Source organism: Pseudarthrobacter sp. NamE5, from assembly GCF_005796225.1.
In the GTDB taxonomy this organism is placed as follows: Bacteria; Actinomycetota; Actinomycetes; order Actinomycetales; family Micrococcaceae; genus Arthrobacter.
On record NZ_VAHO01000002.1, the window covers coordinates 1 to 55,928 of the forward strand.

The following is a 55,928-nucleotide window of genomic DNA, read 5'->3' on the forward strand; positions in this document are numbered from 1 at the left end:
TCCAACCTCTCTTTGCGCGCATGAATCGGCGCACTCAGGCCAGGCAGGGTGACTGCCCGGCGTATATACGCCGTGTGCGACGTATCGGTTACAACAGCCCGGGCATGTGTGCCGGGCAGGGTCCTAGCGCTCCTATGTCTGCAGAGTTTCAAGGTAGTTGTCCTGCAGGCATAGTTGTCATCAGCCACTCTAGCCCTGACGGCAAGTCGATGCGTAGCCGCAGCCTGGGGACTTCAATTGTATTTCGCAGTCATACTGTTTGTGTGACGAAAAGCCGCCGTGCAGGGGGCTGGCGGATCTTGGTGTGACGCAGAATATGCGCTCCACCGGGGGCGGCAGCTTGAAGCGCGGGCACAAAGGGTGTTGGCTTGGCAGTAATGGAAATCACTATGCGCACTGCATATATGAGGCATTGGAGGAACACGTGAGCGAGGCCGACGCCGCCACTTCGGTAAATGTGGCGGAAAAATTGGGTTTCAAGAACGGGGATCTGATTCAGGAGTTCGGTTACGACGACGATGTCGATTTCGACTTGCGTGACGATATTGAGGACCTCACCGGTTCGGAGCTGCTGGATGAGGACGACCATGAAGTAGCGGACGCCGTCATTTTGTGGTGGCGCGATGGTGACGGCGACCTGGTGGACTCCCTCATGGATTCGCTCACCACGCTCAGCGAGAACGGCGTTGTTTGGGTGCTGACTCCGAAGTCAGGACGGGAAGGGTACTTTTCCCCGTCGGATATCCAGGAAGCAGCGCCCACTGCCGGGCTGCACGTTACTACTTCTGCCGGCGTTTCCAAGGACTGGAGCGCTACGCGGCTGGTGAGCAGGAAGAACAAGTGACGGCAGCGCTTGGCGCTGCCTCTGTTGCTGTCCCCGCGGTCGGCGGGCCGGCGCCTGACTTCGAGCTGGTCAACCAGTACGGTGAGCCGGTCAGGCTGTCCATGTTCCGTGGGCGGAACGTGGTCCTGGTGTTCTTTCCTTTTGCGTTCTCCGGCATTTGTACCGGCGAACTGGGTGCTATCCGGGACAACATGGCCCTGTTCGAAGAGTCGAATAGCGCGGTCCTGGCCGTGTCTGTGGACAGCAAATTCAGCCTCCGCGCCTATGCCGGGCAGGAGGGGTATGCCTTCGAGCTGTTGGCCGACTTCTGGCCGCACGGGGCTGTGGCCGGCCTCTACGGGGTCTTCGATCCGGAGAGCGGCATGGCACGGCGTGGAACCTTCATCATCGACCCCGGCGGGACCATCCGCTACAGCGTGGTGAATCCGCGCGGCGAGGCCAGGGATTTCGATGAATACCGCAAGGCGCTGGCTAGCTTGGGAAGGGCCTGACCGGCGATGGGCGGGCCGCGGCATGGTGTAGGACTGACAGGGTTCGCCAGCATGCCCCCGGTTCCTCCCGCAGTCCCCTCTTCCAAAGAGCTGGAAGTGCTGGTCAGGATCAGGGACCTGCTGACCGGAGGCCGGTTCGCACTCCTCACGGGTGCCGGCCTGAGCACCGACTCCGGCATCCCGGACTACCGTGGACCCGGTTCGCCCCCGCGCTCACCCATGACCTACCAGGAGTTCGTCAAGGCGGCTGAGAACCGCCAGCGTTACTGGGCCAGGAACCACATCGGCTGGTCGCACCTCCGCCACGCTGATCCCAACCAGGGCCACTTCGCGTCGGCGGAGCTTGAGCGCCGGGGCCGCCTTACGGGCCTCATCACGCAAAATGTCGACCGCCTGCACCAGGAGGCCGGCAGCGTTAATGTCGTTGATCTCCATGGCAGGTATGACCAGGTGGTGTGCCTGGCCTGCCGCCGGACATATTCCCGCCGTCTTTTGGCGGGAATGCTGGAGGAACTGAACCCTGATTTCCTCCCCCGGGCGGAAGAGTCAGGGCTGGTGGAGATGGCGCCGGACGCCGATGCCACAGTGGAAGACCAGGCCCTGATCGCCAGCTTCGTTGTTGCGGTGTGCCCGGCCTGCGGTGGAATACTGAAGCCTGACTTCGTGTACTTCGGCGAGAACGTGCCCAAAGACAGGGTTGAAACTTCTTACCGGATGGTTGACGACGCCGCTGCCCTGGTGGTTGCCGGATCGTCGCTGACCGTGATGAGCGGGCTGCGCTTCGTGAGGCACGCGGCCAGGGACGGCAAGCCGGTGGTCATCATCAACAGGGGGACAACGCGCGGAGACGACAAAGCCACCATCAAGTTGGAAGCCGGCGTCAGTGAATCCCTGACCTGGCTGGCAGCTGCGCTTCCGCCCCTGGCGGGAGCTCGGGACGGGGCCGGCTTCTCCGGGCCGATTCGCAATTAGTCCCTGCAATCGGGTAGAGTCTATGTTCGTTGGTCAGGGTACCGCAGTACCTGATCCAGCGATTCAGGGTCTTTAGCTCAGCTGGTAGAGCGCCACGTTTACACCGTGGATGTCATCGGTTCGATCCCGGTAGGACCCACCAGCAAACCCCGCAGATTCCGCCACTCGGCAGAAACTGCGGGGTTTTTTGCTTGCTGGCCCGGCTGGCTACCAGAGGCTGGCGGCTGCGGTTTCGAATGTCTGCCCCCTGCCATAGCTTTCAGGAATGGAACATGTGATGGTGCGGACAGCCGGGGATGGCAGGCCGACGGCGGTGCTCAGCAATGGCAGGGAATGGGAAGTCGGTGCCGAACCAGTCAGATGGTTTGAGCGGATCAACTGGTGGGAGACACACCGAAGAATGCCCAAGGGCCTCAGCCGGATGGACGTGGAGGTTCTGCAGCTCCAGGTGAGGCTGGGAAGGAACACCGGTTCTGCCCTGACCACCATGCTCCTGGAAAGGGACGGGCTGGGAGGGGGCTGGCGGCTGCGGCAGGCTGTTGCTGATGCTGCCTGACGGTCACGGCAGGGTTCAGCTGATCTGACAGGTCATCCCGGGTATTGGAAAACCCTCCGCCGCGACTATTGGGGGATGCCGCGGTGGAGGGCCTGCAGTGAATATACCGTGAACCTGGTTGAAACAAAAAGTTGCCCCCGGCTTTGTGACACCTGCCTTGCGGCAGCACAAGCCAGCGCCGGCAAGAACGGTCAGCGGTGCACGGGAATAAAAACCCGGGGCTGCTCCGTCCAAGTTTCCGACATCTGCGACATGGTCCGCCTCATGATCTTGTCCGAGGCCTCACGCGCGGCGGAGGCATCACCCCTGGCGATCGCTTCCGCCACATCAACATGCCACTGAAGGGCGGCCTCGTGCGGATGATCGGGCATCAGCCCATGGACCGTGCGCCCGGTAAGGGTCTCCGCTACCTGACCCATCAGGTTGGCAAACATTTCGTTTCCGGACCCGGACAGCAGCAGGGAGTGGAACTGGATGTCCAGCTCAAGGAAGCGGGGAACTTCCCCCTTGTTTCCGGCGTCGCGCATGGCATGGGCGACATCCACCAGTTCCAGCCGAAGCGGCGCGGGCGCATTCTGGGCGGCCAGCTCCGCGGCCGCCGGCTCAACTGCTGACCGCAGTTCCGCTAGGGAGCGAAGCTGTGCGCCGCGGGCGTCACTGGCCAGGCGCCACCGGATGACCTGCGGGTCAAAGGGGTTCCAGCGGCTGGGGGGGAGCACGCGGATGCCCACCCGCTTGGTGGTTTCCACCAGTCCGAGGGACTGCAGCACGCGTACGGCCTCGCGGATTACGGACCTGGAAACGCTCAGTTCATCTTCGAGTTTTTCAGCGAGCATAATATGGCCGGCAGGAAGCTCCCCTGAGACGATGCGGGTGCCGAGGTTCTCAATGGCACGGTGGTGCAGGCTGCGGGTCATGCAGCTAAGCCTAGTGTTACCAGGCGTGCAAGGAGGCAGTGCCCGGTCCTGCCGCCGACACATAGGGTTCCACAACGTGGGCGTTACTTTCCTGTGACTTCCCGAATATATATGCTTTATTCAGACCCTTGGTCTGCAAGTGCGCTTCCCGGCAGTGGGAAGCCGCTGCACTTCCATAGCACAGTAACGAATTGGAGTTTTGATGTCTGCACACATCGGTGTCACCGGCCTTGCGGTGATGGGCGCCAACCTGGCCCGCAACCTGGCAAGGAACGGCTTCACGGTTGCCCTGCACAACAGGTCAGTTGAAAAGACGGACGCGCTGCTGGAGCGGTACGGCTCAGAGGGTGATTTTGTCCGGACTGAAACGCTGCAGGAACTGGTCGACTCCCTGGAGAAGCCCCGCCGCGTGCTGATCATGGTCAAGGCCGGGAAGCCGGTGGACTCCGTAATCGAACAGCTTGAGCCGCTTTTGGAGCCGGGCGACATCATCATCGACGCCGGCAACTCGCACTACGAGGACACCCGCCGCCGGGAAGCCGCGCTGGCCAAGAAGGACCTGCACTTCGTGGGCGTCGGCGTATCCGGCGGTGAAGAAGGCGCCCTGAACGGTCCTTCCATCATGCCGGGTGGTTCCAAGGAGTCCTACAAGGCCCTCGGCCCGCTGCTTGAGAAGATTTCCGCCAAGGTGGACGGCGAGCCCTGCTGCGCCTGGGTGGGGACCGACGGTGCCGGACACTTCGTCAAGATGGTCCACAACGGCATTGAATATGCGGACATGCAGGTGATCGGCGAAGCCTTTGACCTGCTGCGCTCCGGAGCGGGCATAGAGCCGGCCGAGCAGGCAAAGATTTTCTCGGAGTGGAACAAAGGCGAGCTGTCCTCCTTCCTGATCGAGATCTCCGCCGAGGTCCTGGGGCACGTCGACGCCAAGACCGGCAAGCCGTTCGTTGACGTCGTCGTGGACGCCGCGGGCCAGAAGGGCACCGGCCGCTGGACTGTCATTTCCGCGCTGGAACTCGGCTCGCCGGTGTCCGGCATTGCCGAATCAGTGTTCGCCCGGGCCCTGTCCTCGCAGACAGCCCAGCGCAAGCTGGGCCAGGAGCTGCTGGAGGGCAACGAGGCCGCCGTGGAGATCCCGGAAACCTTCGTCGAGGATGTCCGGCAGGCGTTGTATGCCTCCAAGCTCGTTTCCTACGCCCAGGGCCTGGACATGCTCACGTCCGCCGCCAAGGAATACGGCTGGGACCTCAAGCTGGACGAAATCGCCTCGCTCTGGCGTGCCGGCTGCATCATCCGCGCTGAACTCCTGAAGGACATCACCAAGGCCTACGCCGCCGACGAGAAGCCGGCAAACCTGCTGTTCGCCCCGGCCTTCACCAAAGCGATCGCCGACGCCCTGCCCGCATGGCGCCGCGTGGTTGCCACTGCCGTCCAGCTGGGCATCCCGGTTCCGGTGTTCTCCTCTTCGCTGGCGTACTACGATGGTCTGCGCCGCAAGCGCGTTGCGGCCGCCCTGATACAGGGCCAGCGCGATCTGTTCGGCGCCCACACCTACGGCCGCGTCGACGCCGAAGGCACCTTCCACACCCTTTGGGGCGAGGACAAGTCCGAGATCGAAGCCGTAGACACGCACTGATCCTGCTGCCAAGACGCGAAAGGCGGGCAGTTCCCGGATAACCGGAAACTGCCCGCCTTTTCGTTATATGGTTTGTTGTACCGGGCCGGGGCGGTGACTCAAGCGTCAGAGATGGTATTCAATCTCGTACTCGGCCGGGTCCACGGCGGGCTTGGTCTCCCGCTGTGCGTCCCGGTGGCGCCACTTGGCAGGTACGCCGGTGACGATCGATTCCGGCGGCGCGTCCTTCACCACTACCGCGTTGGCGCCCACGGCACTGTCATGGCCAATGGTGATCGGGCCCAAAATCTTGGCGCCGGCACCAATGGTGACCCGGTCGCCGATAGTGGGGTGGCGTTTGATCCGCGCGAGCGACCGTCCCCCGAGCGTTACGCCGTGATACATCATGACGTCCTCGCCGATCTCGGCGGTTTCCCCAATGACCACGCCCATGCCGTGGTCGATGAAGAAGCGTCGGCCAATCGTTGCACCGGGATGGATCTCGATGCCGGTCACGAACCTGCCGAACTGCGAGAGCAGCCGGGCCGGAAAGCGCAGGGCCGGGTTCTGCCACAGTCGGTGCGTGAGCCGGTGGATCCAGATGGCGTGCAGGCCGGAGTAAGCGAAAAAGTTTTCGAAAGAACCTCGAGCCGCCGGGTCGTGCGACCGGGCGGCATCGAGATCTTCTTTTAGTCTTGCGAAAAAGCCCACAAAGTTCTTTCTACAGGAAACGGGCGAACGGCGTTCTGATCAGCCGCGGATGTCGTCATAGAGCACGGTGGAGATGTAACGCTCACCGAAGTCGCAGACCACGGCGACGATCAGCTTGCCCGCGTTCTCCGGGCGCTTCGCCAGTTCCAGGGCGCCCCAGACGATTGCGCCGGAGGAGATGCCGCCCAGGATGCCTTCCTTGACGCCGAGGTCGCGGGCTACGCGCACGGAATCCTCAAGGGTGGCGTCCAAAACTTCGTCGTAGATGTTGGTGTCCAGGATCTCGGGGATGAAGTTCGCCCCAATGCCCTGGATCTTGTGGGGCCCGGGCGCGCCGCCGTTGAGGATGGCGGAGTCCTTGGGTTCGATTGCGACGATCTGGACGCCGGGCTTGCGCTCCTTCAGGACCTGGCCGACGCCGGTGACGGTTCCGCCGGTGCCGACGCCTGCCACGAAGATGTCAACGGCACCTTCAGTGTCCGCCCAGATCTCCTCCGCCGTGGTGTTGCGGTGGATTTCGGGGTTTGCTTCGTTGGCGAACTGCTGCGCCCAAATGGAGTTCTCGGTGTTGGCCACGATTTCCTGGGCCTTCTCCACCGCACCCCGCATGCCTTCGGAGCCCGGCGTCAGGACAATCTCGGCACCGAAGGCACGCAGCATGACGCGGCGTTCCGTGGACATGGTCTCCGGCATGGTGAGGATGACTTTGTAACCGCGGGCAGCGCCCACCATGGCCAGGGCGATGCCGGTGTTCCCGGAGGTACCCTCAACAATGGTTCCGCCCGGCTTCAGGGCACCGGACTTCTCGGCGGCGTCGACGATCGCCACGCCAATACGGTCCTTGACGCTGTTGGCCGGGTTGTAGAACTCAAGCTTGACGGCGACGGTGGCGTCCAGGCCCTCGCTGAGCCGGTTGAGCCTGACCAGCGGAGTCCCGCCAACCAGCTGGGTTACATCGTCATAGATCCGTGCCATGTACATACGCCTATCTCTGAAGGGTGAATACTGAGGTCAGCCTAACGAGGCCATGTAACCGTGGCTAAGCGTTAAGCCATGCAGAGTAATATTTCCTGGCCTTGGCGAGCTTGGGGTTGATGATCACCTGGCAGTACCCCTGCTCAGGATGCTTGGCGTAGTAGTTCTGGTGGAATTCCTCCGCGACATGGAACCGGGGGAGGCGGACAACTTCAGTGACGATGGGGTTTGTCCACAACGCCTGGTTCCGTTCGATGGCTTCCTCGAACAGGACCTTCTCTTCGGTCGTCTCATAGAACATTGAGGACCTGTACTGGGTGCCGACGTCGTAGCCCTGGCGGTTCAGCGTAGTGGGGTCGTGCAGGGCGAAGAACATGTCCAGGATGACGTCCTCCGGGATGATGTCCTCGTCGAAGGTCACGGCTACCACTTCGGCATGTCCGGTGGTGCCGCTGCAGACAGAGTAGTAGTCCGGCTCCGGATCGTGGCCTCCCGTATAGCCGGAGATCACCGAGGTGACGCCCTTGGTTTTCTGGTAGACGGCGTCGAGGCACCAGAAGCAGCCTCCGCCCAAAACAAAAGTCTTCATGACCTCTTTAATGGTTCGGGGCGCCGGATGATTCCCGGCCGGCCCCCGGGCCCCGGACGCAGGGCGTGGGGCAGGACGGTGTGATGGGGTAAAACTAAGACTATGGAACCTGTGGACACTGACGTTACCGGCCCTGGGAATACCGGCGGAACGAACGACGACGGCACAAGCCACGGCGGCGCCCCTTCCGAAGAACCCGGTGCGGCCAAGCCGGTCGATGTGCCCACCCTGGCCGACGTTCTCCTGGCTGTCGAGGAACTGTGGCCTGAATCCCTGGCCGAAAGCTGGGACGAAGTGGGACTGGTGGCAGGCCACCCCTCCGCGCCCGTCGCCAAGGTGATGTTCGCCGTCGACCCCACCCTCCAGGTCATCGAAGAGGCAGTCGAATGGGGAGCCGGACTCCTGATCACCCACCATCCGCTGCTGCTCAAGGGCGTCACCACGGTGGCTGCCACCACGCCCAAAGGCCGTGCAGTACACCGGCTCATCGAGTCGGGCACAGCGTTGCTGACGGTGCACACCAACGGTGATTCCGCCGTCGGAGGCGTCTCAGACGTGCTCGCTGACGCGCTGGGGCTCAAGGACGTCGCCCCGCTCACAGTTGCAGCGAACGGGCTCCCGGAAGAGGGCATCGGACGCGTGGGGGATCTGGCAGCGGCCGTGAGCCTGGGGGAATTTGCCGGCCGCTTGTTTGAAATCCTGCCCGCCGTGGCCGGGGGAGTGCGCGTCTCCGGGGACAGGGATGGCCTGGTGCGGAGGATCGCCGTGTGCGGCGGTGCCGGGGACTCGCTGTTCGACGAGGTGCGCGCCAGCAACGCCGACGTCTACGTCACCGCAGACCTGCGCCACCACCCCGCGTCCGAGGCCAGGGAAGCTGCGCTGGATGGCCGGCCCTACCTGGTGGATGTCTCACACTTCGCGAGCGAGTGGCTGTGGCTGCCGGCAGCTGCGGCAGCGCTGGGCAATGTCTTGGGCGACCAGGGACACGACGTGGAGATCCGGGTCAGCACCACCAACAGCGATCCTTGGGACTTCATCCTCACTCCCGGCTAAGCCTGGGGTGCGAAGAGACGCGCTAGAGTCTAGGAAGCGCCGGTTCGGTGCCCGGCCCCGGCCGGTAGGGAGCAAGCGGAGGTAACAGTGGCGAAGGCAGCACCGGGGGAACAGTTGAAGCTACTCGAGCTGCAGGGGCTGGATGCCAAACTGAAGTCGCTTGCCAACCGCCGCCGCTCGCTGGAAACCGACCCCCGCATCAAGGACCTCGAAGCCGCCCTGTCGGTGGCCGGCGGAGAACTGGGCGCTGCGAAGATGGCAGTCCACGATGCCGAGGCTGAGCTGAAGCGTGCCGAGGCGGACGTGGAGCAGGTGGCCTCCCGGATCGGGCGGGACGAGGCCCGGCTGAACAGCGGCACCGGGCTGTCCAAGGACCTGGTGGCCCTGCAGAAGGACATTGCCTCGCTCACCAAGCGGCGCTCTGACCTGGAGGACGTGGAGCTGGAGATCATGGAGCGGCTGGATTCGCTCCGGGCCAGGCAGGCACAACAGCAGGGGATTGTGGACGACATCCAGGCGTCCTTCGGCACCATCCGGGCCGAGCTGGATGCGGCCCTGGCCGAGGTGGAGGCGGAAGCCGTTGAAGTCCGTGCCCGGCGCTCCGCCTTCGCCGCCGCGCTCGACACCGGCATGCTGGCCGTCTACGAAAAAACGCTCGCCAGGCGTGGAGTGGGCGCTGCCCGGCTGTTCCACGGCACGTCCGAGGCCTCCGGCATGAAACTGAGCGCCGGGGACCTGGCCGAGATCAAGGCGGCCGCCGCGGACGACATCGTCTTCTGCCCCGACTCCGGGGCCATCCTGGTCCGTTCCGAAGAGTGGGCCTGACCCGGCAGCAGGCCACCGCTCCGGCAGGTGTCAGTTGGGCAGGATTCAGCCCGGCAGGATGATGTTCAGCGCGTGCGGCTTCCGGGCTGAGCCTTCCACCATTTCTGCAGCCCAGACTTCACCGGCGGCCCTGAGGAGGTCCGACGGCGTGGCGGGCGCCTTCCCGCGCCGGGTCAGCAGGTGCCGTGCCAGTTCGCCGCGGGTGTGCTTTGCGAAGTGGCTTACCACCTTCCGTGCGCCGTTCACCTCGGTGAACACGTTGACTGCCACCGTCTGGGCGGGTGGGGGAGACCAGGCTGCCGCATAGGTGCTGGAACGGCAGTCCACCAACAGGTGGCCGTCCACCGCCGGGGCCAGTGCGCTGGCCAGGTAGGGCTTCCAGAACGCGGCGAGGCGGCCGACGTCGGGCAGTGCAGTGCCCATGGACAGGCGGTAGGCCGGCACGCTGTCCCCAAACCGGAGGGCGCCCCACAGGGCGGAGATCACCAGCACGGATTCATCGGCCTTTCGCCGCTGGGCGGCGGTAAGACTCCGATACCCCAGTGCGTCGTACAGCACTCCGGAGTAGATCCGGTGCGCCGGTGCCGCCGGTTCGGCATGCAGCCGGGTGTTGCGTTCGACGTCATCCTTCAGCGAGGCCCCCACGCCCAGCAGGGCAAGGGCATCCTGGTGTGCGCTCACCGTTCCCAGGGCATCCAGCACCTTGGCCCGGCAGGTGTTCAGGTCCGGAAAACTCAGCAGGGGCCAGTCGATGGCGGGACCGCCCGACGCGGGCGTCTTGCCTTCGGAGGGGGGAAGCAGAATCAGCACCGTCCGATCCTACCGGCGCCAGGAACAGGCCCCGCCCCCGGTAGACTGGATGCGGATGGGACAGCCAGGCGGCCGCGCGTCACGCAAGTGGCTCGAGGAACGTCCGGGCTCCGCAGGGCAGGGTGGTGGGTAACGCCCACTCGGGGTAACCCGCAGGCCAGTGCCACAGAAAACAGACCGCCTGGGTCGCGCCGGTTTGAAAGCGGCACGAAACAGGTAAGGGTGAAACGGTGGTGTAAGAGACCACCAGCTTCCCGGGTGACCGGGAAGGCTAGGTAAACCCCACCCGGAGCAAGGCCAGACAGGGCACGTTTGAGGGCTGCCCGCCCGAGTGCCCGGGTAGGCCGCTGGAGGGTGCCGGCAACGGCACTCGTAGATGGATGGCCGCCGCTCCCATGCCGGTAACGGCAGGGGAGAACAGAACCCGGCGTATCGGCTGTCCCATCCAATCATCAGTTTGACGTTGGAAGCTGTGTTGGGGATGCTGAACCGTGCCCGCAAATACTGATCCGATGTCCGGCTCCGGAACAGCCGGCCGGCAGCTTGCCGGCCCTGCGCGCCAGGCGCTTGCGCTGGCGGGGTTCCTTGCGCTTTCGCTGGCCGCCTGGGCGCTGGCGTCCATCCCCATCATCCTGCATACGGGCGGTTGGTTCGCGGGCTCAATCAAGGCCCCGTGGATGCCGCCGTCCTGGATGTTCAGGACCATGTGGACGCTGCTCTACGCGGGAGTGGCCGTGGCCGCCTGGCTGGTCTGGCGGAAAGGGGAACTCACGGGAAGCAACCTGGCCGGCTATGTCGCCCAGCTGGTACTTAACGCGGCCTGGCCGCTGGCATTCTTTGGACTGTTCCCGGTGTTCGGCACCGCTGCCCTCTGGGCAGCCTTCCTGGTGATCGCCGGACTGGCTGCCTCCCTTGCCTTCCTCATTGTCCGCTTCGGGCCGTTGAGCCCCGCTGCCGGGCTGCTGATGCTGCCCTACTTCTCCTGGATCGTGTTCTCGTCCAGCCTCAACCTCTACTCGGCCATCCACAACTAGGGGTTGCGCCGCAGCGACCTTGCTGTGAGTGATTTCACGCAATTCAGGCCGGTTCGGGACGGCCACCCAACCTAGAATGGAATCGGACGCAGGAGTTCTTCCGCCGGAGTTGCGTTCGCAGCCGGCGGTTTTTCTTTGCATGCGATCCAGGTGCCTGGGGGCCGACCCCTGCAGGCGCGGGTGCCCCTGCACAACATGTGGAGGCCGACATCCGTGTACGAGGACGTACGCGGCTGAACCGAGGAAGGTATTTCTGTGAGCCAGACGTCAGATTCTTGTCTTGATACGTGGATGGGCCGCGAGGCCCTTGCCGAGGCCATGATTCCGGTGATCGGCCGGCTGTACCGCGAAAACAACGTGGTGACCAGCATCCATGGCCGCAGCCTGATCAACAAGTCCACCATGAACATCCTCAAGGCACACCGCTTTGCCCGCCGGATGAGCAAGGACGAGCTGCTTTTGGAGGAGACCGCACCGCTGCTCAACACGCTGGCGGGGCTTGAGCTGGGGGCGGCTGCGATCGACATCGCCCGGCTCAACCAGAAGTTCAAGGAAGAGGGCAACGGCGCCACCCTTGAGGAGTTCCTCCGTGCCGAGCTCGCCGAGATTGTGGGCAAGCGCGGCGGCGATGACCGCACCAGCACCGACGTGGTGCTGTACGGCTTCGGCCGGATCGGCCGGCTCCTGGCCCGCCTCCTGATCGAAAAGGCCGGCGGCGGACACGGCCTGCGGCTGCGCGCCATCGTGGTCCGCAAGGGGGCGGACAACGACCTGTCCAAGCGTGCCAGCCTCCTGCGCCGGGACTCAGTCCACGGCTCCTTCGAAGGCACCATCCGGATCGACGAGGAAGCCAACACCATCACGGCCAACGGCGTCCAGATCCAGGTCATCTACTCGGACAACCCGGCCACCATCGACTACACCGCCTACGGCATCAACAATGCACTGGTGGTGGACAACACCGGACGTTGGAGGGACGCCGAAGGCCTGTCCCAGCACCTGCAGAGCAAGGGCGTTGCCCGCGTATTGCTGACTGCGCCGGGCAAGGGTGAGCTGAAGAACATCGTCCACGGCATCAACCACCGCACCATCGAGGACACGGACCAGATCGTGTCCGCGGCGTCCTGCACCACCAACGCCATCACCCCGGTGCTGAAGGCCATTAATGACAAGTACGGCGTTGTCCACGGCCATGTGGAAACTGTGCACTCCTTCACCAATGACCAGAACCTGATTGACAACTTCCACAAGGGTGACCGCCGCGGCCGCTCGGCGGCGCTGAACATGGTGATCACCGAAACCGGTGCAGCAAAGGCCGTGGCCAAGGCGCTGCCCGAACTGCTGGGCAAGCTCACCGGCAGCTCCATCCGGGTCCCCACTCCGGACGTTTCCCTGGCCATCCTCAACCTGAGCCTGGAGAGCGGCACCACCAAGGATGAGGTCAACAACTACCTGCGCGAGATGTCCCTGCATTCGGACCTGCGCAAGCAGATCGATTACATCGATTCCCCCGAAGTGGTGTCCACCGACTTCGTGGGGTCCCGCCGCGCCGGCATCGTGGATGGACTTGCCACCGTCTCCACGGACAAGAACCTGGTGCTCTACGTCTGGTACGACAACGAGTTCGGCTACAGCTGCCAGGTGGTCCGCGTCATGGAGGAGATGGCAGGCGTAAACCCGCCGTCCTTCCCGGCAAAGGAATCCGCGGCAGCCCTCGCCGCGATCGCCGTCTAGGCTCCGGACACTGCCTCGCGTTTCCCGGCTGATCTGCTCTGTATTCAGCCGGGAAACGGGACCACACTGGTGGCATGGAAAAAGATTCAACGCTCCAGCACGACACCACCCTCGAACACGCCCTCGACGTCGCCAAAGCCAACCACAAAGAGGCTGTCCGGCTGCTGGAGGGCGCACGCGCCGCCTACAAGACGGGCGACGTCGGAGAGGACCGGGTGCGTCAGCTGGAAGGATTGCTGGCGATCGCGGAGGAAGACCTCCGCAGGGTGATGCGCGAGCAATAGCATCGGCCCTGCACCTGTCCTCCACACTGTGGATATCAGCCGGTAGGTCCGGCGGGTGCCCTAGGCTCGTCTGGTGCATGACGACACCAGCGGGATACCTGCCCCATGTCCGTGAGCTGGTCCGCCTATCGCCGGGCGCGCCGCCGCTCCCGGCAGGCGTGGGGCATCCTGATGCTGGCTGCCGTGTCGGTTGCGGCCGGCCTCACCTGGTTCTTCACGGCCGGCCAGTTCCAGGCAGGGGCGCCTGCTGTTGCAGGGCCGAAAGAGGCACCGGTCTTCGACCCGGCATGGATGAAGCCGGTGGTGCCGGTGAACCAGGTGCCCCGCGGTTCTGCCCTCGCCGCGCTGGAGGCCATCGCCGTCAAGGGACGGGCCGCCAAGGATGGCTACCAGCGGGAATCTTTTGGCCAGGCCTGGCAGGACGTTGACAGGAACGGCTGCGACACCCGCAATGACATCCTGCGCAGGGACCTGGCAGAAGTGGTGTTCATGGAGGATTCCACCTGCCGGGTGGCCTCCGGACGCTTCCATGAGCCTTACACGTCACAGTTAGTGGACTTCCGCCGTGGCCCGGAAAGCAGCCGTGCGGTTCAGGTTGACCATGTGGTTGCATTGGGTGATGCCTGGCAGAAGGGCGCCCAGGGACTGACCGCCATGCAGCGCCAGAGCCTGGCCAACGACCCCCTGAATCTCATCGCGGCCGACGGCCCCGCGAATCAACAGAAAAGCGCGGCCGACGCCGCCACCTGGCTTCCGAAGAACAAATCCTTCCGGTGCCACTATGTGGCGCGGCAAATCTCCGTCAAGGCGGCCTATGGCCTGTGGGTGACGGAGGCTGAGAAGGACGCCATGAAGCGGGTGCTGGCAGCCTGCCCGGGACAGGAGACTGTCAGGGCAAACTGATGGCCCTAGTGTCCGAAGGGGTCCGGGTCCACGCCCGGCATCCAGGTGAGGCCGGGAACGCCCCAGCCGTTCTTCTTTGCCTGCTTCATGGCCTTCCGGGAGTAACGGTCCATCAGTCTGTTGACATACAGCTTGCCGTCCAGATGGTCGTACTCATGCTGGATCACCCTTGCGAACCATCCGGTGGCCTCAAACCTCACGGGTTTTCCGTCGCCGTCAAAGCCCTCCACCCGGGCCCATTCGGCCCGCTTGAGCGGATACTGTTCTCCGGGGAAGGACAGGCATCCTTCTTCTTCCTCATCGGGATCGGGAACAGCGCCGGAAATCTTTGACAAAGTCAGGACAGGATTGACCACCACTCCGGCGGGAGGAGCGCCGTCGTCGTTGGCGTACTTGTACACAAAGATGCGCTTGCCCACCCCTACCTGGGGTGCAGCGAGGCCCACTCCGTTCGCGGCATCGTTCGTCTCGAACATGTCCGCTATCAACGTGCGCAGTTCGTTGTCGAAGACGTCCACCTCGGAGGCCCTGCGGTGGAGAACGGGTTCTCCCCAAATGGTAATCGGCAGAACGGTCATCTTCAGCGGTCCTTTGGCTGTCTCTCGTGCGGCTACGTCGGATGCGGGAGCAGTGGTGCAGTACGCAGCGAAAAAAGAAGGAGGCCGCACCGGATATCCGGTGCGGCCTCCTTCTTGGACAGCTGCACATGCCGTCCCGTGAGGGTGAGCGACGGGGGTTGAACCCGCGACCTCCTGGACCACAACCAGGCGCTCTGCCAACTGAGCTACGCCCACCATGTGCCTGCAGATCTACCGGCGAACCGGGCCTCTGGAAAGGCAACTCATATAGCTTACCTGCTCTTCAGGGGTGCTTCGTCCACTTTTGCGGTTTTCCCGGAAAATTTCATCAAAGGTGGCGCAGATTACATTTCCGGCTTTCCGGCTTCCCCCGGGGAAGTGATCCGGCGGGCGATCTGCTGGGCTGTGACGCTGTCCGGTCCAGGTGAAGGCACGAACACAGCTTCCCGGTAATAGCGCAGCTCATCGATGGAGTCCTTGATGTCGCCCAAAGCACGGTGGCCGCCCTTCTTTGCCGGCGACTGGAAATAGGCCCTGGCGAACCAGCGGCGCGAAAGCTCCTTGATGGTGCTGACGTCAATCACCCGGTAGTGCAGGTGCTCAACCACCGCAGGCATGTCCCGCGAGAGGAAGACCCTGTCCGTGCCCACCGAATTTCCGCCCAGCGGCGCTTTCCGCGGGTCCGGCACCCACTCGGAGATGTACCCCATAACGGCGGCCTCGGCCTCGGCCATCGTTTTGCCGTGGGGCAGTTCCTTGAGGAGGCCGGACTTGGTGTGCATGTCCCGGACAAAATCGTTCATCTGCGCCACGGCTGCATCATCGGGTTTGATCACTACATCGACGCCGTCCCCCAGGATGTTCAGTTCCGAATCGGTGACCAGGGCCGCCACTTCGATCAGGGCGTCGTTCTTGATGTCCAGACCCGTCATTTCGCAGTCGATCCAGACGATTCTTTCGTTAGATATAGGCACCGGACCAGACTACCGTTACACCTCCGGGGAGCCTGCCGATGCTAGGATTTCGAAGACGCGGCGGGTCGTGCCGCGCTCCGTTTCGACGCGCTCCGGGCAGCTTTCAACCCAATGGGCGGAACCGCAAACAAGAAAGATTGGACCATCCTGAAATGACGGCGTCTGTGCCAGCGACGGGGGAGATGGCGCCCACCGCCACCGCCGGAGCGGGCGCTGCCGAGGTGGACAATCCCCGTTCGCCGCTCCTGGCCGGATTCGCGGGATCGATGTTCATGCTCATCGGGTCCCTGGGCGTTGGGTGGCTGGCACCGGTTTCCGAACTGCGCCGGATGCCGCTCTTCATCTGGATGCGGGCTGAAGCTGCCGGCGTTGCCCTCTCCATCGTCCTGCTGGCCGTAGGCGGCATGCTGCTGGTTCGGGCCTGGCTGAGGCTGGGGCAGCGGGTGCGGGTCTGGGGTCCGGAAGCGAGCAAGGCCACACTGATGGCAGTGGTCGCCTGGGGCCTGCCCATGATGTTCAGCGTTCCGCTCTTCAGCCGCGACGTTTATGCATATATCGGGCAGGGCCGGCTCATGGTGGAGGGCTTCAACCCTTATGAGAACGGCATCTCGGCGCTGTCCAACTATTTCCAGTTGGGCGCGGACAAGATGTGGACCGAGGCCCCCGTTCCCTACGGGCAGCTGTTCCTGTGGATTGAACAGTTTGTAGTGTGGTCAACCAACATCCACCCGGAGGCAAGCGTGATGCTGTTCCGGGTTGTCGCGCTGGCGGGGGTGGCCCTGTGCATCGTCTATGTGCCAAAGCTTGCCGAACTTCACGGCATCAACCCTCATCGGGCGCTGTGGCTTACCGCCGCGAACCCACTGTTCCTGACGAACTTCATCGCCAGCGTCCACAATGATGCCCTGATGATCGGACTGGCGCTGGCGGGCCTTTACTACTCTGCAACGCGCCGGGTTGTCCGCGGCCTCGTGCTGGTGACTCTTTCCATTGCGGTGAAGCCCATCACCATCGTCTTCCTGCCGTTCATCGGGCTGCTGTGGGCAGGCAAGGACGCCGGCTGGCTGCGCAGGTTCATATTCTGGGGGCTGACCGCTGCCTTGAGCCTTGGCATCCTGGTCCTGATGAGCCTCGTCAACGGGTTTGGCTTCGGCTGGATCAGCGGGCTCTCCGCACCCGGAAGCATCTCCATCTGGTACGCGCCGGTGGGGCTCATTGGCATGGTGGTCGCCTCACTCGGCGATTCGTTCGGTTTGGACGGGGCCGCGTTTGCGGACGTCGTGTTCGACGCCGGGAAGCTGCTTGCCGTGGGCATCGTCGTCTGGCAGATCTTCCGGGGTGACTATGAGCGCATCATGCGCCGCCTCACGCTTGCGCTCGCGGCAGTGGTCCTGCTGGCCCCCATCATCCAGTCCTGGTACGTCGTCTGGCTCATACCGCTGTTCGCTGTCACCGGCATCCGCAATGACTGGCAGGTCAAGGCACTCTACTTCGTCGTTTCCTTCTTCATGATCTACGCCATCTCCGACCAACTGGAAGTGTTCCCGTACCTGCAGACCGAGGACCTCGGTTTTGCGCTCGCACTTGCCCGGGTTGCGGCGGCGGTGACGGGCCTGCTCTTTGGCCTGTACCTCGTCTTTTGGGACCCACGCACCCGCACGCTGTTCCGCAAGAGCCACGAGCCCGTCGTCGAACGCCCCATCATCTAGCCCTGCTGCGGAGCAACAGGGTGGGGGCGTTCCGGGGGCACCCTGCGGGAACTGAAGCATCATGGCCGGGACCTTGTGGTCGGCTTTGGGCCGGAGGGAAGGATTCCCGATTACCGGGGGGTCATCTGTGCGCCCTGGCCCAACCGGCTCGCTGACGGGTACTACACCTATGCCGGCAAGGACTTCCAGGCCCGGGTCAACGAACCGGAGCGTGCCGCGGCACTGCATGGTTTGGGCACCCGAGGAGGTGTGGGAGGTGCGGCAGGCGGTTGAGGACACTGTGGTGCTTTCCCACAGGATCGAAGCGGGCCCCCACTACCCGTCCGACCTTGAGGTGTCCGTCACCTATTCCCTGTCGTCCCACGGCCTGCACAGCACGGTAACCACCGTCAATGTCGGATCCGCCACCCCTACCTCGTGGCCGGGGAGGGGGCACTGGATGATGAACCGATGACCTGTCCGCCGGACGCCTTCAACTCAGGCACTGACATAGTCCACCTCCAGCCGGGGGAGTCGCATTCCGGGGCGTGGACTATCCTGGCCCTGGCTTAGCTGGGGCCGCCGGGACCAGAAGCCGCAGAGGTCCAGCCGGCACGCTCCAGCCAGGCGGCGCACAGCGATGTCCACTGGTCCGGCCCCGGCTCGTCCGCTGCCAGGCCCAGGCCGTGGCGGCCCTGCGGAAACACATGCAGCTCGGCAGCTACGCCCGCGGCCATGAGTGCCCCGGCGTACCCCAGGGAGTGGCCTACAGGAACGGCAGCGTCGTCGGCAGTATGCCAAAGGAAGGCGGGCGGGGTGGCAGTGGTGACATTGCGTTCCGCGGAAAGTTCGGCAAGGACGTCCGGCGGCGGTGCCTCACCGAGGAGGTTATCCACCGACCCTTGGTGGACGGAATCTATACAGGACACTACGGGGTAGCACAGCACGGTCAGGTCAGGTACAGCATCCGGGACGTCGAGGTGCGGGCTGCCGGTGGCGGCGGCAGTGGACAGCGTGGCAGCAAGGTGGCCGCCGGCGGAAAAACCGAGAACACCAACGCGGCCAGGGTCAACCCGCAGTTCGGATGACCCGCTGCGGATGTGCAGCATCGCCTCCTTGGCGTCCTCCAGGGGCGCAGGATGCTTTTCGGGCGCCACGCGGTACCGCAGGACGAAGGCGTGAATGCCCAGCGAGGCCAGCCATTCAGCCACCGGCTCAGCTTCGTGGTCCGCCTGGCGTGCGTAGCCGCCGCCGGGAAGGACCAGGACGGCGGGCCTTTGGCGCCCCGCCAGGTCCCCTGCGTCACTGCGTCCAGAACCGGCATGGGCAGGAACTGGGGTCAGTGCGGACACCATGCTCATGCCGCCTCTGTGCTGCGCCGCAGCGTGACCTCACCGCTGACAGGAGGAACAGTGTCCTCCTCCTGGCCCCCGGAGTTTCCGGCGCCGGGGGCAGTGGCACGGGTGGCCAGCCGTCCGATGTCCTCCAGCGGCAGGCGGACCGTGGAGAGAGCGGGGCGGAAGTCCCGCAGCGTCTCGATGTCGTCAAAGCCGGCGATTGTTGCATCCCTTGGAATACGGAGCCCCTCGGCGCGCAGGGCTGCCGAGGCCCCGATGGCCATGACGTCATTGACGGCGAAGATGCAGAGCTTCCGGCCGGAGCCTCCGCCATCCTCTGCCCGGCCGGCCTTGATCCTGGCGGCCAGCTTGAGGCCCGCCTCGTAGCCGCCGGAGCGGTTGAAGGATGTACGCAGGATTTCGGCGGGCGCACGGCCGGCCTTGGCCAGGCCTTCCTGGAAGCCCCGGACCCGGTCGTCAGAGGTGAGAAGGCCCTCGGGGCCACCCACAATAACGAAGTCGCCGTCCCAATTTTCAGCGAGCCTGGCTGCCAGGGCGCCGGCAAGCTCCTGGTTGGGCACGGCAACCACGTGGTAGCCCTCCATGGCGGTTGCACCCACCACCGGATGTCCCACCACCGCCACCTGTCCGCCGTTGCGGCAGTAACGGTCAAGCTCGGCTGCTAGTTCGGCGTTGTCGTCCCCGTCTTCGGGCCGGGAGGAGCGTGAACCTGCAATCACAATCGAATCGGCCCGGCGGGCGGCGAAGGCGGCAACGGCCTCGCGTTCTTCCGCGGGGGCACCGCCGGTAGTAGCCAGCAGCACCATCTTGCGCTGGTCCCGCGCTGCATCCTGAACCCCGCGGGCAATGGCGGCGAAATAGGGATCCGCGATGTCGTGGACGATCAGGCCAATGAGTCCGGAACTGGACTTTGCGAGCCCTTGGGCCTGGGCATTGGGAATATAGCTCAGGGAGTCTGCCGCCTGCCGTACGCGTTCGGCAATGTCCTTGCCGGGTTTACGGGCTGAGCCGTTCAAGACGCGTGATGCGGTGGCAGGGGAGACGCCGGCGAGCCGGGCCACCTCGGTAAGCGTACTTGCAGCCACAGCATCTCCTGGTCAGTGTTGTAGGGCCAATAGCGGTAACGACATTATGGCAGTTTCAACTTCTTCCGGAAAGCGCTTGCCAACGACGACCGGGCGGTGCATCATTGAAGGCGATGGGAATGCGCTTTCCCAATCCAGCTTTGAGTACAACCGCTCACTCACCGTGGAGGAAACATGGGCTTCGAAACTAAGACGATCCGCATCGCCATGAACGGCATTACCGGACGGATGGGCTACCGGCAGCACCTGCTGCGCTCCATCCTCCCCATCCGTGAGGCCGGCGGCTTCACCCTGGGGGACGGCACCCGCGTCCAGGTCGAACCCATCCTCGTGGGCCGCAACGAGGCCAAAATCCGTGAGCTCGCCGAAAAGCACAAGGTCGCCGAATGGACCACGGACCTGGATTCGGTCATCAACGACCCCACCGTGGACGTCATCTTCGACGCCTCCATGACCAGCCTGCGCGCTGCCACCCTGAAGAAGGCAATGCTGGCAGGCAAACACATCTTCACTGAGAAGCCCACGGCCGAAACCCTCGGGGAAGCCATCGAGCTGGCCCGCATCGGCAAGGAAGCAGGGGTAACCGCGGGCGTCGTCCACGACAAGCTGTACCTGCCCGGCCTCGTCAAGCTCCGCCGCCTGGTGGATGAAGGCTTCTTCGGCCGCATCCTCTCCATCCGCGGCGAATTCGGCTACTGGGTCTTCGAAGGAGACATCCAGGCAGCCCAGCGCCCGTCCTGGAACTACCGCAAGGAAGACGGCGGCGGAATGACCACGGACATGTTCTGCCACTGGAACTACGTCCTGGAAGGCATCATCGGCAAGGTCAAGAGCGTCAACGCCAAAACCGCCACCCACATCCCCACCCGATGGGACGAGGCCGGCAAGGAGTACAAGGCCACTGCCGACGACGCCTCCTACGGCATCTTCGAGCTCGAAACCCCCGCTGGCGAGGAAGTCATTGGCCAAATCAACTCCTCCTGGGCAGTGCGTGTGTACCGCGACGAACTGGTGGAGTTCCAGGTGGACGGCACCCACGGCTCAGCTGTTGCCGGCCTCAACAAGTGCGTCGCACAGCAGCGCGCCCACACCCCCAAGCCGGTCTGGAACCCGGACCTGCCCGTCACCGAGTCCTTCCGCGACCAGTGGCAGGAAGTCCCAGCGAACGCCGACCTGGACAACGGTTTCAAGCTGCAGTGGGAAGAGTTCCTGCGAGACGTCGTTGCCGGCAGGGAGCACCGCTTCGGCCTGCTGTCCGCCGCCCGCGGCGTCCAGCTTGCCGAGCTGGGGCTGCAGTCCAACGACGAACGCCGCACCATCGACATCCCGGAGATCACCCTCTAATGACCTCACTCATCCTTCCATCGCACGACGGCGGCACCCGGGAGTACCGGCTGCAGGGCGGCACCTCATGGGCCCGCCCCACCGCCCCGCTGATCGCCCGGCGCGCATACGCTGCGGCACACGTTATTCCTGAGGTCCTGGCCGACAACACCCCGGGCGCGCCTGCGCGCCTGGACTGGGACGCCACCATGGCCTACCGCCATGAGCTATGGTCCTACGGCCTCGGCGTCGCTGACGCCATGGACACTGCCCAGCGCGGCATGGGCCTTGACTGGGCCGCAACCCAGCAGCTGATTAAACGCACCGGCGTCGAAGCGGCTGCGGTGGTGTCGTCCGGCAGCGCGGCCACGGCCGGCAAGTCCGTCCGGGACCTCGTGTCCTGCGGCGCCGGCACGGACCAGCTGGACATCGGCTCCCTTCCGGTGGGAGAAGCCGGCCTCAAGGCTGTCCTTGAAGCCTACCGCGAGCAGATCGCGGTGATCACAGAAGCCGGGCCCAAGGTCATCCTGATGGCCTCCCGGGCCCTGGCCAAGGTAGCTACCGGCCCTGAGGACTACCTGAAGGTGTACTCCACCCTGCTGCAGGAGGTGGACCAGCCGGTCATCCTGCACTGGCTTGGCACGATGTTCGATCCCGCCCTCGCCGGCTACTGGGGTTCGGACGAGGTGTCTGCAGCTACCGAGACATTCCTCGGCCTCATCAAGGACAACGCGGACAAGGTGGACGGCGTTAAGGTTTCCCTGCTGGACGCCAGCCACGAGGTGGCCCTGCGCGCGGCGCTTCCCGAAGGCGTCCGCCTCTACACCGGTGATGACTTCAACTACCCCGAGCTCATCGACGGCGACGGCAGCCACCACTCGGACGCCCTGCTGGGGATTTTCGCCGCAATCTACCCGGCCGCCTCGGTGGCCCTGCAGAACTACGACGCCGGCAACGGCGCAAAGGCCCGCGAGATCCTGGACTCAACCCGGGAATTGGGCAAGCACATCTTCAGTGCACCCACGTTCTACTACAAGACCGGCATCGCGTTTATGTCCTGGCTCAACGGCAAGCAGCCCGGCTTCCAGATGGTGGGCGGCCTGCACTCGGGACGCTCGGTGTGCCACCTGGCCATGACGTTCGAACTCGCAGACCAGGCCGGCTTGCTGAAGGACCCCGCGCTGGCTGCCTTCCGGATGTCCGATTACCTGCGCATCAACGGGGTGGGGGTATGAGCGACTTCTCAAGGCTGTCCATCAACAGCGCCACCACCAAGAAGTGGACCCTCGCCGAGGTGGTGGAGGGCTGCGTCAAGGCCGGCATTCCGGCCATCGGCCCCTGGCGGGACCGCGTTAAGGAAGCGGGCCTGGACAAGGCAGCGCGCCTTATCAAGGACGCCGGACTGCGCGTTTCGTCCCTGTGCCGGGGCGGCTTCCTGACTGCCCCGGATACAGAGGGCCAGGCAGCGGCCCTCGCGGACAACCGCGCAGCCATCCTGGAAGCCGTTGCCCTGGACACCCGGGAACTGTTCCTGGTGGTCGGCGGGCTAACACCCGGGGAGAAGGACGTGGTGGCCGCACGCCGTCGGGTTGCGGACCGCCTCGCCGACCTGGTTCCGTTCGCCCAGGAGAACGGCGTCCGCCTGGTCCTGGAACCGCTGCACCCGATGTACGCCGCGGACCGGGCTCTGATCTCCACCCTGGGCCAGGCCCTGGACCTCGCGGCGCCCTTCGACGCCTCAACGGTGGGTGTCGCCGTCGACACGTTCCACGTCTGGTGGGACCCCGAACTCAAGGCGCAGATCGAGCGTGCCGGCCGGGAGGACCGCATCGCCTCCTACCAGGTCTGCGACTTCAACATGCCCATCGCCGCAGATCCGCTGTTGTCGCGTGGGTACATGGGGGACGGCGTCGTGGACTTCGCCACCATCGGCACCTGGGTGCGTGATGCCGGCTACACCGGCGACATCGAGGTGGAAATCTTCAACCAGGACATCTGGGACACGGACGGCAACACCGTCCTGGCCGCAGTCAAGGAGCGCTACGCGGACCTCGTCCTGCCGTACGCCTGACCTGATACAGACCGCGGGTTCCTGCTACGTCACGGCAGGAGCCTGCGCCCCACGTGAAAGGACCCGGACCGCTTCTGCGGTCCGGGTCCTTTCCTGTGCCTGGCGACTCTAGCCGTAGAGGGAGGCGCAACGGCGGTACCTGGCCAACACGCCGGCGTCGTCCTTCCTTGCGGAAAGTTCGACGGCGGTCCTCGTCCAGTCCGGGAACTGCCCCGTGAGTGCCGCGGCTGCCTGGCGGGCGGCGCCGTCGGCCACATATTCGCCCGGCTCCGGCACCACCACCTCTATCCCCAGCAGTTGCGGCGCCACCTCCTGCACCGCGGCAGACTGCGCCCCGCCGCCCACCAGGATGACGCGCCGGGCATCAACCCCCTGGTGCTGCAGGGCAGCCAGGCCGTCGGCAAGGGAACAGACCACGCCTTCGACGGCGGCCCTGGCCAGGTTCGCCGGGGTGTAGTTTCCACGGGTGATGCCGTGCAGGGAGCCCGTCGCGTCGGGCAGGTTGGGTGTGCGCTCGCCGTCGAAATATGGGACCAGGGTCAGGCCGCCGGCACCCGGTGCGGCTGAGAGCGCCAACTCATTGAACTCCTGCAGCGTGACGTCCAGCAGGGCTGCGGTGGCATCGAACACCCGGGTGGCGTTGAGCGTACAGACCAGTGGCAGGTAGTGCCCGGCCGCATCGGCGAATCCGGCAACCAGGCCCGAGGGGTCTGCGGCCGGAGTGGCCGACACTGCGAACACCGTTCCCGAGGTGCCGAGGGACATGACCACGTCACCCAAGCCTGCCCCCACTCCCAGCCCTGCCGCCGCATTGTCCCCGGCGCCAGCCGCCAGGACGGCGCCGCCGAATGTTTTCCCGGCGGAGTCCAGCGGACCAAGCACCTCCGGGAGCAGTGGAACGTGACCCAGCGAAGACTTCAGGACGTCCGGCAGATACTCTCCCGTCGCCGTCGAGAAGTAGCCGGTTCCCGATGCGTCCGAGCGGTCAGTCCTCAGGGCGGCCAGTCCCGCCTCGCCGCTCCCGGGACCGTAGCCCATGAGCCGCCACGTCAGCCAGTCGTGGGGGAGGCAGACGGCAGCCACCCTTGCGGCGTTCTCCGGCTCGTTCCCTGCCAGCCAGTGCAGCTTAGTCAGCGTCAGGGACGCCACGGGAACAGTGCCGGTGGCCTGGGCCCAATAGCGGGCGCCGGCGGCAGCATCGCCCTCGCCTGCTGTCTTGATCAGGTCCGCTGCGGCGCCTGCGCTGCGGGTGTCGTTCCAGAGGAGCGCCGGCCGCACAACCTGGCCATCGCTGTCCAGGCAGACCATGCCGTGCTGCTGGCCGCCGACTGATACTGCCGCCACATCGTCCAGGCCGCCCGCCTGGGCGATGGCTTCCTGCAGGGCCGTCCACCAGTGGTCCGGGTGGACTTCACTGCCTTCAGGGTGGGCGGCGCGGCCCTGCCGGACCAGCGCCCCGGTCTCGGCGTCGCGTATCACCACCTTGCAGGACTGGGTGGAGCTGTCGATTCCGGCAACTAATGGCATTGAAGGTTCCTTTTCTGGAAAAGCCGTCGCCGGCCCGCACCTTGAGGAACGGGCCGACGACGGCGGTTGCCTAAGTGGCGTAGGCCCGTTTAGCGGGCGTTGAGCAGGTGTTCGATGGCCAGTTGGTTGAGGCGGACAAACGCGAAGGAGCGCTCGGCGGCCTTGTTGGCGTCGAAGTCCTCGAACGAGGCAGCGTCGGCAAGCAGGTCGGCGGTGCTTTCGCCGGCTGACAGGGTGCTTTCGCCGAGCTCGAAGACGCCGGAGGCAGCCAGGGCCTCCTGGACCTGCGGATCTGCACGGAAGGCCAGGGCGCGTTCCTTCAGGAGCAGGTACATGGCCATGTTTGCCTTGGCGGATTCCCAGACACCGTCGTAACCGTCAGTGCGGGAGGGCTTGTAGTCGAAGTGGCGGGGACCTTCATAGCGGGGGCCGCCGTTGGGGAAGCCGTTTTCGAGCAGGTCCACGGTGAAGAAGGCGCTGGTGAGATCGCCGTGGCCGAAGACGAGGTCCTGGTCGTACTTGATGCCGCGCTGGCCGTTGAGGTCGATGTGGAAGAGCTTGCCTGCCCACAGGGCCTGGGCGATGCCGTGGGTGAAATTCAGCCCTGCCATCTGCTCGTGGCCGGTTTCGGGGTTCAGGCCCACAATGTCCCCGTGTTCGAGCTGGGCGATGAAGGCCAGGCCGTGGCCAACCGTGGGCAGGAATATGTCACCGCGCGGTTCGTTGGGCTTGGGCTCCAGGGCGATCCGCAGGTTGTAGCCCTTTTCCTTGATGTAGCCGGCGGCGGTGTCAACGCCTTCCTTCATTCGGTCCAGGGCAGCTGAGAGGTCCTTGGAGCCGTCGTATTCGCTGCCCTCGCGTCCGCCCCACATGACGAACGTTTCGGCGCCAAACTCCGCGGCGAGGTCGATGTTGCGCAGGACCTTGCTGAGCGCGAAGCGGCGGATGGAGCGGTCGTTGGAGGTGAAGCCGCCGTCCTTGAACACCGGGTGGCTGAAGAGGTTGGTGGTCACCATGGGCACCTTCAGGCCGGTCTCGGCCAGTGCTGCCTTGAAGTTCTTCAGGATCAGGTCCCGCTCGGATGCCGATGCCTCGAAGGGGATGAGGTCGTTGTCGTGGAAGGTGATGCCGTACGCGCCGAGTTCGCTGAGCCGGTGTACTGCCTCGACCGGATCCAGCGCCGCACGGGTGGCGACGCCAAACGGATCGGCGCCCGTCCAGCCAACGGTCCAGAGGCCGAAGGTGAACTTGTCAGCGGGTGTGGGGGAGAGAGCCATGATGCGTCCTTGCAGTCAGTGCCGCGGTTGCGACGATTAGTTTATTGCCTGAACTATATGCGGGAAGTAGGGTGGGGTCAAGACCCCTGGGGCCCCGCGGCCCGAAGTAATGGCAAGGAGAGTTGTGATGGTGATGCCGGCATCTGCGGTGGCGGCCCCTGAGTCCGGAGTGCCCGGCAGTATGGGCGATGTCCGCCGGAGCAATCTCTCCCTGGTGCTGGGCAGGATTGCGGAGGCGCCTGCCGGGGTTCACCTGAGCCGGGCGCAGGTGGCATCTGCGACGGGCCTGACCAAGGCCTCCGTTTCGAGCCTCGTGCTGGACCTGCTGGAGGCTGGACTGGTCCGGGAAGTGGGACTCAGCCAGCAGGGACGCGGCCGGCCCAGCGTGGGACTGGAGTTGCATCCTGCCCGGTCCGTCATGGGCATGGAAATCAACGTCGACTACATTTCGGCCGGGGTTACGGACCTCGCGGGCAACCTGCTGGTGCGCGAGACGCAGGAGAGGGATAACCGGTCAGGTGGCCACGTCCCGGTGCTGGCAGCACTTGCCGGACTGGCAGCAAAGGTGCGGGCCGCGGCGGGAGACGGCGGCGTCCAGGTGCTTGGGGGAGGGCTGGCAGTGCCCGGGCTGGTGGATCCAGCGGCGGCGCGCGTTCTGACCGCCCCCAACCTGGGCTGGACCAACGTGGACCTTGACCTCGGCGCGCTGCTGCCTGATGTGCCGCTGGGCGTTGAGCTGTTTAACGAGGCGAACGCCGCTGCCCTGGCCGAACTCCGGCACCGTCCAGACGGCGCGTCCGACTTCGTTTTCGTCTCGGGCGAGGTGGGCGTCGGCGGCGGGCTGGTTGTTGGTTCCGAACTCTTTACCGGTCCGGGGGGACATGCCGGCGAAGTTGGACACATAGTGGTGGATCCCGAAGGGGTGCGCTGTTCCTGCGGCGGAACGGGCTGCCTTGAAACCTTGTCGGGGCAGGATGCCATTCTTGCTGCTGCCGGTATCGCGGCGGAGTCCCGGACGCGGACCGAATCCATCGAGGCGCTCGTGCGGGCACTTAACGACGGCCAGCCGCGCGCACTGTCGGCGGTGGAGCGCGCCGGGCGGTACCTGGGCGTTGCCCTCGCCTCAACCGCCCGTGTAATGAATATCGGATCGGTCGTGCTCGGCGGCCACTTTGCCGTCCTTGACCCGTGGCTGAGGGTGCCCCTTTTAAACAGCCTGGAGCGGTATGCCCCCGGCAGGTTCGCTCCTGAACAAGTGGGGCTTTCCGCCGTGGGGCAGGCCGGGGCGCTCCTCGGCGCGGCCGGGAGCGTGGTCCGGTCCCTGGTGGACGCGCCGCACCGGCTGCAGTAATAGGCTCCAGGCATCCCCGGTTGCGCTGGCACCGATCGCTTCTTCGCGGACGTTGGCGGCAGCGGCGGCAGCTGATGCATTGAAGGAAAAAGCCGCGCCCCGGTCCATGGACCGGGGCGCCAACCCACGCGGTGCCCCAGGAGGGAATCGAACCCCCGACCGGCGGATTAGAAGGCCGCTGCTCTATCCCCTGAGCTACTGAGGCAGTGGATTCCGGAGTTGAAATCCGGCGCCTCAAAAAGTCTACATTGCCCGCACTGCGGGCGCTGTCATCGACTCCAGGCGGCTACTGATCCTCCACAGTCGGCCACAGCTGCAGGTTGTGCACATAGACCCATTACCGCCTCCCCGCGGGTTTGCTTCGGCGCCAAGCTGGTCTTGCCTGCAAAGGCATCAACCATTGAAGACAGGACGAAGAAGATGAGCGACACCATAACGATCCGGGGCTTTGTTGCCACCGAGATCAAAAGCGCTACGACAACAGGGGGAGTGGCCACCGCCTCCTTCCGGATAGGGTCCACCACCCGGCGCTATGACAGGGAAACCGGCACCTGGGCAGACGGCCACACCAACTGGTTCCTGGTGCAGGGCTACCGCCACCTTGCAGGAAGCATGGGCTGCAGCATCAGGAAGGGCCAGCCCGTCATCGTGCTGGGCAAGCTGAAAATCCGCAGTTGGGAAAGGGACGGCAGGGTCTACTACTCACACACCATTGATGCCGAAGCCGTAGGCCATGATCTCACCTGGGGCACGGCCAACTTCATCCGGTCCTCCACCAAGCCGCTGCTCTCGCTGGTCGAGCAGGAACCCTCCTTCGACGGCGGCCATCAGCCCGGCCCGGACGGAACCTTCGAGGAGCCTGAGGACAGTGAAGAGGAAGGGGCCGACGGCGGCGATCCGGCTGCAGCGTACGTCGAGGACAGAAACGGTGACTTGGTAGCCCTGGACCTGGAAACGGGGGAACTGGCCGAATCCGGAGCCTAGCGCATCTACATCCTTGTCCGGGCTCCTGGCAATCCGGATTAGGAGAGAGGAAAGTCCTGCTGTCAACGCTTACTGTTTCCTGGGCGGGCAGGTCCCGGCACCCCCCGGCCGCAACCTGCCCGCACAGGATGTACCCGGCTGCAGGGCCGCATGGCAGAATGGCACCATGCGGCGCACCCCCGACCACCGGCAGAACAGTACGGCCGGTGCCTCTCCCGCTGCTCCTTACGCTTCGAGAAATCCCTTCGCACCCCGCCTCCTGGCGGTGCTGGCCGGAGCTGTGCTGGTCACCTCCTTGGCCGGCTGCGGCTTCGCGATCCCCGTGCATAACCGGGCAGCGCCTGCTGGGCCGACAACTGCAGCCCCATCTGCTGACGTCCCGGCCACGGATGCTGCTGCCCCCGGAACGCAGCCTGCAGGCCCTCTGGCGAATACCGCCGCCACTGCGCCAGTTTCCGGCGGCTCAGTTTCCAGCGGCGACGCACCCGGTGCAGGCGCTTCGGCCGCTGAAGCCGCCGCTACCGAAGCAGTCCGGCAGAAGGTGATGGAAACACTCGGCAAGCTGGCGGCCGGGACGCCCAAGCCGGCCACGGCACAGGTAAGTGAAGCGCTGGCTGGAGCGGGGATCGCGCCCGGAGTACTTGAAGTGTCGCAGAGCCGGACACCCACCGGCCTGGAGGCCGATGCGATCGAGGCAGCGGTGCTGCAGGGGGACGACTGCGTGATCGGCCAGGTGCGGGACGGCGCCGTGGCAGTGACGGTCCTGCCGGTATTGGCAAGCGGCAAGTGCTTTGTAGGCTCGTGAGCTTGCCGGACGGAATGTGAGATATGCCCGCCAACCCACTAGATTTGGAAGCATGGCGGAATTTATCTACACAATGACCAAGGCCCGCAAAGCCGTTGGCGAAAAACTCATTCTTGATGACGTAAGCATGTCCTTCTTCCCCGGTGCCAAGATCGGCGTCGTGGGCCCGAACGGTGCCGGTAAGTCCACCATCCTCAAAATCATGGCAGGGCTGGACACCCCCTCGAACGGCGAAGCCCGGCTCAGCCCCGGCTACAGCGTCGGCATCTTGCTCCAGGAACCCCCGCTCAACGAAGAAAAGACCGTCCTGGGCAACGTCCAGGAAGGCGTGGGCGAGATTTACGGCAAGATCCAGCGGTTCAACGAGATCTCCGAGGAAATGGCCAGCCCGGACGCTGACTATGACACCCTCCTTGAAGAGATGGGCAAGCTTCAGGAAGCAATCGACGCCGCCGACGCCTGGGACCTCGACTCCCAGCTGGAACAGGCCATGGACGCCCTCCGCTGCCCGCCTGCTGACGCGGATGTCACTAACCTTTCCGGTGGTGAACGCCGCCGCGTCGCGCTCTGCAAGCTCCTCCTGCAGAAGCCGGACCTGCTGCTCCTTGATGAGCCCACCAACCACCTGGACGCGGAAAGTGTGCTGTGGCTCGAACAGCACCTGTCCAGCTACCCCGGCGCAGTCCTTGCCGTGACCCACGACCGGTACTTCCTTGACCACGTGGCGGAATGGATTGCCGAGGTGGACCGCGGCCACCTGTACCCCTATGAAGGCAATTACTCCACCTACCTGGAGAAAAAGCGTGCCCGCCTGGAGATCCAGGGCAAGAAGGACGCCAAGCAGGCCAAGCGCCTCGCCGAGGAACTCGAGTGGGTGCGCTCCAACGCCAAGGGCCGCCAGACCAAGTCCAAGGCCCGCCTGGCCCGGTACGAGGAAATGGCCGCTGAGGCGGACCGCACGCGCAAACTGGACTTCGAAGAAATCCAGATCCCGCCGGGACCCCGCCTGGGCGGTCTGGTCCTGGAGGCCAAAAACCTGCAGAAGGGCTTCGAAGACCGGGTCCTGATCGACGGGCTGTCCTTTAGCCTGCCCCGCAACGGCATCGTGGGCGTCATCGGGCCCAACGGCGTCGGCAAGACCACTCTGTTCAAAACCATCGTTGGCCTGGAACCGCTCGACGGCGGCGACCTGAAGATCGGCGATTCGGTCAAGATCTCCTATGCGGACCAGAGTCGGGGCGGCATCGACCCCAACAAGACCCTCTGGGAGGTCGTGTCCGACGGGCTCGACTTCATCCAGGTGGGCAACGTCGAAATGCCGTCCCGCGCCTACGTTGCCGCCTTCGGCTTCAAGGGCCCGGACCAGCAGAAGAAGGCCGGGGTGCTGTCCGGTGGTGAGCGCAACCGCCTGAACCTCGCCCTGACCCTCAAGCAGGGCGGAAACCTCCTGCTCCTTGACGAACCCACCAACGACCTCGACGTCGAAACCCTCAGCAGCCTGGAAAACGCGCTGCTGGAGTTCCCCGGCTGCGCCGTGGTGGTCTCGCACGACCGCTGGTTCCTGGACCGGGTGGCCACGCACATCCTGGCCTACGAAGGCGACGAGGAAAACCCCTCCAAGTGGTACTGGTTCGAGGGCAACTTCGAATCCTACGAGGAGAACAAGGTGGAGCGGCTGGGACCGGATGCCGCCAAGCCGCACCGGGTAACGCACCGCCGCCTCACCCGCGACTAGGACATAGAGCGGCCCGGAAACAGCGCCGGGAAAACCGGAGGCGGGCACCCATCCATGGGGTGCCCGCCTTCGGCGTATCTGCTAGTTCCGGCCCGCCTTGCGGATTTGGTGCTCCACCACCTTGGACTGGAAGGCGCCCACCACCTTGCTCTTCACATCAGTGGGCACGCGGACCATTCCCTCCTGGGCAACCGACGCAACGTGCTGGCCCGCCTGGTTGAAGATTTTGCCGGTGGCCAGGCCGCGGGCACCCTGGGCGCTGGGCGATTCCTGGACGTACAGCAGCCATTCATCCACCCGGGCGGGACGGTGCCACCACATCGCATGGTCGAGGCTGGCAACGTTCATCCCCGGGGTGATCCAGCTCAGCCCGTGGCGCCGCAGGATGGACTCCAGCAGTGTGTAGTCGCTGGCGTAGGCCAGGGCGGCCCGGTGCAGGTTGGGGTTGTCCGGCATGGGCCCAAAGGTCTTCATCCAGACAGCGTTGCGCGCTTCTTTCGGTCCTTTGGCTGAGACGTACAGCGGCGCATCCACGTGCCGGATGTCGAAGGGCCGCTCGTAGGCCCAGTGCCGCGCCACGGGGTGGTCGAACTTGCCCAAGAGGTCGGCGGTGCTGGGCAGGGACTCCGGGTCGGGAATGCCGGCGGGCATTTCGGACTCATGTTCGATGCCTTCGTCCTCGCCCTGGAACGAGGCGATCATGGACAGGATGGGAACACCCTCCTGGTAGGCGTGCACCCGGCGGGCAGAGAAGGAACGGCCGTCACGCAGGCGCTGGACACCGAAGGTGATGGGTTTGTTCGCATCGCCGGGACGGAGGAAGTATCCGTGCATCGAATGCACAAAGCGCCCGGGGTCCACCGTCCTCATGGAAGCAATCAGTGACTGGGCCAGTACCTGGCCGCCGAAGACCCGATGGTGGGGCTGCTGCTGGGAAGGACCAAGGAAGATGTCCTCGTCCGTCCGGGCTCCCTCAAGCTGGCCGAGGTCAAGGAGCGAGATAAGCGAGGCAGTGGGGTCCGCGCTGGGAAGCGCCAGGAGTTCGGCGTCGGCTTCAGTCATGGTTCGACTCTAGACGGCGCCCCGGCACTGCTCAACAAAGCTCCAGCCGGTAGTGTTCTTGGTGTGACTGACTTACTCACCTCGTCATTCCGGTTCGCCGATCCGCAGGACCTGGCTGATCTTCGAACGTTCGCCACCCGGGCGAAGGCCATCGACGACGGCGCCATCCGGCTTCAGGCCGCGGGTTCCGTTCTCGCCGCTTACGTCTGCGTCCTGAGGCCCAGGCTGCTGGGTGAGTCCACCCCCACCATCCTGGGGCTCCGCACCATGGCACTGGCAAGGCCCTCTGAAACGGACGTGACGGTAGCTCTGTCCGCTGTCTTGGACCGTCTGGCACGCTCGGGCGGGGACGATGTGGAACTGCCCGTACCGCCGTCGACCGTTACCGAATCCTGGACAGGAGTGGGTGCCCCCCGGAGCGGGTGGGAGCTCATGGGCCAGCGGAGCGATGCAGGGCTGCGGAAGGCTGCGGAGGCAGGGATCGCGGAAGTGGCGGGAATCGTGCCGGACAAGCCGGGCGCGCTCATGGTCAACAACGCCCGTGCCGCCGTATGGGGGAGGGAGCTGGACGAGTCAGGCCTGCCGGCCGGAGCCGCTTTCGCCGCCCTGGCTTTGGGTTTCCTGGCCGACGGTGACCAGAAGCTCTACCGCGCCGGCCGCTGGTTCCGGCTCAGCGGCACCCGCGGCCACGTGCTCGCGCGCACCGGGAGCGGGCTGCTTTAAGGCTGGCCGCCATCAGCAGCGGGGTCCAGGGACAGCTGCTGCACCAGCCTTAGGGCGTTGAGGGGCTGTTTACCATCGAGAGCGCTGCGCGCTCCATGTAGTCCCACAGCGTTCCCTCGTAGAGCGGCGGCAATTCCAGGGCGTCGACGGCGGCACGCATGTGGAAGAGCCAGCGTTCCTTCGCCTCGGGCGTCACCTGGAAAGGCATATGCCGCATGCGCAGCCGTGGATGCCCGCGCTCTTCGCCATAGGTGGTGGGCCCGCCCCAGTACTGTTCCAGGAACATCAGGAAGCGGCGCTTCGCCGGCCCCAGGTCCTCTTCGGGGTACATGGGACGCAGCAGCGGGTCTGTTGCAACGCCGTCGTAAAAGACGTCGATCAGCTTCACGAACGTCTCATGACCGCCGACGGCATCGTAGAAGTTGTCGGTGTAGCCGGGCTTGCTGAACGGATCGTTCTGCATCAGCTGCGGGCGCTGCGGCTCAATGGGAAGGGTCATGGTCAGTCTCCGGCCTTCTGCTCGGTCTTCTTGGTTTCAGCGCTTTGGTCACTTGCCTGGTCCGTGGTCCCGTCCGGCAGCTCGTGCCATGGCGTGTAGTTCCCCTGTGAGCGGTTGCCCACCCGCAGGATCTCCCCGTTGCGCAGGTACCAGATGGCGCCGTCGTCGGAGCGTACCCGGGTGATGCGCAGCCCCATGGATTCCACCACGCCCACAACCTCGCTGGTTTCAATGACGTCGCCGATGCCGTACTGGTCTTCAATGGTAATGAAGATCCCGGCCAGGAAGTCGCGGATCAGCTGCTGGGCACCGAAACCGATGGCGACACCTAGGATGCCCACGCTGGTGAGAAGGGGCGCGATGTTGATGTCCAGGTTCTGCAGGACGTACATGCCCGTGATGATGACCACCAGTACGCCGACAACGCTGTTCAGCAGGGAACCGATGGTTTCGGCCCGCTGAACCCGCCGTTCATGGTCCAGGGCACGCAGGGCCGGCGCCACCCACTTGAATGTGGGCCTCTTGAACAGGCTGCTGCCCGAGGCCACCCGACGGGTGATGCGGGAAATGATGAAGGTGGCAACCAGCCAGACCGTGACGCCCACACCGAGGCTGATCACGATGCCCGTGATGCTTACGCCGCCGGGATCACTGGCGGCGGAAGGAAGGACTGACAACATGCTGACCATAAGGGGGAGATGCTCCTGGGTTCTCCGGCCGGTGCCGGGGGTCGTACACCGCCGCGCAGGCTACGCCCGGCGCGGAAGGCTCTGTTCTCTTTTAACCCTAGCGCCGTAGCGTGTTCACATGCGCATCCTGGTCCTGGGCGGCACCGCCTTCCTGTCAGCAGAAATAGTCCGCCAGGCGGTGGCAGCCGGTCACCAGGTCACGTGCCTGGCCCGGGGCTCCGCGGCTGAACCACCGGCAGGGGCGGTGTGGCTCAAGGCCGACCGTGCATCGGGCGGTATTGCCTATGCGGGTGCCGGCGGCGAGTGGGACGAAGTGGTGGATGTCGCCCGGGATCCGGTGCCCGCCATCCAGGCGCTGGAAGCCCTTTCGGACCGGGCGGCCCACTGGACCTTCGTGTCCAGCTGCTCCGTGTACGCCGATGCATCGGTTCCCGGGGCGGCTGAGGAAGCCGCACTCCTTCCGCAGCTTGCCCCCGGGCAGCCGTCAACGCCGGAGAATTACGGCGAGTCGAAGGTTGCGATCGAGGAAGCCACGCTACGGGCTGCAGCCGGGAAGGCACATCTGTGCCGGGCCGGACTCATTGGCGGCCCCGGCGACGGTTCGGACCGCTACGGCTACTGGCCGGGTCGTTTTGCCAGGGACGGCCTGCCGGTCATTGTGCCGGCCATCGACAACAGCCCGGTCCAGGTTATTGATGTACGTGACCTCGCCGCCTGGATCCTGCTGGCAGCTGGGAGGCAGCTTGCCGGGCCGGCGAATGCGCTGGGTGAGCAGGTGGCTTTTGGCGCGTACATCGCGGCTTCCCGCGCTGCCGCCGGCCATGAGGGTGAGGCCCTTCCGGCGGAGGCGGACTGGCTCGCGGACCAGGGCGTCGGCTACTGGGCAGGCCAGGATTCGCTGCCGCTGTGGCTCCCGCCGGCGCACGGCGGCTTCATGGCACGAAGCAACCGGGCCGCCGTCGGCGCCGGCCTGCAGCTCCGGCCGTGGCAGGAAACGCTGGCGGACACCCTGGCGGACGAACGCCGCCGCGGTCTGGACCGGCCCCGAAAAGCCGGGCTGACCCCGGAAACCGAGGCAAAGCTCGTTGCGCTCCTGCGAGCGGGAGCCTAAACGGTGAGCGCTACAGCCCGCCAACCACCGTCTGCGGCTGGTGCTCCACCGGAAAGTTGACGCTGCGGGCAATGAAGCACAGCAGGTTCGCCTCATGGTGCATCTGCCCGGCCAGCTCAAGGTGGTCCGCGTTCGTCACCGTCACCTGCGGGCGCAGCGTCACGCGCTCGAACTGGCCGCTTCCGTCCCGGTTCAGCCTCATGATTCCGGAGGCGTCGTCGCGGTATTCCGTCACCACCACCCCGTGCTTCACGGCCACGTGCAGGAACGAGAGCATGTGGCACTGTGCCAGAGCGGCCAGGAGCAGCTGTTCCGGGTTGTAGCGCTCCTTGTCACCGTGGAAGGTGGGGTCCGCGGAGCCCTTGAGCACCGGCAGTCCGGGAACCAGGATGTCGTGGTCCCGGGAATAGCCGCGGTAGGACAAGGTCCCGGCACCCAGGTTTCCCGTCCACTGGACCGCCAGCGCATACTGATGTTCACCCAGGCCCATGCGTCCCGCCTACGCTTCGCCGGGAAGGACGTCGGCCGCTCGGGCCCGCAAAGCCCGGGCGACGGCGTCGCGGTTTTCCAGCATCATCCGCCGCAGCGCGGCGCTTGCGGGCGGAAGCGCCGCCAGGAAGCCGTCCGTCCGGTCAACGGTCGCCTGGGCGGTCAGCAGCGCGGGGTAAAGCCCGGCGACGATCTGCTGGGCCAGCGCGTGCGTGCGGTTCTCGACGATGCCGGGTACGGCCTCGAAGTACTTTTCGGCGTACGGCTCGAGGAGGGACCGGTCCAGCACCCGCATGAAGCCGGTGACGGCCGAACCCTGCAGGGCGTTGGAGAGCTCGCCCTTGACCACGATGGTCTCCCAAGCGGCCGCTTTCGCCTCCGGGGTGGGGAGGGCGGCTTTGGCCAGGGCAGCGGCGTTCTGCCCGCTGGAGGTGTTGTCGCGGGCGAGTTCGGCGTCGATGCCGTCCTGTCCCATCCGTCCGCCGGCAACCAGGGACGCCACCAGCTCCCACCGCAGGTCCTGGTCCACAGCCAGCCCGTCCAGCGACAGCGAACCATCGAGCAGCCCGGCCACCCTGTCCAGCTGGGACGTGCTGCGCGCCAGCAGCGCGAAGGACTTAACGAACTGCAGCTGGGCGTCAGAGCCGCCGGGAACCGCGGACGCGAGGTCCCAGAGGCTGTCCACTGCCGCCACCGTTGTTGCTTCGCGGTGTTCCTCAGCCACGTAGAAGTTTAGCGCGGTGGCCAGCTGGCGGAGCTGGACCAGGATCACGGAGGAGTCGGACTCTGCGCCCACATTGGCCAGGATCAGTTCCACGTACTTCCGCGCCGGGGTCTCCCCGTCCCTGGCAGCGTCCCACGCTGAGTTCCACACAAGTGTCCTGGGCAGGCTCTGGCCGAAGTCCTTCAGGTGCGCCGTTGCTGTCGCCAGCGATTTTTCGTCCAGCCGCACCTTCGCGTAGGCAAGGTCGTCGTCATTGACCAGGACCAGGTCCGGCTGGGCCATGCCCACCAGCGCAGGCACCTCAGTGCGTCCGCCGTCGACGTCCAGTTCCTCCCGGTGCACCCGCTCAAGCCTGCCGGCGCCGGTGAGATGGTAGAACCCCACCGCAAGGCGGTGCGGACGGATGGTGGGCCACTCGTCCACGGCGGACTGCAGGATCGAAAAGGAAGTGAACCGGCCCCCGCCGTCCACCTCGAACTCCGGCTTGAACGTGTTGACGCCGGCGGTTTCCAGCCACTGCCGACCCCAGCTGTCCAGGTCGCGGCCGCTGGCCTTTTCCAGCTCCACCAGCAGGTCGCTGAGTTCGGTGTTCTGCCAGGAATGCTTGGCGAAGTACTCGCGCACGCCGGCCATGAACTGCTCCGGACCCACCCATGCCACCAGTTGGCGTAGCACCGAAGCGCCCTTGGCGTAGGTGATCCCGTCGAAATTGACCTCCACGTCCTGCAGGTCGTTGATCTCCGCGAAGATCGGATGGGTGGTGGGCAGCTGGTCCTGGCGGTAGGCCCAGGACTTTTCCACGGAGGCGAACGTGGTCCAGGCGCTGGTGAAGGACGTGGCCTCCACCGCGGCGAGGTGTGACATGTACTCGGCGAAGGACTCGTTAAGCCACAGGTCATTCCACCAGCGCATGGTCACCAGGTCGCCGAACCACATGTGCGCCAGCTCGTGCAGCACCGTAATGGCGCGGCGCTCTATCTGGGCATGTGGGACCTTGCTGCGGAAGACGTAGCCTTCCAGGATGGTCACGGCCCCGGCGTTTTCCATGGCGCCGGCGTTGAATTCCGGCACGAAGAGCTGGTCGTATTTCTCGAACGGGTAGGGGCAGCCGAACTGGGCCTCGAAGAATCTAAAGCCCTGCCGGGTCAGCTCGAAGATGTTGTCCGCGTCCAGGTACTGCATCAGCGACCTGCGCGCGAAAACCCCCAGCGGGACGGTCCTGCCGTCCGAACTGGCCACTTCACTGCGCACCGCCTGGTACGGGCCGGCGATCAGGGCGGTGACATAGGAGGAGAGCCGCGGGGTGGGGGAGAAGGTCCAGACGGAGCGCGCGGCGCCGTCGCTGCCCGGCGTGGTTTCCTGCGGCGCCGGGGTGGGGGAGTTGGAGATGACGTCCCAGTGCGAGGGCGCCGTGACGGTGAACGCAAAGGTTGCCTTAAGATCTGGCTGTTCGAAGACGGCGAACATCCGGCGTGAGTCCGGAACCTCGAACTGGGTATAGAGGTAGACCTCGCCGTCCACCGGGTCCACGAAGCGGTGCAGGCCCTCGCCGGTGTTCATGTAGGGCGCATCCGCCACGACGGTCAGCTCGTTATGCTCCGCAAGCTCCGGCAGCTGGATCCTGACGCCGTCCGCCACCGTGGCAGGGTCAAGGCTCCGGCCGTTCAGGGTGACGCTGTGCACCGCCCGCGTCACGGCATCGATGAAAGTGGAGGAGCCTGGCCTGGCGCTGAACTTTACCGTGGTGGTGCTGCCAAAGACGTCCCCGCCGCGGGTGAGGTCCAGGTTGACGTTGTAGGACTCGACGGCGATCGTTTCGGCACGTTCACGGGCTTCGGCGCGCGTCAGATTCATACCTGGCAAAGTGGGGCCTCCAGAAAGCTTGCGTCTGCCGGCTGGCGGTTCCCAGCGGCGGCTCTGATCATTCTTGCATTCCAGCACCCCCTGGCAAGTAGCGCGGCGCACAGTGGGTAGGGGAAAAGGTAGGAATCGAGGGGCAGCGGCGGGAGTAGCGTTAGATCATGGGCAAGTTCATGGAATCGGTGGACAGCAAGGCCCTGCGTTTTGTTGCGGGCTTTCCGGTGGTTGTGGCGGCAGCCTTCGTGGTCTGCGCCTTCCTTCTGCGCCCGGACCTTCCCGAGCCGCTCGCCGTCCGCTGGACGGACGACGGCGGTGCCTCCTTTGCGCCCTTCGGCGCCTATGTCAGCGTGGGCGCCGTGATGATCGTGGCCGCCGGATGGCTGGTCCTCTACCAGGCGGTGCCCATCAACAGGCCTGTCCTGATGCGCCGGATCATGATGGGATCCGGGCTGTTCGTCACCCTTTTCGTCACCACCGTACTCGCTGCAGGCCTCCTGGGGCAGACGGGACTGGCGGACGCCCGGGGATCACGGGTGGACACTACTGTCCTGGCACTGGGCAGCGGTGCGGCTGTGTCGCTGGGGGTGGTCATGTCTTTCGTCTTCAAGGCCGACGAGCAATGGTCGCCGGATGACGACCGGGCGCTCCAGCTCGCAATTGTCAGGGAAGCGGACCCGGACCTGGCGCGGGACAACATCCGGCTTTGGGTCCATGCGCGCAGCTCGGTGTTTGTCATGATCGCCATCGCGTCGCTGTTTCCCTCGGCGCTCATCGCCATTGTGGTGCCGTGGCTCGGCGGGCTGCTCGTCGTCGCTGCCCTCGTGGGGGCGGCGTTCCTGTGCGCCCGCGTCAAGGCCGACCGGGCCGGCCTGAAAGTCCTGCTGGCGGGCCTCGTGCCGGTCATGAACGTCCCCGCAGGTGCCATTTCCGAGGCCACCGCGGCCGACGTCAAGGCTGCAGACTACGGCGGGTGGGGTTACCGGCACCACGACGGAACCGCAGCGATGCTCGTCAGCAGCGGCCCCGCCGTCGTCGTCAGCAAGACGGACGGCCAGCGCCTCGCGGTGAGCGGCGGCAGCCCGGCCTCGGCTGCCAGGCTCGCTGAAGTCCTGACCCGGGTCGCCGCCCGGGCGCGGCGGACGGGTGGCCCATCAGAAGCCCCCGGCCCACCCGAGTCCTAGTATTCTTTACCGTGTTGTCCTGACCCTGCCTGCGCGCTACCGGCCGGCAGCCGGCGCCCCCAACCGAACGGATTCTTCTCGTGACTTCTTCCCCTGCCTTCCCGCGGGTCCACATTGCCACCGACCACGCTGGCATGGAGCTCAGCGCCCACCTGGTATCCCACCTGACTGCCAAGGGGTATGAAGTGGTGGACCACGGGCCCAAGGTTTACGACGCCCAGGACGACTACCCGTCCTTCTGTATCAACGCCGCCTTGGCAGTGGTCGCTGACCAGCAGGCAGGCGTCCACGCCCTGGGCATCGTCCTCGGCGGCTCGGGCAACGGCGAGCAGATCGCGGCCAACAAGGTGAAGGGCGTCCGGGCTGCCTTGGCCTGGAACCACTCCACGGCCACCCTGGCCCGGGAACACAACGACGCGAACGTTGTCGCCGTCGGCGGCCGCCAGCACACGGTGGAGGAAGCCACCGAACTGATCGAAGCCTTCCTGACGGAGCCGTTCAGCAACGACGAGCGCCATGTCCGCAGGATCGGCAAGATCGCCGCCTACGAAACCACCGGTGAGGTCATCGAGTAGTGCCTGAAGGGCATTCCGTCCGGCGCCTGGCGCGGCAGTTCGGCGACGTTTTCACCGGCCGGCAGCTCGCCGTGTCCAGTCCGCAGGGCAGGTTCAGCGCGGGGGCGGCGCTCCTGGACGGACACACGATGGTGGCCGCCGAAGCCCACGGAAAACACCTCTTCCTGCACTTCGACAACGCCCTGGTACTGCACGTCCACCTGGGCCTCTATGGAGCCTGGAGCTTTGGCGGCGACGGCACCTTCACCGGGTCCTCCAGCATTGGCGCGCCGCGGCGGGTGGGGGAGCGGGAGAGCTTTGCGGAGGAGGATGACGGCGGCGCCCCCTACGCCGGACCGCCCGCCCCTGTGGGCGCGGTCCGGGTGCGGCTGGCCTCGGGCAACGGCTGGGCGGACCTCCGCGGCGCCACCACCTGCGAGACGATCACCGGCGCCGAGGCCCAGGCGGTGCTGGCGCGGCTCGGCCCCGACCCCCTGCGGAACCTTCGCGGCGACGCCGGCCGCTTCACCCGGAACTTGCAGCGCCGCAACGTCCCTGTGGCCGCACTGCTGATGGACCAGAAGATCATTGCCGGCGTCGGCAATGTCTACCGCGCAGAGGTTCTCTTTCGCCAGCGCCTTGACCCCTGGCTGCCCGGAACCGCCCTGCCTGACACCTCCGCGCGGAAGCTGTGGCGCGACGTCGTCAGCGTCATGAACGACGGCGTGGCCCACGGCAGGATCATCACCACGCCGCCTAAGTACTGGACGCTCGATGGCACCACGGCCGCCAGGGCGTCTGCCGCCGGACTGCCCGTCCCGCCCATAAGCGAAAGCTTCCCGGCGCGGGATGACGCCCATTACGTGTACAAGCGGCAGGGGCTGCCGTGCCGTGTCTGCCGCACGACTGTACTGACCGCGGAGCTGGCGGGACGCAACCTCTACTGGTGCCCTTACTGCCAGCAGCAGTAGCAGGGCTGCGTGCCTGGGCGGGGCGCTGGCAGGGCACTTCGGCGCTCGCAGGGCACTTCGGCGCTCGCAGGGCACTTCGGCACGGACACGCCGCCCGTCGTCCGGAATTACTGCTGTGGCGCCGCCAAAATCCCCTGGACGGCCTGCTGGGCAGATTAAGCCAAGAAAGCCCCTCAACTGAGGGGCTTTCTTGTTCGTGGAGGGGACGACGGGAATCGAACCCGCGTAATCAGTTTGGAAGACTGAGGCTTTACCATTAAGCTACGTCCCCGGAAGAAGCTGCATCTGCAATATTAGCAGGCCGGCAACTTCGGGCTGGCTGTCCAAGCCGGATACAACTAAACCTAATCCATGGCCTACGTGTCAAATGTGCAAACACGGCGCGTATCACCGTAGACTTGCCTGTGCACTAACGGGGTGTAGCTCAGCTTGGCTAGAGCGCCTGCTTTGGGAGCAGGAAGTCGCAGGTTCAAATCCTGTCACCCCGACTCTGCGGCCCGGACCACTCGGCCCGGACAGAACATTGCGTTTGCAGAAACCCATCCCACAAACCCAGGAGTACTTAGACCGTGAAGAGCGCTGTCGAGAACCTCACCCCCACGCGGGTCAAGCTCAACGTTGAGGTTCCCTTTGAGGAACTGAAGCCCAGCATCGACTCGGCTTACAAGACTGTTGCTTCGCAGATCCAGGTCCCTGGGTTCCGTAAGGGCAAGGTGCCCGCCAAGCTCATCGACCAGCGCGTCGGCCGCGGCTACGTTCTCGAGACCGCCATCAACGATGGCCTCAACGGCTGGTACCAGGCGGCCGTGCAAGAGTCCGGCATCCGCCCGCTCAGCCGTCCCGAGGTTGAGATCACCGAGGTTCCGGACCCCTCCGCCACCGACGGCGGCCTGAAGTTCGCCGCCGAGGTTGACGTCCGCCCCGAGATCGAACTTCCGGACTACGCGGGCATCAAGGTTGAGGTTGCCGCCGCCCAGTCCTCCGAGGAAGACGTGGACAAGGCACTGGACGAACTGCGCGGCCGCTTCGGCACGCTCAAGTCCGTTGACCGTCCGGCCGCCGATGGCGACTTCCTCACCATCGACATCACCGCCACCATTGGCGGCGAAGAGGTTGACTCCGCTTCCGGCCTGTCCTACCAGGTGGGCGCCGGCACCATGCTCGAAGGCATGGACGAGGCCGTCACCGGCCTCAGCGCCGAAGAGGACGCCATCTTCAACACCACCCTGGTGGGTGGAGACCACGCCGGTGAAGCCGCGCAGGTCAAGGTAGTTGTGAAGGCCGTCAAGGAGCGCGAGCTCCCCGAGGCGAACGACGACTTCGCCCAGCTCGCATCCGAATTCGACACCCTTGCCGAACTCCGCGAAGACCTGGCCAAGCAGGCCGCCGACTCCAAAATCGTGGAGCAGGGCGTCGAAGCCCGCGACAAGGTCCTGGACAAGCTCGTTGAGCTGGTAGAGGTCCCCGTGCCGGATTCGGTCGTGGAAGAGCAGCTCGAAGCCCACTTCAAGGAGGGCAACGGCCACGGCGAGGGTGAGCACGACACCGAGGAGCACCGCGAAGAGGTCCGCGCCAACACCGCCCGTGCCTTCCAGAACGAAATCATCCTTGACGCTATCGCCGAGAAGGAAGAAGTCAACGTCAGCCAAAACGAGCTGATCGACTACATCGTCACCACCGCCAGCCAGTACGGCATGGACCCCAACCAGTTCGCCCAGATCATTGATCAGAGCGGCCAGGTTCCCATGATGGTCTCCGAGGTCCGCCGCCGTAAGGCCCTGGCAGTTGTGCTGGGCCAGGCCGAGGTCACCGACACCGAGGGCAACACCGTTGACCTGAGCGACTTCGTACGCCCCGGCGGCGAGGAGGAAGCCCCGGCAGCCGAGCCCGTTGAGGCAGAGGCCGCTGACGCCGCCGCAGTCGAGGCAGAAGGTGCCCAGACCCCTGCCGGGGACGACAAGGCCGAGGCAAAGGCCTAGTCCCTCCGCGTTTGATGAACGGCCCCCGGATCCAATGATCCGGGGGCTGTTTGCGTCTAACAGGGGCCCCGGTCCCTGTGCTTCAGCCGATCGTGCGCCGTCAGCGAACAGCCGCAGGGGTGCGAACAAATTGCCGGTGAAACCGGTTAGTGTCCAAGTAGTGATTTTCAGTGATGTCACCGTCACCAGCGAGAGGTAAGTAAACATGTCACAGCACCCAGAGGCCCCCCGGATGGCGACCGTCGATCCCGCAGCCCAGGACAACTACATTTACAACCGCCTTCTCAAGGAGCGGATCATTTGGCTCGGCTCGGAGGTGCGCGACGACAACGCCAACGCGATCTGCTCGCAGCTGCTGCTCCTGTCGGCGGAAAACCCGGACAAGGACATCTACCTCTACATCAACTCCCCTGGCGGCTCGGTGACCGCCGGCATGGCCATCTACGACACCATGCAGTTCATCCCCAACGACGTCGTCACCGTGGCCACCGGCCTGGCGGCCTCCATGGGCCAGTTCCTGCTGTCTTCCGGCACCAAGGGCAAGCGTTACGCCACACCCAACGCCCGTGTCCTGATGCACCAGCCCTCCGGCGGCATCGGCGGCACCGCCTCGGACATCAAGATCCAGGCTGAACTGATCCTTCACATGAAAAAGGTCATGGCTGAGCTGACTGCCGAGCAGACCGGCCAGACCGTTGAGACCATCCTTAAGGACAACGACCGCGACAAGTGGTTCACCGCCACCGAGGCCCTCGAGTACGGCTTCTTCGACAAGATCGCCGCGCACGCCGGCTCCGTGTCCGGCGGCGGCGGAACGGCCAACGGCACCTCCGGCGAGACTGCCTCGCAGAACTAGACCCGGCATCAAAGAACACTCAGATCAGGAGCAATGAACATGAACTACAACTTCGGGTGGTCCGCCGGTAATCTTCCGTCCAGCCGCTACGTCCTGCCCCAGTTCGAAGAGCGCACCCCTTACGGCTTCAAGCGCCAGGACCCCTACACCAAGCTGTTCGAGGACCGCATCATCTTCCTCGGCGTGCAGGTGGATGACGCATCGGCCGACGACATCATGGCCCAGCTGCTGGTGCTTGAGTCCACGGACCCCGACCGCGACATCACCCTCTACATCAACTCGCCGGGCGGTTCCTTCACCGCCATGACGGCGATCTACGACACCATGCAGTACATCCGGCCAGAGATTCAGACCGTCTGCCTCGGCCAGGCCGCCAGCGCCGCTGCGGTGCTGCTGGCTGCTGGTACACCCGGCAAGCGGCTGGCCCTGCCCAACGCACGCGTCCTGATTCACCAGCCTGCCCTGTCGGGCGGCCAGGGCGGACAGGCCTCGGACCTGGAAATCCAGGCCGCAGAGGTGATGCGCATGCGTTCCTGGCTCGAGGACACCCTGGCCCAGCATTCCGGCCGCACGTCGGAGCAGGTCAACAACGACATCGAGCGCGACAAGATCCTCACCGCCGACGAAGCGCAGGCCTACGGCCTCATCGACCAGGTGCTGGATTCACGCAAGATCAAGCCTCAGGCCATCACGAGGTAGCAGAACGGGAAGCCGGTGCAGGCCAGTTCATTTGGCCGCACCGGCCTTTTCTTTCCACCCTTGGGGGCGAATGTGACCTAGAGTGGAAGATGTCACAAGCCGGGCCTCTCTGGTCGGTGAAGATTTCAGCAACGGTGCAAGGCTGCCTGGCAGCAGGATACTAAGGGGTTCACATATGGCTCGGATTGGCGAGAGCACGGATCTGCTGAAGTGCTCTTTCTGCGGAAAGAGCCAGAAGCAGGTGCGCAAGCTCATTGCCGGGCCCGGTGTCTACATCTGTGATGAATGCATCGAGTTGTGCAACGAAATTATTGAAGAGGAACTGGCGGAGGTAGCTGACCTGGGCAGCTTCGAACTGCCCAAGCCGCGCGAGATCTTCGACTTCCTGCAGGAATACGTCATCGGCCAGGAGCCCGCAAAGCGTTCCCTCGCCGTCGCGGTCTACAACCATTACAAGCGCATCCAGGCGGGCCACGCGCCCAAGTCGGGCAGCCTTGCCGATGGGGGGCACCACGACGACGTCGAGATCGCCAAGTCCAATATTCTCCTGATCGGCCCCACGGGCTGCGGCAAGACCTACCTTGCACAAACGCTCGCCCGGCGCCTGAACGTTCCGTTTGCGGTGGCCGACGCAACAGCCCTCACCGAAGCCGGCTACGTGGGCGAGGACGTGGAGAACATCCTCCTCAAGCTCATTCAGGCCGCTGACTACGACGTCAAGAAGGCCGAGCAGGGCATCATCTACATCGATGAGATCGACAAGATCTCGCGCAAGAGCGAGAACCCCTCCATTACCCGGGACGTCTCGGGCGAAGGTGTCCAGCAGGCGCTCCTGAAAATCCTGGAAGGAACCGTCGCCTCCGTGCCGCCGCAGGGTGGCCGGAAGCACCCGCACCAGGAATTCATCCAGATCGACACCACCAATGTCCTGTTCATCGTGGCGGGGGCCTTCGCCGGGCTCGAGGAGATTATTGGCTCCAGGTCCGGCCGGAAGGGCATCGGGTTCGGGGCACCGCTCAATGAGGCCAGCAAGAAGGTGGACTCCTACGGCGAAGTGATGCCCGAAGACCTGCTGAAGTTCGGGCTGATACCTGAGTTCATCGGCCGTCTTCCCGTCATCACCACTGTCTCGAACCTTGACCGCGATGCGTTGATCCAGATTTTGTCCACGCCGAAGAACGCGCTGGTAAAGCAGTACCAGAAGATGTTCCAGATCGACGGCGTCGAGCTGGTGTTCGACGACACCGCGCTCAATGCCATCGCCGACCAGGCCCTGGAACGAGGCACCGGCGCCCGTGGACTGCGGGCCATCATGGAGGAAGTGCTGCTTCCCGTGATGTTTGATCTTCCCAGCAGGGAAGATGTGGCCAGCGTGGTGATCACCGAGGACGTGGTGCTCAAAGGTGCGGAGCCCACCATGATCCCGCACGTCAGCAAGCGCCGGAAGTCCGCCTGACCGCCAGGATCGTCCTGGCCACCGCCTTGCCTACACGCACGTTGTGGCTGCCCCCTGCGCAGCCGACCATTCGGAAGGATTTTCCATGACTGAAGCCGCCATGACCGGAGCTCCAAAGAACAAGGCAGACTTCTGGTTCGACCCCCTGTGCCCCTTTGCCTGGATCACCTCGCGCTGGATCAGTGAAGTGGAGGACGTCCGCGACATTGAAACGGACTGGCATGTGATGAGCCTGGCCGTCCTCAATGAGGGCCGCGAGCTCGAACCCGCCTACCGCGAATCCATGGACAATGCCTGGGGCATGGTCCGCGTCATTATCGCGGCCCAGCAGCAGCACGGCCAGGAAACGGTCAAGGCGCTGTACGACGCCATGGGCACCCTGATCCACGAGGGCGGCGAAAAGGACCGCGACGTAGTGATCGCCAAAGCTCTCGCCGAATGTGGTCTTCCCGCATCGCTGGCGGAGGCTGCAACCACAGACGCCCATGATGACCAGCTCCGGGCCAGCCACGAGGAGGGCATCTCCCTGGTGGGCCAGGACGTGGGCACACCCGTTGTGGCCTTCAACGGAACGGCGTTCTTTGGCCCGGTCCTCACCCGGATTCCCCGCGGTGAGGAAGCGGGCAGGCTGTGGGATGCCACCACCGCCATCGCCTCCTTCCCGCACTTCTTTGAGCTGAAGCGCAGCCGGACCGAGCGGCCTGAATTCAACTAAGGTCGGCGGGCCGGCAGGTCGCGCCAAGAGCCCCGGCAGAACTACTCACTTGTAGTTCGGCCGGGGCTCTTGCGCTCCAGGATGGGCAGGACAAGAATTGGTTTTACCCACTTCGAAAGAAGCGGGACGCAGAAACCAAAGATTCAGTGACAGGCAACTGGCGCAGCCACCGGCAAAGTCAGTATGCGGCTACCAGTGACGAGGTAGGAAGACCTGAAAGTCTGAGGATTTTGCCAGACCATCAAGGCGTCACCAGATGGCCGAAAAGTCGAAGCCCCACCAACGGCAAAACGCTGATGGGGCTTCCCCTTTTGCCCAAAAACAGGGCAAAGGGCCTACTTTCACTACTCTGGCCGGCTACGCCTTCGCGGGCTCCTCGGTGGCGGCCAGTGCCACGTCGCTGACGCTGAGCTCGCCCTCACCAACCAGCAGGGAGATCTCGCGGGCGTTGGAGGCAGCCTTCAGGTCGGCAAGGCCCGCCTTCAGCTGGCTGATCTGGGCTTCCGGCGCGGTGATGGCCGCGGAAAGCACCTCGGTGCGCTGCTTGACCTTGGCTTCGGACTTGGCCTTGCGGACGCCGCTGAGCGCGACACCTACGGTGGCGAGCATGGTGGTGTCACCGCCGGGAACTTCCAGCGCAGAGGGCCACTGAGCGCGGTGGACCGAGTTCTTGCGCCACCAGCTCCACACCTCTTCAGTAGCAAACGGCAGGAAGGGCGCGAAGAGCCGCAGCAGGGTGTCCAGGGTGGTGGCCAGTGCCGCCAGCACGGATGCCTGCTCTGTTTCACCGGCGGCTCCGTACGCCCTGTCCTTGATGAGCTCCACGTAGTCGTCGGTGAACTGCCAGAAAAAGCTTTCCGTGATTTGCAGTGCCCGCGCGTAGTCGTAGTTTTCAAACGCCTTGGTGGCCTGGGCCACCACCTCGGAGAGTTGCGCCAGCACCGCCCGGTCCAAGGGATTGGCCAGGACTGAAAGGTCAGCAGACACCACCGAGTCTTCCGTGGCGCCCAGGTTCAGCACGAACTTGGAGGCGTTGAGCAGCTTGATGGCCAGGCGGCGGCCGATCTTCATCTGGGCAATTTCGTAGGCCGTGTCTGCGCCGAGCTTTGCGGAGGCCGCCCAGTAGCGCACAGCGTCGGAGCCGTATTCCTCCAGCACGTCGGTGGGGACCACCACGTTGCCCTTGGACTTGGACATTTTCTTGCGGTCCGGGTCCAGGATCCAGCCGGAGATCGCGGCGTGCTTCCACGGCGCGCTGTTCTCCAATGCATCCGCACGCACCACCGATGAGAAGAGCCAGGTCCGGATAATGTCGTGGCCCTGCGGCCGGACGTCAAACGGGAAGACCTTGGCGAAGAGGTCCTCGTCCCGCTTCCAGCCGCCCACGATCTTCGGAGTCAGCGACGACGTGGCCCACGTGTCCAGGATGTCGGCGTCACCGGTAAAACCGCCGGGAACATCGCGCTGGGCTTCCTCGAAGCCGGGTGCGGCGTCAGCTGCCGGGTCCACTGGCAGCTGGTCGTCAGACGGAACGATGGGGGAGTTGTAGTCCGGGTTGCCGTCGGCGTCGAGCGGGTACCAGACTGGAATGGGCACGCCGAAGAAGCGCTGGCGGGAGACCAGCCAGTCGCCGTTGAGGCCGGCAATCCAGTTCTCGTAGCGGGAGCGCATGAACGCGGGGTGGAAGTCGATCTCGTGCCCACGTGCGATGAGCCGTTCCCGGCGGTCCTCGTCACGGCCGCCGTTGCGGATGTACCACTGGCGTGATGTGACGACTTCCAGGGGTTTGTCGCCCTTTTCGTAGAAGTTCACCGGGTGCATGATCTTCTTGGGTTCGCCGTCGAGCAGCTCCGCCGCGGCGAGGAGCTTGACCACCTCTTCCTTCGCGCTGAAGACCGTCTTGCCGGCGATCGCAGCGAAGGCCTCGCGTCCGATGTCCGTGGTGATCCAGGCGGGTGTCTCGCTGACGATCCTGCCGTCCCGGCCTACGATGGCGCGGGTGGGCAGCTGGAGTTCGCGCCACCACGTGACGTCGGTGAGGTCGCCGAAGGTGCACACCATGGCAATGCCCGAACCCTTGTCCGCCTTGGCCAGCGGGTGGGCCTTCACCTCAACCTCGACGCCGAACAACGGGGACGTCACCTTCTTGCCGAACAGCGGCTGGTACCGTTCGTCGTCGGGGTTCGCCACGAGGGCGGCGCAGGCAGCCAGGAGTTCGGGACGGGTGGTCTCGATATAGATCTTCTCGCCGTCCTCCATGAAGAACGGGTAGCGGTAGTAGGCGCCCGGCATCTCACGGTCCTCGAGTTCCGCCTGTGCCACTGCAGTGCGGAACGTGACATCCCACAGGGTGGGCGCCTCAGCCATGTAGGCGTCGCCCGCTGCAAGGTTGGCAAGGAACGCGCGCTGCGAAACCGCACGCGAGTTGTCGTCGATGGTCCGGTAGGTCAGCTCCCAGTCCACGGACAGGCCGAGCGTCTGGAAGAGGTTTTCGAAGACCTTCTCGTCCTCGACCGCCAGCTCTTCGCACAGCTCGATGAAGTTCCGCCGCGAGACGACGTCGAAGTCGCGCTGGTTTTTTGCCGGCTGGGCAGGCGGCTGGTAGTCAGGGTTGTAGGGGATGGACGGGTCGCAGCGGACGCCGTAAAAATTCTGCACCCGGCGTTCGGTCGGCAGGCCGTTGTCGTCCCAGCCCATGGGGTAGAAGACGTTTTTGCCGGTCATCCGCTGGTAGCGTGCCAGCACGTCGGTCTGCGTGTAGGAGAACATGTGCCCCACGTGCAGCGATCCGGAAGCGGTGGGAGGGGGAGTGTCGATCGAGTAGACCTGGTCCCTGGTGGTCGCACGGTCGAACTTGTAGGTCCCCTCGGCAAGCCAACGCTGCGTGAGGGCAGCCTCCAGGCCTTCGAGGGCCGGCTTGTCCGGGACATTGATGGGGGCGGTGGTGGGCGTGTCTGTACCCTGATTGTCTTCAGCCATCTGCCAATTGTTTCATGTCCTGCGGCTTTCCCTGGCCCCGCGGGCCCCAGCGCTGGCTTCGTCCCGGTTCATCAGGGGCCGGCGTACCGCCCACCCCGCTAGGGTGGTGCCATGACTGACGGTTCGCAGAAAAAGGCAGCTTTGGTGACCGGTGCAAGCAGCGGGATCGGGGCGGCGACCGTCCGTGCCCTGGCAGCGGACGGGTGGCATGTTTTCGCCGTGGCGCGCCGTCAAGACAGGCTCGCCGCGCTCGGGAAGGAGACAGGCGCCGTCGCTATGCCTGCCGATATTGCCGAGGACGACGACGTGTCCCGGCTGGCGGCGCAGGTGGCCGAAGCAGGCGGCATCGACACGCTGATCAACATCGCCGGCGGCGCCAGGGGCGCCGACACGGTGGGCTCAGCGAGCACCGACGACTGGGAGTGGATGTACCGGGTGAACGTGCTGGGCACCATGAAACTCACCAGGGCCTTCCTCCCCATGCTCCGGGCAAACGGCGAAGGGACCGTCCTCAACCTGACCTCCACCGCGGGGCTCGCGGCGTACGAAGGAGGGGGCGGCTACAACGCTGCCAAGTTCGCCCAGCACGCCATGACCGTGGCGCTCCGCCTCGAGGAGGCCGAACACAACGTGCGTGTGATCGAGGTGGCCCCCGGACTGGTCCAGACCGAGGAGTTCGCGCTGAACCGGCTCGGCGACCGGCAGGCCGCGGACAAGGTGTACCAGGGCGTGGAGAAGCCGCTCACGGCCGAGGACGTGGCTGATGTTGTCCGCTACGCGGTCAGCGCCCCGCACCACGTCAATCTGGACCAGATCGTGGTCCGGCCGGTGGCCCAGGCAACCAACTACAAGCTCATCCGGAAGGGCTAGCGCTTACCGTGGACCACGCCTACGCCAGCCTGATACTGAGGGTGGCCAGTACTGCGGCGTGGTCCGTTCCCGCCACCCTGCGGACGGCGTAGTCCGAGCCGGTGATGTCCGGACTCGTGACCAGATGGTCCAGCGTCACGCCGGGAAGGCTGTAGCCGCGCATCGGCCAGGTCGGGACCAGCCGGTTTCCCGCTGCCGTGGCCACGTCCACCAGGGGTCGCCTTCCGCTGCCTCCTGCCAGCAGCTCCCGGAATTCCCTGTGGTCGAAGGTGGCATTGAAGTCGCCGGCCAGCAGCAGCGGCCCGGACCCGGCGTCGATCCGGTCCAGCGCTGCGAGGTCATTGCGCCATTGCTCCAAACCGTCTTCCACCGGTGCGAGGGCATGGACAGCGACCACCCGCAGGGAGGCCTCCTGTCCAGCCTGCGGCAAATCCACGCTGACCACAGGCATGCGGAAGGGGGTGTCGGGGACAACTCCCACCTCACGCAGCCCCAAAGAAGAATAGATGGCTGCGCCTCCCGCCCTGCGTTGGGGATGCGCCACCTGGTGGGGGAGCAGAGCCGGCAGCGCCGCGGCGGAAAGCCTGTCAGCCAGTTCCTGCGTATATTCCGCGATGACCAGCAGATCCACCCGCTCTTCGCGGACCAGCTCCACGATCCGTTCGGCGTCCGCTAAGCCCAGCTCCGCATTAATGGCCATGGCCCTCACCTGTACCGCGGGGTGGCCGGCGTGTGCTGCTTCAGGATTGGCTGGGGCCGGGAGGAACAGCCACAACACCTGGAGGCCGAGCAGCGCCGCAGTCACTAGTTGCAGCGGCCTGCTGCGTGCGGGAAGGGACAGCAGGAACGCCGCGATGGCCGGCACGGTAAACCACGGAACAAAGGCCAGCAGCTGCACGCCCAGGACAGGCCAGTCAGCGGGCACAGCGCGCAGAAGGGCGATTCCTGCCACGGGTGCGGCGGCCACGCCCGACAGCCAGCGGAATGCCAGGACCTTCCGTGTCGGAGCTTTGCGGGTATTACGACGGCGGAGGCCGCCCCGCGGGCGGTCGGCTGGATGCATCAGACCTCCCCGGCGCGATGCGGTGCCGACAGGGCCGGGGACCATGCAGTCATGCCTTAGATTCTAGGCAGCGGCGTCTCGAAGTGGGCAGGGCTGAATGGAAACCTGTGCGGGAAAAATAGTAGAATCGAAGCGGCTATGACCCGGCAATCACCGGTGAGCTTCCGGAAGAACACGCGAACTCCCATATCGCACCGGTCCATGGGGTACGCGCCAGTAGAACCGGACGGGTAAGCCCGTCACAGCAGTAATGAGTGGCCGTCGTCGCGCCCGTTCCTCCGGGGACGCGCAACACGGTAAGTGAGGTGGTACCGCGGTGAGCGTGGCGTCCGGCGGACGACACGGAACCGTCCTCGCATCCTGAACGGAACAGAAGGCGCAAGCCGGCAGTTCACCAAGCTCAACCCAGGATGTCGACATGACGTATTACCCGAAGGCCTCAGCCAGTACTTCCACCAGCGCGCCGTCCAGCGGCGGCGCCGCAGTGTCCGCCTCCGTGAAGTTCCCGGAGATCGAAGAGCGCATCCTGAAGTACTGGGACCAGGACGGCACCTTCCAGGCCAGCATCGACCAGCGCAGCCCTGACGCTCCCGGCGGCGAACCCGGCAGCAACGAATTCGTCTTCTACGACGGCCCGCCCTTCGCCAATGGGCTGCCGCACTACGGCCACCTGCTGACCGGCTACGCCAAGGACCTGGTGGGCCGTTACCAGACCCAGCGCGGCAAGCGCGTGGAGCGCCGCTTCGGCTGGGACACCCACGGCCTCCCCGCCGAGCTCGAAGCCATGAAGCAGCTGGGCATGACGGACAAAACCCAGATCGAGGCCATGGGCATCGACAAGTTCAACGACGCGTGCCGTGCCTCCGTGATGAAGTACGCCGATGAGTGGCGGAACTATGTTACGCGGCAGGCACGCTGGGTGGACTTCGACAACGACTACAAAACGCTCAATGTCGAGTACATGGAATCGGTCCTCTGGGCCTTCAAGCAGCTGCACGAGAAGGGCCTGACCTACAACGGCTACCGGGTGCTTCCGTACTGCTGGAAGGACGAGACGCCGCTGTCCAACCATGAGCTGCGGATGGACGACGACGTCTACAAGAACCGCCAGGACCAGACCGTCACCGTGACTTTCCCCATCAAAGCGGGGGAGTCGGAGCTGTCCAGGCAGCTCGCAGGCGTCCAGGCCCTCGCCTGGACCACCACGCCCTGGACCCTGCCCACCAACGCCGCCCTCGCCGTCGGGCCTTCCATCACATACGCCGTGCTGCCAGCGGGGCCGAACGGGATCAAGGCCGCCTCCGCGGACGCACCAGTCGCAGGAAGCTTCCTGCTGGCCGCGGACCTGGTCGGCAACTACGCCAAGGACCTGGGCTACGACGATTTCGAGGCAGCCCAGGCTGCCGTGGTCTCCACGCACACAGGCAGCGAACTTGAGGGCCTGGGCTACGAGCCGCTGTGGCATGACTTTGCCGACAACGAAAAGTACGGCATGGAGAACGCCTGGCGGTTCCTGGTGGCTGACTACGTGACCACCACCGACGGCACCGGCCTCGTCCACCAGGCCCCGGCCTACGGCGAGGACGACCAGAAGGTCTGCGAGGAAGCCGGCATCCCCGTCATCCTTTCCGTCGACGAGGGCGCCAAGTTCCTCCCGCTCTTCAAGCACGGCGACCTGCACGACATCGTGGGCCTGCAGGTCTTCGAAGCGAACAAGCCCATCACGCAGGTGCTGCGCGCGCAGGGCCGGCTGGTGCGCCAGGCCAGCTATGAGCACAGCTACCCGCACTGCTGGCGCTGCCGCAACCCGCTGATCTACCGCGCCGTGTCCTCCTGGTACGTGGAGGTCACCAAGTTCAAGGACCGCATGTCCGAGCTGAACCAGGAGATCAACTGGATCCCCGGCAACGTCAAGGACGGCCAGTTTGGAAAATGGCTGGAGAACGCGCGCGACTGGTCCATCAGCCGCAACCGCTACTGGGGCAGCCCCATCCCCGTGTGGCAGTCCAGCGACCCCGAATACCCGCGCACGGACGTGTACGGATCGCTTGCCGAAATCGAAGCCGACTTCGGCCGGCTGCCGCGGAACAAGGACGGCGAAGTGGACCTGCACCGGCCGTTCATCGATGACCTGACCCGCCCCAACCCGGATGACCCCCGCACCCCGGAAGAGGGCCAGTCTGTCATGCGCCGCGTGGAGGACGTGCTGGACGTCTGGTTCGACTCCGGCTCCATGCCCTACGGCCAGGTGCACTACCCGTTTGAGAATGAAGCCTGGTTCGATACCCACAACCCGGCCGACTTCATCGTGGAGTACATCGGACAGACCCGCGGCTGGTTCTACATGCTGCACATCCTGTCCACCGCACTGTTCGACCGGCCGGCGTTCCGCAACGTCATCAGCCACGGAATCGTGCTGGGCTCGGACGGGCAGAAGATGTCCAAGAGCCTGCGCAACTACCCGGATGTGTCCGAGGTGCTGGACCGTGACGGCTCCGACGCCATGCGCTGGTTCCTGATGTCCAGCCCCATCCTCCGCGGCGGCAACCTCGTGGTGACCGAGCAGGGCATCCGCGACGGCGTCCGCCAGGTCATCCTGCCGCTGTGGAACGTGTACAGCTTCTTCACGCTTTACACGAACGCTGCCAACAGCGGGGCCGGCTACGACGCGCAGCTCCGCTATGACGGCTACGTCGATACCCTTGACCAGTACCTGCTGGCCAACACCGGCGAGCTTGTCAGCACCATGACTGAACGCCTGGACGAGTACGACATCTCGGGAGCCTGCGACGCCCTGCGCAGCTACCTGGACATGCTCACGAACTGGTACGTGCGCCGCAGCCGCCAGCGGTTCTTTGACGAGGACCGGGACGCCTTCGATGCGCTCTTCACGGCGCTGGAGACCGTCTCCCGGGCCGCCGCCTCGCTGCTGCCGCTGGTTTCCGAGGAGATCTGGCGCGGCCTCACCGGCGGCCGTTCCGTCCACCTGGCCGACTGGCCCGACGCGGCGCTGTTCCCCGCCAACGCGGACCTGGTCCAGGCCATGGACAAGGTCCAGCAGATCTGTTCCACCGGGTCCTCACTGCGCAAGGCCGCAAACCTGCGCGTCCGCCTTCCGCTCCGGGAACTGACGGTGGTGGCACCCGGCGCCGACGCGCTGGCAGGATTCGCCGCCGTCGTCGCGGACGAGCTCAACCTGCGCTCCGTCCGGCTGCTGGATGCTGCCACGGCATCACCGGAGGAATTCGGCGTCCAGCAGAAGCTGGTGGTCAATGCCCGTGCCGCCGGCCCGCGGCTCGGCAAGAACGTCCAGCTGGCCATCAAGGGTTCAAAGTCCGGCGACTGGTCAGTGGATGACGACGGGGTGGTCACCGCCGGCGGTCTGCAGCTCGAACCGCAGGAGTACACGCTGGAAATCGTAGTGGCCGAGTCCGAAGGCGGTGCGTCCACCAAGGCCGTCGCGGTCCTGCCCGGCGGCGGCTTCGTGGTCCTGAACACCGAGGTCACCCCCGAACTCGAAGCGGAAGGCCTGGCCAGGGACATGGTCCGCGCCATCCAGCAGGCACGCAAGGACGCCGGGCTCAACGTGAGCGACCGCATTCGGACATCGGTCACTGCCCGGCAGAACGTCGTCGATGCCCTGCTCGCCAACGCCGGCCTGGTGAAGGACGAAACCCTGACCGTGGACCTCGTGGCGGAACCTGCAGACGTCGCCGAGTCCGTCGTCGCCGTGGAAAAAGTGGAGGCGGCAGCATGACCGATCATTTCTCGGTGGAAAGTGTCTACGCCGAACTGCTGGGCAGGGCGCCGGAGAACAAGATGGAGCCGCGGCTCGCGCCGCTGTTCCGGGCCATGGATGTGCTGGGGGAGCCGAACAAGGCGTTCCCGATCATCCACGTGACCGGGACCAACGGCAAGACCTCCACGGCGCGCATGATCGAGTCCGTCCTCCGTGCCCATGGGCTGAGCACCGGCCGGTACACCAGCCCGCATCTGTCCAAGGTCACCGAACGGATCAGCATCGACGGCCACCCGGTCTCCGACGAGACGTTCGTCCGCATCTGGGACGAGATCCGTCCCTACCTGCAGATCGTGGATTCGGAGCTGGAGGCCGAGGGCCAGCCGCGCCTCACCTACTTCGAATGCCTGACCATCCTTGGTTTTGCCATCTTCGCTGACCAGCCGGTGAACGTGGCCGTCATTGAGGTCGGCCTGGGCGGCATCACCGACGCGACCAACGTGGGGGACGGCCAGGTATCCGTGATCACGCCGATCTCCCTGGACCACACCGACCTGCTGGGTGACACCACGGAAGACATCGCGTACGAAAAGGCCGGCATCATCAAGCCCGGCGGCTACCTCATCAGCGCCGCCCA

50 protein-coding genes, 5 tRNA genes, 1 other RNA gene and 1 pseudogene (1 of these 57 running past the window's edge) are annotated in these 55,928 nt (G+C 65.2%); 36 read left to right on the forward strand and 21 right to left on the reverse strand.

The window, feature by feature from the left end:
- Window positions 1-424 precede the first annotated feature (424 nt).
- The 5 genes from FDW84_RS03155 (at window position 425) to FDW84_RS03175 (ending at window position 2,863) form a co-directional block, all read left to right on the forward strand.
- Window positions 425-844 (forward strand): DUF3052 domain-containing protein, encoded by a 420-nt coding sequence (locus FDW84_RS03155; protein WP_138606535.1) that lies wholly within the window; start codon window positions 425-427, stop codon window positions 842-844.
- Window positions 841-1,335, forward strand: coding sequence for a peroxiredoxin (locus tag FDW84_RS03160; RefSeq protein ID WP_138606538.1), 495 nt, complete (start codon window positions 841-843; stop codon window positions 1,333-1,335). The genes FDW84_RS03155 and FDW84_RS03160 overlap by 4 nt, the downstream gene beginning before the upstream one ends.
- Window positions 1,336-1,341: 6 nt before the next feature.
- Entirely contained in the window at window positions 1,342-2,307 is a 966-nt protein-coding gene (locus FDW84_RS03165) for an NAD-dependent protein deacetylase (RefSeq protein WP_138606540.1), read from the forward strand.
- A 66-nt stretch (window positions 2,308-2,373) separates the two neighbouring features.
- A tRNA-Val gene (locus FDW84_RS03170) sits at window positions 2,374-2,449 on the forward strand.
- Window positions 2,450-2,572: 123 nt separating this feature from the next.
- A complete protein-coding gene (locus FDW84_RS03175) occupies window positions 2,573-2,863 on the forward strand; it encodes a hypothetical protein (RefSeq protein ID WP_171046640.1) in 291 nt (96 codons plus the stop codon).
- Window positions 2,864-3,054: 191 nt separating this feature from the next.
- Here the strand turns inward: FDW84_RS03175 and FDW84_RS03180 are convergent, their stop codons facing one another.
- Entirely contained in the window at window positions 3,055-3,780 is a 726-nt protein-coding gene (locus FDW84_RS03180) for a FadR/GntR family transcriptional regulator (protein ID WP_138606544.1), read from the reverse strand.
- 202 nt (window positions 3,781-3,982) lie between these two features.
- Between FDW84_RS03180 and gndA the strand changes: the two genes are divergently transcribed.
- Complete coding sequence (gndA, locus tag FDW84_RS03185; RefSeq protein ID WP_138606547.1) at window positions 3,983-5,419, forward strand: NADP-dependent phosphogluconate dehydrogenase; 1,437 nt, start codon at window positions 3,983-3,985, stop codon at window positions 5,417-5,419.
- A 105-nt stretch (window positions 5,420-5,524) separates the two neighbouring features.
- Here the strand turns inward: gndA and epsC are convergent, their stop codons facing one another.
- From epsC to msrA, 3 genes are all read right to left on the reverse strand, one after another.
- The gene (gene epsC / locus FDW84_RS03190) at window positions 5,525-6,109 is read right to left on the reverse strand and encodes a serine O-acetyltransferase EpsC (RefSeq protein WP_138135481.1); all 585 of its coding nucleotides are present in this window, start codon (window positions 6,107-6,109) and stop codon (window positions 5,525-5,527) included.
- A gap of 39 nt (window positions 6,110-6,148) precedes the next feature.
- Complete coding sequence (gene cysK, locus FDW84_RS03195) at window positions 6,149-7,084, reverse strand: cysteine synthase A (RefSeq protein ID WP_138606549.1); 936 nt, start codon at window positions 7,082-7,084, stop codon at window positions 6,149-6,151.
- A 64-nt stretch (window positions 7,085-7,148) separates the two neighbouring features.
- Window positions 7,149-7,673: a peptide-methionine (S)-S-oxide reductase MsrA gene (gene msrA / locus FDW84_RS03200; RefSeq protein WP_138606551.1), complete on the reverse strand. Its 525-nt coding sequence runs from the start codon at window positions 7,671-7,673 to the stop codon at window positions 7,149-7,151.
- 102 nt (window positions 7,674-7,775) lie between these two features.
- Between msrA and FDW84_RS03205 the strand changes: the two genes are divergently transcribed.
- Entirely contained in the window at window positions 7,776-8,726 is a 951-nt protein-coding gene (locus FDW84_RS03205) for a Nif3-like dinuclear metal center hexameric protein (protein WP_138606553.1), read from the forward strand.
- Window positions 8,727-8,813: 87 nt separating this feature from the next.
- Window positions 8,814-9,551, forward strand: a complete 738-nt coding sequence (locus tag FDW84_RS03210; RefSeq protein WP_138606555.1) for a zinc ribbon domain-containing protein — start codon at window positions 8,814-8,816, stop codon at window positions 9,549-9,551.
- Between the two features lie 45 nt (window positions 9,552-9,596).
- Here FDW84_RS03210 and FDW84_RS03215 read toward each other — a convergent pair whose 3' ends face one another.
- Entirely contained in the window at window positions 9,597-10,361 is a 765-nt protein-coding gene (locus tag FDW84_RS03215) for a YaaA family protein (protein WP_138606558.1), read from the reverse strand.
- 56 nt (window positions 10,362-10,417) lie between these two features.
- On the opposite strand from FDW84_RS03215, the gene rnpB reads away from it, so the two are divergent.
- The 5 genes from rnpB (at window position 10,418) to FDW84_RS03240 (ending at window position 14,316) form a co-directional block, all read left to right on the forward strand.
- Window positions 10,418-10,809, forward strand: an RNA gene (gene rnpB, locus FDW84_RS03220) — RNase P RNA component class A.
- 43 nt (window positions 10,810-10,852) lie between these two features.
- Window positions 10,853-11,395 carry a TspO/MBR family protein gene (locus tag FDW84_RS03225; RefSeq protein ID WP_240721356.1) on the forward strand — a complete coding sequence of 181 codons (543 nt, stop codon included), beginning with the start codon at window positions 10,853-10,855 and terminating at the stop codon, window positions 11,393-11,395.
- Between the two features lie 255 nt (window positions 11,396-11,650).
- Window positions 11,651-13,129: a glyceraldehyde-3-phosphate dehydrogenase gene (locus FDW84_RS03230; protein WP_138606560.1), complete on the forward strand. Its 1,479-nt coding sequence runs from the start codon at window positions 11,651-11,653 to the stop codon at window positions 13,127-13,129.
- 74 nt (window positions 13,130-13,203) lie between these two features.
- On the forward strand, window positions 13,204-13,413 hold the full coding sequence (locus FDW84_RS03235; protein WP_138135474.1) for a hypothetical protein: 210 nt from the start codon (window positions 13,204-13,206) through the stop codon (window positions 13,411-13,413).
- A gap of 105 nt (window positions 13,414-13,518) precedes the next feature.
- Window positions 13,519-14,316, forward strand: a complete 798-nt coding sequence (locus FDW84_RS03240; RefSeq protein ID WP_138606562.1) for an HNH endonuclease family protein — start codon at window positions 13,519-13,521, stop codon at window positions 14,314-14,316.
- 5 nt (window positions 14,317-14,321) lie between these two features.
- Here the strand turns inward: FDW84_RS03240 and def are convergent, their stop codons facing one another.
- The 3 genes from def to orn all read right to left on the reverse strand — a co-directional run bounded on the left by def (window position 14,322) and on the right by orn (window position 15,868).
- A complete protein-coding gene (gene def / locus FDW84_RS03245; RefSeq protein ID WP_138606564.1) occupies window positions 14,322-14,894 on the reverse strand; it encodes a peptide deformylase in 573 nt (190 codons plus the stop codon).
- A gap of 143 nt (window positions 14,895-15,037) precedes the next feature.
- Window positions 15,038-15,110, reverse strand: a tRNA-His gene (locus FDW84_RS03250).
- Window positions 15,111-15,238: 128 nt separating this feature from the next.
- Window positions 15,239-15,868 carry an oligoribonuclease gene (orn, locus tag FDW84_RS03255; protein WP_138606566.1) on the reverse strand — a complete coding sequence of 210 codons (630 nt, stop codon included), beginning with the start codon at window positions 15,866-15,868 and terminating at the stop codon, window positions 15,239-15,241.
- Between the two features lie 152 nt (window positions 15,869-16,020).
- Here orn and mptB point away from each other — a divergent pair, with 152 nt between their 5' ends.
- Both mptB and FDW84_RS03265 read left to right on the forward strand, forming a co-directional pair.
- The gene (gene mptB / locus FDW84_RS03260; RefSeq protein ID WP_171046641.1) at window positions 16,021-17,577 is read left to right on the forward strand and encodes a polyprenol phosphomannose-dependent alpha 1,6 mannosyltransferase MptB; all 1,557 of its coding nucleotides are present in this window, start codon (window positions 16,021-16,023) and stop codon (window positions 17,575-17,577) included.
- Between the two features lie 75 nt (window positions 17,578-17,652).
- Window positions 17,653-18,031 (forward strand): annotated as a pseudogene (locus FDW84_RS03265) (hypothetical protein).
- 94 nt (window positions 18,032-18,125) lie between these two features.
- Here the strand turns inward: FDW84_RS03265 and FDW84_RS03270 are convergent.
- Window positions 18,126-18,911, reverse strand: a complete 786-nt coding sequence (locus tag FDW84_RS03270; RefSeq protein ID WP_138606568.1) for an alpha/beta hydrolase — start codon at window positions 18,909-18,911, stop codon at window positions 18,126-18,128.
- Window positions 18,912-18,913: 2 nt separating this feature from the next.
- On the reverse strand, window positions 18,914-19,999 hold the full coding sequence (locus FDW84_RS03275; protein WP_138606570.1) for a LacI family DNA-binding transcriptional regulator: 1,086 nt from the start codon (window positions 19,997-19,999) through the stop codon (window positions 18,914-18,916).
- A gap of 174 nt (window positions 20,000-20,173) precedes the next feature.
- Here FDW84_RS03275 and FDW84_RS03280 point away from each other — a divergent pair, with 174 nt between their 5' ends.
- From FDW84_RS03280 to FDW84_RS03290, 3 genes are read left to right on the forward strand one after another with little or no spacing between them, the layout of a single operon-like run.
- Window positions 20,174-21,343, forward strand: coding sequence for a Gfo/Idh/MocA family protein (locus FDW84_RS03280; RefSeq protein WP_138606571.1), 1,170 nt, complete (start codon window positions 20,174-20,176; stop codon window positions 21,341-21,343).
- Window positions 21,343-22,557: a dihydrodipicolinate synthase family protein gene (locus tag FDW84_RS03285; protein WP_138606573.1), complete on the forward strand. Its 1,215-nt coding sequence runs from the start codon at window positions 21,343-21,345 to the stop codon at window positions 22,555-22,557. Before FDW84_RS03280 ends, FDW84_RS03285 begins: the two co-directional genes overlap by 1 nt.
- Window positions 22,554-23,393: a sugar phosphate isomerase/epimerase family protein gene (locus FDW84_RS03290; RefSeq protein WP_138606576.1), complete on the forward strand. Its 840-nt coding sequence runs from the start codon at window positions 22,554-22,556 to the stop codon at window positions 23,391-23,393. The genes FDW84_RS03285 and FDW84_RS03290 overlap by 4 nt, the downstream gene beginning before the upstream one ends.
- Before the next feature lie 108 nt (window positions 23,394-23,501).
- On the opposite strand, the gene xylB is transcribed toward FDW84_RS03290, so the two are convergent.
- Entirely contained in the window at window positions 23,502-24,920 is a 1,419-nt protein-coding gene (gene xylB, locus FDW84_RS03295; RefSeq protein WP_138606578.1) for a xylulokinase, read from the reverse strand.
- A gap of 89 nt (window positions 24,921-25,009) precedes the next feature.
- Window positions 25,010-26,197, reverse strand: coding sequence for a xylose isomerase (xylA, locus tag FDW84_RS03300; RefSeq protein ID WP_138606580.1), 1,188 nt, complete (start codon window positions 26,195-26,197; stop codon window positions 25,010-25,012).
- A gap of 127 nt (window positions 26,198-26,324) precedes the next feature.
- Between xylA and FDW84_RS03305 the strand changes: the two genes are divergently transcribed.
- Window positions 26,325-27,548, forward strand: a complete 1,224-nt coding sequence (locus FDW84_RS03305) for an ROK family transcriptional regulator (protein WP_240721358.1) — start codon at window positions 26,325-26,327, stop codon at window positions 27,546-27,548.
- 132 nt (window positions 27,549-27,680) lie between these two features.
- Here FDW84_RS03305 and FDW84_RS03310 read toward each other — a convergent pair.
- Window positions 27,681-27,753: transfer RNA gene (locus tag FDW84_RS03310), tRNA-Arg, on the reverse strand.
- 215 nt (window positions 27,754-27,968) lie between these two features.
- On the opposite strand from FDW84_RS03310, the gene FDW84_RS03315 reads away from it, so the two are divergent.
- The 3 genes from FDW84_RS03315 to ettA all read left to right on the forward strand — a co-directional run bounded on the left by FDW84_RS03315 (window position 27,969) and on the right by ettA (window position 31,072).
- Window positions 27,969-28,532: a single-stranded DNA-binding protein gene (locus FDW84_RS03315; RefSeq protein WP_138606582.1), complete on the forward strand. Its 564-nt coding sequence runs from the start codon at window positions 27,969-27,971 to the stop codon at window positions 28,530-28,532.
- 166 nt (window positions 28,533-28,698) lie between these two features.
- Window positions 28,699-29,337: a DUF6993 domain-containing protein gene (locus FDW84_RS03320; RefSeq protein WP_138606584.1), complete on the forward strand. Its 639-nt coding sequence runs from the start codon at window positions 28,699-28,701 to the stop codon at window positions 29,335-29,337.
- A gap of 52 nt (window positions 29,338-29,389) precedes the next feature.
- Entirely contained in the window at window positions 29,390-31,072 is a 1,683-nt protein-coding gene (ettA, locus tag FDW84_RS03325; RefSeq protein WP_138606586.1) for an energy-dependent translational throttle protein EttA, read from the forward strand.
- 81 nt (window positions 31,073-31,153) lie between these two features.
- Here ettA and FDW84_RS03330 read toward each other — a convergent pair whose 3' ends face one another.
- Window positions 31,154-32,134 carry an acyl-CoA thioesterase gene (locus tag FDW84_RS03330; RefSeq protein WP_138606588.1) on the reverse strand — a complete coding sequence of 327 codons (981 nt, stop codon included), beginning with the start codon at window positions 32,132-32,134 and terminating at the stop codon, window positions 31,154-31,156.
- A 63-nt stretch (window positions 32,135-32,197) separates the two neighbouring features.
- On the opposite strand from FDW84_RS03330, the gene FDW84_RS03335 reads away from it, so the two are divergent.
- Entirely contained in the window at window positions 32,198-32,857 is a 660-nt protein-coding gene (locus tag FDW84_RS03335) for a DUF8185 domain-containing protein (protein ID WP_138606590.1), read from the forward strand.
- 49 nt (window positions 32,858-32,906) lie between these two features.
- Here FDW84_RS03335 and FDW84_RS03340 read toward each other — a convergent pair whose 3' ends face one another.
- On the reverse strand, window positions 32,907-33,356 hold the full coding sequence (locus FDW84_RS03340; RefSeq protein WP_138606592.1) for a globin: 450 nt from the start codon (window positions 33,354-33,356) through the stop codon (window positions 32,907-32,909).
- Between the two features lie 2 nt (window positions 33,357-33,358).
- On the reverse strand, window positions 33,359-34,045 hold the full coding sequence (locus tag FDW84_RS03345; protein ID WP_138606594.1) for a mechanosensitive ion channel family protein: 687 nt from the start codon (window positions 34,043-34,045) through the stop codon (window positions 33,359-33,361).
- 118 nt (window positions 34,046-34,163) lie between these two features.
- On the opposite strand from FDW84_RS03345, the gene FDW84_RS03350 reads away from it, so the two are divergent.
- A complete protein-coding gene (locus tag FDW84_RS03350) occupies window positions 34,164-35,156 on the forward strand; it encodes an NAD-dependent epimerase/dehydratase family protein (RefSeq protein ID WP_138606596.1) in 993 nt (330 codons plus the stop codon).
- A gap of 10 nt (window positions 35,157-35,166) precedes the next feature.
- Here FDW84_RS03350 and FDW84_RS03355 read toward each other — a convergent pair whose 3' ends face one another.
- On the reverse strand, window positions 35,167-35,646 hold the full coding sequence (locus tag FDW84_RS03355) for an OsmC family protein (RefSeq protein ID WP_138606598.1): 480 nt from the start codon (window positions 35,644-35,646) through the stop codon (window positions 35,167-35,169).
- A 9-nt stretch (window positions 35,647-35,655) separates the two neighbouring features.
- A complete protein-coding gene (gene pepN / locus FDW84_RS03360; RefSeq protein ID WP_138606600.1) occupies window positions 35,656-38,223 on the reverse strand; it encodes an aminopeptidase N in 2,568 nt (855 codons plus the stop codon).
- 167 nt (window positions 38,224-38,390) lie between these two features.
- On the opposite strand from pepN, the gene FDW84_RS03365 reads away from it, so the two are divergent.
- The 3 genes from FDW84_RS03365 (at window position 38,391) to FDW84_RS03375 (ending at window position 40,935) form a co-directional block, all read left to right on the forward strand.
- The gene (locus FDW84_RS03365; RefSeq protein WP_138606603.1) at window positions 38,391-39,410 is read left to right on the forward strand and encodes a hypothetical protein; all 1,020 of its coding nucleotides are present in this window, start codon (window positions 38,391-38,393) and stop codon (window positions 39,408-39,410) included.
- A gap of 80 nt (window positions 39,411-39,490) precedes the next feature.
- The gene (locus tag FDW84_RS03370) at window positions 39,491-39,985 is read left to right on the forward strand and encodes a ribose-5-phosphate isomerase (protein ID WP_138606606.1); all 495 of its coding nucleotides are present in this window, start codon (window positions 39,491-39,493) and stop codon (window positions 39,983-39,985) included.
- A complete protein-coding gene (locus FDW84_RS03375; protein ID WP_138606608.1) occupies window positions 39,985-40,935 on the forward strand; it encodes an Fpg/Nei family DNA glycosylase in 951 nt (316 codons plus the stop codon). Before FDW84_RS03370 ends, FDW84_RS03375 begins: the two co-directional genes overlap by 1 nt.
- Before the next feature lie 197 nt (window positions 40,936-41,132).
- Here FDW84_RS03375 and FDW84_RS03380 read toward each other — a convergent pair.
- Window positions 41,133-41,206: transfer RNA gene (locus FDW84_RS03380), tRNA-Gly, on the reverse strand.
- Between the two features lie 142 nt (window positions 41,207-41,348).
- Between FDW84_RS03380 and FDW84_RS03385 the strand changes: the two genes are divergently transcribed.
- The 6 genes from FDW84_RS03385 to FDW84_RS03410 all read left to right on the forward strand — a co-directional run bounded on the left by FDW84_RS03385 (window position 41,349) and on the right by FDW84_RS03410 (window position 46,640).
- A tRNA-Pro gene (locus FDW84_RS03385) sits at window positions 41,349-41,423 on the forward strand.
- Window positions 41,424-41,504: 81 nt separating this feature from the next.
- Window positions 41,505-42,914 (forward strand): trigger factor, encoded by a 1,410-nt coding sequence (gene tig, locus FDW84_RS03390; RefSeq protein ID WP_138606610.1) that lies wholly within the window; start codon window positions 41,505-41,507, stop codon window positions 42,912-42,914.
- A 232-nt stretch (window positions 42,915-43,146) separates the two neighbouring features.
- Window positions 43,147-43,770, forward strand: a complete 624-nt coding sequence (locus FDW84_RS03395; RefSeq protein WP_138607180.1) for an ATP-dependent Clp protease proteolytic subunit — start codon at window positions 43,147-43,149, stop codon at window positions 43,768-43,770.
- Window positions 43,771-43,809: 39 nt separating this feature from the next.
- Window positions 43,810-44,469, forward strand: coding sequence for an ATP-dependent Clp protease proteolytic subunit (locus FDW84_RS03400; RefSeq protein WP_138606612.1), 660 nt, complete (start codon window positions 43,810-43,812; stop codon window positions 44,467-44,469).
- Window positions 44,470-44,644: 175 nt separating this feature from the next.
- Entirely contained in the window at window positions 44,645-45,925 is a 1,281-nt protein-coding gene (clpX, locus tag FDW84_RS03405; RefSeq protein WP_138606614.1) for an ATP-dependent Clp protease ATP-binding subunit ClpX, read from the forward strand.
- Window positions 45,926-46,025: 100 nt separating this feature from the next.
- A complete protein-coding gene (locus tag FDW84_RS03410; RefSeq protein WP_138607183.1) occupies window positions 46,026-46,640 on the forward strand; it encodes a mycothiol-dependent nitroreductase Rv2466c family protein in 615 nt (204 codons plus the stop codon).
- A 357-nt stretch (window positions 46,641-46,997) separates the two neighbouring features.
- On the opposite strand, the gene valS is transcribed toward FDW84_RS03410, so the two are convergent.
- Window positions 46,998-49,619: a valine--tRNA ligase gene (gene valS, locus FDW84_RS03415; protein ID WP_138606616.1), complete on the reverse strand. Its 2,622-nt coding sequence runs from the start codon at window positions 49,617-49,619 to the stop codon at window positions 46,998-47,000.
- A gap of 111 nt (window positions 49,620-49,730) precedes the next feature.
- Between valS and FDW84_RS03420 the strand changes: the two genes are divergently transcribed.
- A complete protein-coding gene (locus FDW84_RS03420) occupies window positions 49,731-50,489 on the forward strand; it encodes an SDR family oxidoreductase (protein ID WP_138606618.1) in 759 nt (252 codons plus the stop codon).
- A gap of 19 nt (window positions 50,490-50,508) precedes the next feature.
- Here the strand turns inward: FDW84_RS03420 and FDW84_RS03425 are convergent, their stop codons facing one another.
- Complete coding sequence (locus tag FDW84_RS03425) at window positions 50,509-51,552, reverse strand: endonuclease/exonuclease/phosphatase family protein (protein ID WP_138606620.1); 1,044 nt, start codon at window positions 51,550-51,552, stop codon at window positions 50,509-50,511.
- Between the two features lie 418 nt (window positions 51,553-51,970).
- Here FDW84_RS03425 and ileS point away from each other — a divergent pair, with 418 nt between their 5' ends.
- Entirely contained in the window at window positions 51,971-55,309 is a 3,339-nt protein-coding gene (ileS, locus tag FDW84_RS03430; protein ID WP_138606622.1) for an isoleucine--tRNA ligase, read from the forward strand.
- A protein-coding gene (locus FDW84_RS03435; protein WP_138606624.1) for a bifunctional folylpolyglutamate synthase/dihydrofolate synthase crosses the window boundary here: on the forward strand, window positions 55,306-55,928 show its beginning. Its footprint extends 736 nt past the window's final position; only the first 623 of its 1,359 coding nucleotides appear in the window; its start codon is at window positions 55,306-55,308; its stop codon lies beyond the right edge, outside the window. Before ileS ends, FDW84_RS03435 begins: the two co-directional genes overlap by 4 nt.

Excerpts from the sequence above, each read along its gene's own strand:
- FDW84_RS03305 (WP_240721358.1), top strand. The coding sequence starts at position 26,325 with ATGGTGATGCCGGCATCTGCGGTGGCGGCCCCTGAGTCCGGAGTGCCC.
- FDW84_RS03425 (WP_138606620.1), bottom strand. The coding sequence starts at position 51,552 with ATGCATCCAGCCGACCGCCCGCGGGGCGGCCTCCGCCGTCGTAATACC.
- FDW84_RS03280 (WP_138606571.1), top strand. The coding sequence starts at position 20,174 with ATGGGCTTCGAAACTAAGACGATCCGCATCGCCATGAACGGCATTACC.
- clpX (WP_138606614.1), top strand. The coding sequence starts at position 44,645 with ATGGCTCGGATTGGCGAGAGCACGGATCTGCTGAAGTGCTCTTTCTGC.
- FDW84_RS03320 (WP_138606584.1), top strand. The coding sequence starts at position 28,699 with ATGCGGCGCACCCCCGACCACCGGCAGAACAGTACGGCCGGTGCCTCT.
- FDW84_RS03410 (WP_138607183.1), top strand. The coding sequence starts at position 46,026 with ATGACCGGAGCTCCAAAGAACAAGGCAGACTTCTGGTTCGACCCCCTG.
- FDW84_RS03205 (WP_138606553.1), top strand. The coding sequence starts at position 7,776 with ATGGAACCTGTGGACACTGACGTTACCGGCCCTGGGAATACCGGCGGA.
- cysK (WP_138606549.1), bottom strand. The coding sequence starts at position 7,084 with ATGGCACGGATCTATGACGATGTAACCCAGCTGGTTGGCGGGACTCCG.
- FDW84_RS03355 (WP_138606598.1), bottom strand. The coding sequence starts at position 35,646 with ATGGGCCTGGGTGAACATCAGTATGCGCTGGCGGTCCAGTGGACGGGA.
- FDW84_RS03315 (WP_138606582.1), top strand. The coding sequence starts at position 27,969 with ATGAGCGACACCATAACGATCCGGGGCTTTGTTGCCACCGAGATCAAA.
- FDW84_RS03350 (WP_138606596.1), top strand. The coding sequence starts at position 34,164 with ATGCGCATCCTGGTCCTGGGCGGCACCGCCTTCCTGTCAGCAGAAATA.
- FDW84_RS03235 (WP_138135474.1), top strand. The coding sequence starts at position 13,204 with ATGGAAAAAGATTCAACGCTCCAGCACGACACCACCCTCGAACACGCC.
- def (WP_138606564.1), bottom strand. The coding sequence starts at position 14,894 with ATGACCGTTCTGCCGATTACCATTTGGGGAGAACCCGTTCTCCACCGC.
- FDW84_RS03395 (WP_138607180.1), top strand. The coding sequence starts at position 43,147 with ATGGCGACCGTCGATCCCGCAGCCCAGGACAACTACATTTACAACCGC.
- FDW84_RS03165 (WP_138606540.1), top strand. The coding sequence starts at position 1,342 with ATGGGCGGGCCGCGGCATGGTGTAGGACTGACAGGGTTCGCCAGCATG.
- xylB (WP_138606578.1), bottom strand. The coding sequence starts at position 24,920 with ATGCCATTAGTTGCCGGAATCGACAGCTCCACCCAGTCCTGCAAGGTG.
- FDW84_RS03290 (WP_138606576.1), top strand. The coding sequence starts at position 22,554 with ATGAGCGACTTCTCAAGGCTGTCCATCAACAGCGCCACCACCAAGAAG.
- FDW84_RS03345 (WP_138606594.1), bottom strand. The coding sequence starts at position 34,045 with ATGGTCAGCATGTTGTCAGTCCTTCCTTCCGCCGCCAGTGATCCCGGC.
- FDW84_RS03330 (WP_138606588.1), bottom strand. The coding sequence starts at position 32,134 with ATGACTGAAGCCGACGCCGAACTCCTGGCGCTTCCCAGCGCGGACCCC.
- FDW84_RS03365 (WP_138606603.1), top strand. The coding sequence starts at position 38,391 with ATGGGCAAGTTCATGGAATCGGTGGACAGCAAGGCCCTGCGTTTTGTT.
- pepN (WP_138606600.1), bottom strand. The coding sequence starts at position 38,223 with ATGAATCTGACGCGCGCCGAAGCCCGTGAACGTGCCGAAACGATCGCC.
- FDW84_RS03180 (WP_138606544.1), bottom strand. The coding sequence starts at position 3,780 with ATGACCCGCAGCCTGCACCACCGTGCCATTGAGAACCTCGGCACCCGC.
- FDW84_RS03175 (WP_171046640.1), top strand. The coding sequence starts at position 2,573 with ATGGAACATGTGATGGTGCGGACAGCCGGGGATGGCAGGCCGACGGCG.
- valS (WP_138606616.1), bottom strand. The coding sequence starts at position 49,619 with ATGGCTGAAGACAATCAGGGTACAGACACGCCCACCACCGCCCCCATC.
- mptB (WP_171046641.1), top strand. The coding sequence starts at position 16,021 with ATGACGGCGTCTGTGCCAGCGACGGGGGAGATGGCGCCCACCGCCACC.
- gndA (WP_138606547.1), top strand. The coding sequence starts at position 3,983 with ATGTCTGCACACATCGGTGTCACCGGCCTTGCGGTGATGGGCGCCAAC.
- FDW84_RS03270 (WP_138606568.1), bottom strand. The coding sequence starts at position 18,911 with ATGGTGTCCGCACTGACCCCAGTTCCTGCCCATGCCGGTTCTGGACGC.
- FDW84_RS03420 (WP_138606618.1), top strand. The coding sequence starts at position 49,731 with ATGACTGACGGTTCGCAGAAAAAGGCAGCTTTGGTGACCGGTGCAAGC.
- FDW84_RS03340 (WP_138606592.1), bottom strand. The coding sequence starts at position 33,356 with ATGACCCTTCCCATTGAGCCGCAGCGCCCGCAGCTGATGCAGAACGAT.
- FDW84_RS03285 (WP_138606573.1), top strand. The coding sequence starts at position 21,343 with ATGACCTCACTCATCCTTCCATCGCACGACGGCGGCACCCGGGAGTAC.
- FDW84_RS03400 (WP_138606612.1), top strand. The coding sequence starts at position 43,810 with ATGAACTACAACTTCGGGTGGTCCGCCGGTAATCTTCCGTCCAGCCGC.
- ettA (WP_138606586.1), top strand. The coding sequence starts at position 29,390 with ATGGCGGAATTTATCTACACAATGACCAAGGCCCGCAAAGCCGTTGGC.
- FDW84_RS03240 (WP_138606562.1), top strand. The coding sequence starts at position 13,519 with ATGTCCGTGAGCTGGTCCGCCTATCGCCGGGCGCGCCGCCGCTCCCGG.
- ileS (WP_138606622.1), top strand. The coding sequence starts at position 51,971 with ATGACGTATTACCCGAAGGCCTCAGCCAGTACTTCCACCAGCGCGCCG.
- msrA (WP_138606551.1), bottom strand. The coding sequence starts at position 7,673 with ATGAAGACTTTTGTTTTGGGCGGAGGCTGCTTCTGGTGCCTCGACGCC.
- xylA (WP_138606580.1), bottom strand. The coding sequence starts at position 26,197 with ATGGCTCTCTCCCCCACACCCGCTGACAAGTTCACCTTCGGCCTCTGG.